The following is a 56238-nucleotide window of genomic DNA, read 5'->3' on the forward strand; positions in this document are numbered from 1 at the left end:
CTGCAGGTGGCCCGCAGCGTGGGCGCTCTGGCCCGGTTCGGCCTGCACGCGCGGCACCTGCGGGCGGTCAAGGCGGCGGTCGAGCGGGAGGCCGGTCTGGTGGAGCAGGCGGTGGCGCCGTTGCTGCGCCGCCGGGCTCCGGGGGCGGTCGATCAGGCGGGGGAGACGGCCCGGGAGATCTCCGGACTTCTCCAGGAATTGCACACCGCATTACTTCGTGGCAGTGTTCGCGGCGTTCTGGGACGGTAAGGGGGCGCTGATGGGGCGGTGACCGGCTCACTCGCTCCCTCGCGGTGTTACGTTGAATGCCAGGTGATATGCCGCGACGCTTTGAGACGGAGTCGCCCGTGTTGCAGATGGAGGTCGTGGGGGTTCGCGTTGAGATGCCCTCCAACCAGCCGATCGTTCTCCTGAAGGAGACGAGCGGTGATCGGTACCTGCCGATCTGGATCGGCATGACCGAGGCGACCGCTATCGCGCTCGCGCAGGCGGAGGAGCCGCCGCCCCGGCCGCTGACCCATGACCTGTTCCGTGATGTGCTGGAGGCGTTGGGGGTGCGGCTGCGCACCGTCAACATCGTCGCGCTGCGGGACGGGATCTTCTTCGCGGATCTGGTGTTCTCGAACGGCGTAGAGGTGAGCGCCCGTCCCTCGGACTCGATCGCGCTGGCGTTGCGGACGGGGGCGACGATCTACGCCAGTGAGGACGTGGTCCAGGAGGCGGGGGTGAGCATGCCCGACGACCAGGAGGACGAGGTGGAGAAGTTCCGGGAGTTCCTGGACAACATCACCCCGGAGGACTTCGGCCGCGCGGGCTGACGGCGGGTGGAGTCCGGGGTTGATTTCGGGAGATAACGCTTCACGACGCGCCGTGCGGGGTCGTTGACTGAAAATGGCCCCGGTCCTACGGTGCAAGGGAAACCACGGTTGTAATTCACGAACCCCCAGATCAGACCGTGGGATGAGAGAAAGCCGGAGGTCCGCAGTGGCGGTCAGCAGCGGCGAGGGTAAGTCGGCCGGCCAGCATGACCCGGTTCGGCAGTCGGCGCGGGAGCGTGCCGGCGAGCAGGGCCTGCTGTTCGACGAGCAGCCGGCGGCGCTGCCCGAGAATGTCGGCTACCGGGGCCCCACGGCGTGCGCGGCGGCCGGCATCACCTACCGGCAGCTCGACTACTGGGCGCGCACCGAGCTGGTCCTGCCGACGATAAGAGCCGCGCAGGGCTCGGGATCGCAGCGCCTGTACAGCTTCCGCGACATCCTCGTCCTCAAGGTGGTCAAGCGGCTCCTCGACACCGGGGTGTCCCTTCAGCAGATACGCACCGCCGTACAGCACCTGCGTGACCGCGGGGTCAACGACCTCGCCCAGATCACCCTGATGAGCGACGGGGTCAGCGTCTACGAGTGCACGTCGGCGGACGAGGTGATCGACCTCCTGCAGGGCGGGCAGGGCGTGTTCGGCATCGCGCTCGGGCGGGTCTGGCGCGAGGTGGAGGGGTCGCTCGCCGAGCTCCCCGGTGAGCGCGCCGAGACGGAGTCCGACCCGGAGGGAGATCATCCGGCGGACGAGCTGGCCCGCCGCAGGAAGGCCCGCAAGACCGGCTGAGGGCCCGGCGAGACCTCCTGGAGCCCCCTGAGCGGCCTCTGGAGCAAGGGGGCGTCAGTCCCGATCCGGGGCACCCGGTAGAGTGAGGAACGCCGACGACCTCGTGCGGGAGAGTCCCCTTTGACAGGGGCGCCGAAGGAGCAAACCTCCCCGGAATCTCTCAGGCATCCGGTACCGCACGGACGAGGCGACTCTGAAAAGCAGGCGCACCAGCCAGGTGGGGCCTCACCGAAGGGGAAAGCCAGGTCCGTCGTGGCCCGGTGAAGCTCTCAGGTCCGATGACAGAGGGGGAGACCGCAAAAGCGACCGGCTGTGCCGTGGGGCACGGCGGGCGCGTAGGTCTCGACCCGTCCTGGAGGCCCCTGTCATGACCGATCGGTCCCCGCTCAGCGACCTTTCCGCCCCGCCTTTCGCGACCCGTCACATCGGCCCGTCCGACGCCGAGCAGGCGCGGATGCTGGAGGCCGTCGGCTACGAGTCGGTGGCCGATCTGGTGGCGGTCGCCGTACCCGAGGCCATCCGCACGAGCGGCCCGCTGGGCCTGCCGGAGGCGGTGAACGAGGCCGAGGCGCTGGCCGAGCTGCGGGCTCTGGCGGGCCGCAACCGGGTGCTCACCTCCATGATCGGCCTCGGCTACCACGACACGATCACGCCGGGAGTCGTGCTCCGCAACGTGCTGGAGAACCCGGGCTGGTACACCGCGTACACGCCCTACCAGCCGGAGATCTCCCAGGGGCGGCTGGAGGCGCTGCTCAACTTCCAGACCGTCATCACCGACCTGACCGGGCTCGACGTGGCGGGGGCCTCCCTGCTGGACGAGGCCACGGCCGCGGCCGAGGCGATGACGCTGGCCCGCCGGGCGAGCAAGGCGAAGACCAACGTCTTCGTGGTGGACGCCGACGCGCTGCCGCAGACGAAGGCCGTGCTGGCGACCCGGGCCGAGCCGCTCGGCATCACGCTCGTCGAGTCCGATCTCGCGGGAGACCTGCCCGAGTGCTTCGGGGTGCTGGTGCAGTATCCGGGCGCGAGCGGCCGGGTGGCGGGCTTCCGCGCCCTCAGCGAGCGGGCGCACGCCCAGGGGGCGCAGGTGATCGCCGCGGCCGACCTGCTGGCGCTGACGCTCCTGGCCGCCCCCGGCGAACTGGGCGCCGACATCGCGATCGGCTCGTCCCAGCGCTTCGGTGTGCCGTTCGGCTACGGCGGCCCGCACGCCGCGTACATGGCCGTCCGCGAGGGGCTGCAGCGGCAGATGCCGGGCCGCCTGGTGGGCGTCTCGGTGGACGCCGACGGCCGGCCCGCCTACCGGCTGGCCCTGCAGACGCGGGAGCAGCACATCCGCCGGGAGAAGGCCACGAGCAACATCTGCACCGCGCAGGTCCTGCTCGCCGTGCTGGCCTCGATGTACGCCGTCTACCACGGCCCGGACGGGCTGCGGCGGATCGCCCAGCGGGCCCACCGCCACGCCGTCGTCCTCGCTGCCGGGCTGCGGGAGATCGGCGTCGAGGTGGTCCACGAGGACTTCTTCGACACCGTGCTCGCCCGGGTGCCCGGACGCGCGGCCGAGGTCGTCAAGGCGGCCGCCGCGGCGGGGATCAACCTCCGCCACGTGGACGGCGACCACGTGGCCGTCGCCTGTGACGAGAAGACCACCACGGCCCACCTCGGCGCGGTCTGGACGGCGTTCGGCGGTTCGGAGATCGTCGTGGACGACGTCGACCGGGCGACTCCGGACGCGCTGCCCGCCGAGCTGGTGCGGGTCTCCTGCTTCATGACCCATCCGGTGTTCCACTCCTACCACTCCGAGACGGCGATGCTGCGCTATCTCCGGAGACTTCAGGACAAGGACATCGCGCTGGACCGGTCGATGATCCCGCTGGGCTCGTGCACGATGAAGCTCAACGCGACCACCGAGATGGAGCCGATCACCTGGCCGGAGTTCGCCCAGATCCACCCCTTCGTCCCCGTCGAGCAGGCCCAGGGCTACGTGGAGCTCATCGAGACCCTCGAAGGGTGGCTGGCCGAGGTCACCGGCTATGACCGGGTGTCGATCCAGCCGAACGCGGGCTCCCAGGGCGAGTTCGCGGGGCTGCTGGCCATCCGCGGCTACCACCGTGGCCGGGGCGAGTCCGGCCGGGACGTCTGCCTCATCCCGTCGTCCGCCCACGGGACCAACGCCGCCAGCGCCGTCATGGCGGGCATGCGGGTCGTCGTGGTGGCCTGCGACGACAACGGCAACGTCGACCTGGACGACCTCTCCGCCAAGATCGACAAGCACCGCGACGCGCTCGCCGCGATCATGGTGACCTACCCGTCGACCCACGGCGTGTACGAGGAGACGATCGTCGAGATCTGCGACCGGATCCACGAGGCCGGGGGGCAGGTCTACGTCGACGGCGCCAACCTGAACGCGCTGGTCGGCCTGGCCAAGCTGGGCGAGTTCGGCGCGGACGTCTCCCATCTCAACCTGCACAAGACCTTCTGCATCCCGCACGGCGGGGGCGGCCCCGGCGTGGGCCCGGTCGCGGTCAAGGCCCACCTCGCCGATCACCTTCCCGCGCACGTGTCGGCCGCGCCGTACGGCTCGGCGGGCATCCTGCCGATCTCCTGGGCGTACGTCAGGATGATGGGCGGCGAGGGGCTGCGCCAGGCGACCGAGCAGGCCATCCTGTCGGCCAACTACCTGGCCAGGCGCCTCGCGCCGCACTACCCGGTCCTCTACACCGGGCGCGACGGCCTGGTGGCCCACGAGTGCATCGTCGACCTGCGGCAGATCACCAAGGAGACCGGCGTCACCGTGGACGACGTCGCCAAGCGCCTGGTGGACTACGGCTTCCACGCCCCGACCATGTCGTTCCCCGTGGCCGGCACCCTGATGATCGAGCCGACCGAGAGCGAGGACCTGGCCGAGCTCGACCGTTTCGTGGACGCGATGATCGCCATCCGCGGCGAGATCGCCCGCGTGGCGTCGGGCGAGTACGACAAGGTGGACAACCCGCTCAGGAACGCCCCGCACACGGCCGACTGCCTCGTCGCCGACGAGTGGCCGCACGCGTACTCCCGCACCGTGGCCGCCTATCCGGTGCCCACGCTGCGCGACAACAAGTACTGGTCGCCGGTGCGCCGCATCGACCAGGCCTACGGCGACCGCAACCTCGTGTGCTCCTGCCCGCCTCTGGAGGCTTACGAGGACTGAGTCACCGCCGCCGCGACCGGATGAGCACAAGGACCCCTTCATCGGCGTGACCGGTTGCGCATGTGACTCCCGCGAAGGGGCCGGGATCGTTAGGATCTTGGTGATCGTTCCTCATCACTCCTGATCCCATGCGAGGCCCCTCATGACGGCCATCGATCCCCTCCAACACGGTCTGGGGCGGCGCATCGACCAGGCGCGCCGGCTCGCCGAGACGGGCGATCTGGACGCCGCGGCGGCGATCTTCGCGGAGCTCGCCGCCGACGCCGGCGCGCCCGACCAGGCCGACGCCGCGCTCGGCCTGTCCGTCGTCGCCGAGCGCATGGCGGAGCAGTTGCTGGCCGAGGGGGAGCCGGGGCAGGCCGCCGACGTGCTGTTACAGGCCCTGTCGGTGGGCGGCGTGGCCGACGCGGCCCGCCTGCGGGTGCTCCTCGGCATCGCGCATCTGGAGATGGCGTGCGGCGAGTTCGCCGGGGCGGTGGAGGAAGGGCGCTGGGAGGAGGGCGGCGCCGAGACGGGCGCGCTCGCGATCGAGCTGCTCGCCCGGACGCTGCCCCTGCGCGGCCGCGACGCCGACGCCGAAACCGTCTGGCGCTACGGGCTGGACCACCCCGACAGGGTCCTCGCCGAGCAGGTGCGGCTCCGCCTCACTCGCGACGTGCGCCCCGCCGTGCCCGGCCCCGTCGCCGCGCCTGTTACTGAGCCCGGCACTGACTGAGGCGGCGGCCGTGCGAATCGGCGGCCGGATCAGCGGCCGGAGCGCCGGCTGAGGGCGTAGGCCAGGTTGACGGCGACGATTCCGCCCCAGGCCAGGACGAGCCCGGTGGTTGCGGCGTTTGCGACAGCGATGCCTGTCAGGGGGATGCCGATGCCGAGCGACCCGAGCGCCACGCCGACGGCCGCGTCCTTCCGCGGCGGCTGCTGCGGCCGGTGGAAGGTCTGGGCGGCCACCTCGTTGCGCACCCGCGCGGCGATCTCCACGTCGAGCTTGTCGAGGAACGAGTCGACCAGCGCGTCCTCGTATTCGGGGCCGAGCTCGCGCCGGGTCGCGATGATCGCCCGGAGGTCCTCCCGCGTGGACGGCGCCGGCTGGTGCGTCGGTGGCGGCATCGGCGGCGTCATGGAGGGCGTCGTCACGGGCGGCTGCGATGATATGTCGGGCACGATGACATTCTGACCCCGACGGTGATCCCGCGCCATCCTCCATACGGAGGGGTCGCGCGTCCTGCGGAAGTCGTAGCCGGTACCGTCACCACCATGGAGTTCGCGACACCGCACGGCCCGGCGCTGGCCGAGGTCGAGGAGGCGGCGGCCCCCCGGCTGCTGCTGGTCCTCACCCACGGCTCGGCCGGGGGAGTGGAGGCTCCCGACCTGCTCGCCGTACGGGACGCCGTGCTGGCCATCGGAGGCACGGTGGCGCGGGTGGTTCAGCCGTTCCGGCTCCGGGGGGCGCGGGCGCCGGGATCGGCGGTCAAGCAGGATGAGGCGTGGATCGCCGTCGTGGCCGAGCTGCGGAAACGCTATCCCGGCCTGCCGTTCGCGCAGGGAGGCCGGAGCAACGGGGCCAGGGTCGCCTGCCGTACGGCACGGGCCGCCGGGGCCGAGGCGGTGATCGCGCTGGCGTTCCCCCTCCACCCGCCGAGCCGGCCCGATCGGTCGCGGGCTGATGAGCTGCGGCAGGCGGGGACCGAGGTGCTGGTGATCAACGGGGATCGGGACCCGTTCGGCGTTCCGGAGGCGGCGGACGCGACGCGTCTGGTGGTCCTTCCGGGGGAGGGTCACGACCTGAACAGGAATCCCGCCCAGGTGGGCGAGGAGGCGGCGCGGTGGCTACGAGGGCTCCCGGCTTTCGGGACTCCGGGGGCCGGTGGGACTAGGCGGCGCTGATGGCCATGTCGGTAGGGCGGTGCGGAGCGATCACCGCGCCGTCGGGCAGGAGCTCTCCGGTGTCCTCGAAGAGCACGACGCCGTTGCACAACAGGCTCCACCCCTGCTCGGGGTGGGACGCGATCGTGCGGGCGGCTTCTCGGTCCTTCGCTTCCGCGCTCGGACAGGCCGGGTCATGAGGGCACATCGCCGGGGCTCCGTGTCTTTCTCGTTCGCTCGTGGTCAGTGATCGGGTCGGTCATCGGGAAGCCGGTGCGGACACCGGTCCTGATGTCTTCCTTCCCTTTTTTACGTGGGACGAGCGTGTGGGGTTGATGTATGACGAACTGCATAGTGGACTACACCAGTTTGCAGGCGGGTCCCACCGGCATGACATAGTCCGTTCGGACGGTTTCCGCCGGTCCGGGTGGGGGCCCGGAGGCTGCCCGAGCGGACTCCCGCACACTGATGTGACCTACCGCACAAGAGTGCCCCATGGACGATAACGGTCCAACTTCGACACGCCGTCCATCTGGTAACTGAGTCGTTACCATTTCTGGCACGTCCGCGCCGCGCCGCCCGGTGCGTGGTCCGGATATGGCCGCGTCAGCGTTCGAGGCCGCTGATGAGCGCGTCGAGGCCGTCTTCGAACTCGCGCTCCCCTTCGGCCGTCCGCGCGTCGCGCACCGTCGCGTCGGGGTCGGCCCAGCCCGACTGCTGCACCTCCACCGCGACGCTCCCGAAGACGTAGGCCCGCAGGGCCCGGACGGCGCCGGCCGCGTCCGCGAGGCCGGCGTCCTGGAGCTGCTCGGCCTGTTCCCTGATGGCGATCAGCGCCGACCCCTTGGGCGGTTTGGTCAGGGCCAGCGACAGCACGCCGGGATGCTCAAGCAGTGCCGTGCGGCCGGCACGGGCCCAGGCGCGCGCCCGGTCCTGCCAGGAGGCCGGCTCCGAGGGGTCGACGTGAACGGTGGTGACGTGCTCGGCGAGGACGTCCAGCAGCGCCTCCTTGCCACGGGGCAGGTGGTGGTAGATCGCCATCGCCTCGACCTGGAGGGCGTCGCCCAGCCTCCGCATGGTCAGGCGGCGCAGGCCCTGTCCGTCGGCGATGTGGAGGGCGGCGTCGATGATGCGTTCCAGGGACAGGGGGACCGGAGGTCGCTTGGCAGGCACGGCGATCATGCTGCCACATCTGTCCTTACTTCGTAAAGGACGGCGCACCCTGGCGTGCGGGGGCGTCGCGGAAGCGCGTACGCTACCGGCAGTGATGAGCCGGCTGAGAGCCGGCTGATGAGTCGTCCGACATGGAGGGGCTGACGATGGCGTTTTTCCGTCCGCGTGTGAGCCGGGAGGCGGAGGTCCGCTACCACGCGGACCTGGAGGTCGGGCGGAGCTTCGGCGCTCTGCTGGGGAAGGCCCGGGAGGCCGAGCGGGAGTTGCGCGCCAAGCAGGCCGCCAGAGCCCCCCTGGAGGAGCAGCGCGAGGCCGGCCTGGTCCTGGACCGCGCCCTCACGGAGGCGCTGCGCGCGGCCGAGGCGGCGCAGCGGGCCACGCTCGGCGTGAAGTCCTACGACGACCGCATCGCCCGGCGCAAGGGCAGGGCGACGCCTGAGGGCGCGATGTGGACCGCCGAGGTGAGCCGCCTGCGCACCCTGCGCGAGGCGCATCGGCTGACCGGAATCCCGCGCGTCCCGCGTGCCTCCGCCGTCATCCGGTAGCACGTGCACAAGCGCCTTTGATAAGCGCCTTTCATCCGGTACGCCGTTCATCTGTTAAGACCGTTCAGCCGCGATAGCCGTAGCGCTGAAACCGCCCGGACCGTGGGAACGCGGGCCGGGCGGCGCCGTCATCAGGGGTCACGTGGATCTGGCGACCCGGGGTTCTCCGGGAGATCCGGGAGGGATCGGGCATGAGGCCCCGGGAAGCGTTCCCCGGCCCTGCCCGCACCGCTTTGTCGCGTTAAGGCACGCCTTACGTTGGGCGATCGTGATCGGTTACCTTGGAGCCGACGCTTCCCCCGGAACCGCGGTGCTCCTCGCCGCGGTGACGCGCGGACCAGGAGCGGCGGTTCGTCGCCGATCGCGAAGGGCTACATGAACGAGCTGAAGGGGATCGGGCCGGAGCACGGGGTCGATTGTGGCTAGCCCCGGCGGCGGAACGACCGTCTGGCGCACCTTCGGCTGGTCCTTAGGCGTTTCCCTCGCCGCCCTGCTCATCGCCTACCTCGTCGGGGGGGCGGAGGTCGTCCCCGTCGTCCTCATCCTGGCGATCCTGGAGATCTCCCTGTCGTTCGACAACGCGGTGGTAAACGCGCTGGTCCTGCGCCGCATGGACGTCTTCTGGCAGCGGATGTTCCTCACCGTGGGCATCCTGATCGCCGTCTTCGGCATGCGGCTGATCTTCCCGTTCATCGTCGTGGGGCTCACAGCCGGGCTGGGGCCCGCGAGCGTGGTCGATCTGGCCATGAACCGGCCCGACCTCTACGCCGATCGGCTGCACGCGGCACATCCCGCCATCGCGGCCTTCGGCGGGATGTTCCTGCTCATGATCTTCCTTGACTTCATCGTCGAGGAGCGCGACGACCCCTGGCTGCGGCCGATCGAGCGGGTCTTCGTGCGGTTCGGCAGGATCCAGTCGCTGTCGACGATCATCGCTCTCATCGGGCTGCTGCTGGCGTCGCGGCTCGCCGAGCCCGCGGGCGGCCCGCAGGTCCTCGTCGCCGGAGTGCTGGGCCTGGTCACCTATCTGGCCGTGAGCGCCCTCGGGGACTTCTTCGAGGAGCAGGGCGGCGGCCAGTCCGGAGCGGCGGCCCGGTCGGCGGGCGGGGTGGGGTTGTCGCTCTTCCTCTATCTCGAGGTGCTGGACGCGTCGTTCTCCTTCGACGGTGTGGTGGCGGCGTTCGCCATCACCTCCAACATCTTCGTGATCACGCTGGGGCTCGGCATCGGCGCGCTGTACATCCGGTCGATGACCGTCTACCTCGTCCGCGCCGGGACGCTGGAGAAGTACATCTACCTGGAGCACGGCGCCCACTACGCGATCGGCGCGCTCGCGCTGCTGCTGCTCGCCGGCATCCGGCTGGACATCCCCGAACTGGTGACCGGGCTGATCGGCGTCGGCCTCATCCTCGCGGCGTTCGTCTCGTCGCTGATCTACAACCGGCGGGCCGTGACCCGGGAACCGGTGACGGAGGACGACCCCGTGCGCAGTTGACCCATCGGGGGAGAGTACGGCTCACGCCGGGGCGGCGGTGCGCCCGGCGCGAGCCGTACGGGTCAGCTCGCCCAGTCGAGAAGCGGCCGGGTGTTGCTCGGGTGGCGCAGCTTGGAAAGCGACTCCTTCTCAAGCTGGCGGATCCGCTCCCGGGTCAGGCCCAGGTGCTTGCCGATCTCGTCGAGGGTGTGCGGCTTGCCGTCGGCGAGGCCGAAGCGCAGGGACATGATCTTGGCCTCGCGCGGGGTCAGGTTGCCCAGCACCCCCTTGAGCTGCTCGGCCAGGAGCTGCCGGTCCACGACCTCGGACGCCTCGGGGGAGTCCACGTCCTCGATGAGGTCGCCGATACGGGTCTCTCCGTCCTCGCCGATCGTGGAGTCGAGGCTGATCGGCTGCCTGCTCGTGCGGAGCAGTTCCTCGATCTGGTCGGGTGTCTTGTCCAGCTCGGCCGCCAGCTCCTCGGGGGTGGGCTCCCGGCCGAGACGCTGGTGCATGTCCCGCTCCACGCGCGACAGCTTCGACAGCATCTCCAGCACGTGGACGGGGAGGCGGATCGTGCGGGCCGAGTCGGCGAAGCCGCGCTGGATGGCCTGCCTGATCCACCACATGGCGTAGGTGGAGAACTTGTAACCCTTGGTGTAGTCGAACTTCTCCACCGCGCGGATCAGGCCGAGATTGCCCTCCTGCACGACGTCGAGCAGGGCCATGCCGCGGTCGGTGTACTTCTTCGCCACGGACACGACCAGGCGGAGGTTGGCCTCCAGCATGTGGTCCTTGGCGCGCTTGCCGTCCTCGATGACCCACTCCAGGTCGTCGCGGACGCCGGGGGCCGGCTTCTCGCCGCTCTCCAGGGCGGCCTCCAGCTTGTACTCGGCGTACAGCCCGGCCTCGATGCGCTTGGCGAGTTCGACCTCCTGGGCGGCGGTCAGCAGGGTGCGCCGGCCGATCGACTTCAGGTAGGTGTGGACGGAGTCGCCCATGACCGAGGAGTTGTCGTCGAGGTCCATGGTCTCGGTTTCCTCGGCCTCGGACTCCTCCGCGGTCCATTCCTCGTCCTCGCGGGACTCGTCGGCCTGCTTCGCCGCGTTCTCGGGCCTGGCGGGCCTCTCGGCCTTGGCGGCCGCCCGCTTGGAGGCGGCGGTCGCGGCGGTCGCGGTGGCCCTGCGGGTCTTGCGGGCGGGTGCTGTGGCGGTCCCCGTGGCCGGGGCGCCGGTGTCGTTGTGGCCGTCTTCCGCGGCCAGGCTCACGCCCGCCTCGGTGAGCTCGCGCAGGATCGAGCGGCCCTCGGCGGGGCTGACGCCGGACCTGGCAAAGGCCTCGCGCAGCTCCGACAGGGAAAGGTGACCCTGCGCACGCCCTCGGTCCAGGAGCCGGTCGAGAGTCGTCGGGGTCACCTCGCTCGCGGGCGAGGTCGCCACGGCGGTGCGGGGCATGAGGACACCTCCTCCTTTACGGAGTTGATCAGTCTGTGGTGGTCGGGTGGTCGCGGCGGCAGGCGCGCGCACCAGTATCAATAACGCGAACGAGTCCGGTTTGTTCCCGCCGGGTCTCGTGTGACCGCCCCCGGGGGTCACCAGCGGGCACTTGGGGCCGGGAGGCGGGTGCCCCGGTTTTCGCGCGCGGCCGCACGCCGTCCGACCGTCGCGGACCGAGTTCCGCAGCCATACAGCCGCGGCCATGAACAGACGCGGGCGTGATCACGCGGTCGCGTGTCGCCGAGATCTGGCGGAAGCGGGGACGGCGGGCAGGCGAGACCTCAGTTGCCGGGGCCGACGATGCTGATGCTGACCTGCGGCATCGGCATGGGCTCGGCGCCCTCCATCTTCTCCGGGGTCCAGTAGTCGGCGACCTCGTCCGGATCCTCGTTGATCTCCTTGGACACCACGCCGGGGTCGTAACCGGGGCTCTGCGTGGGGTTGCCGGTGATCTCGACAGGGCCGGGAGGGGCGGGGGTCACCTGCCCGTGGCCGGGCCCCTGCTCGGTCATCATGGTGGCCTGCTGGAGCCGGCCCGCGGAGGCTGTCGCGGCCACGGACACTCCCCCCACGAGGACGGCGCCGACGACTCCTGTGGAGATCAGCATCCTGCGGGTCGGTTTCATGGAGACGCCCTCCTTCTCTGCCTATATAGACGCATGGAGGTCATTTATGGTTCCGCAGGGCGACCATATCCGGTTTTCCGTTTGGCAACATCGGGATCTCCCGCACCACGTCCACCATGCGTGGCGCGGCGTAGGCGGGCAAACGTTCCTTGGCGAACTCCCGCAACTCGCCCAGGGTGACCTCGCCGACCACGACGGCCACGACGATCTCCCCCCACTCGGGGTCGGGCCTGCCGACGACGGCGACGTCCCTGACCTGGGGATGCCGGGCCAGTACGTTCGCCACGACGGCTGGGACGACCTTCCGGCCGCCGGTGTTGATGACGTCGTCGGCCCGGCCGAGCACCCTGAGCCGGCCGTCCTCGATCACGCCCAGATCGGACGTGACGAACCAGCCGCCCTCGAAGGGGCCGTCCTCGCGCAGCCGGTAGCCGGAGAACAGGACGGGCCCGGCGATCCGGACCCGCTCGTCCGCCCCGATTTTGAGATCTACATTGTCAAGGGGCACGCCGTCGTACACACACCCGCCGCTGGTCTCGCTCATGCCGTACGTCGTGACGACCCTCGCGCCGGCGGCGGCGGCCTCGTCGATCAGGCCGGGGGGAGGGGCGGCCCCGCCCAGCAGGATCGTGCGGAACGCGGAGACGCCGGCCTCGCCGATCGGTGTGTCGAGCAGCCGCCTGAGCTGCGTGGGCACCAGCGACACGTGGTCGGCCCCGCTCCGCGCGACGTCGCCGGGGGAGAAGCGCTCGTGGATGATCGGCTCTGTGCCGCTGAGCAGCGAACGGACCAGCACCTGCATGCCGGAGACGTGCGACGGCGGCAGGCAGCACAGCCAGCGCTCGCCCGCCCCGGCTCCCAGGCGCGCCAGTGACGCGCGCGCCGAGGCCGTCAGCGCCTCCGCCGTGAGCTCCACGCCCTTCGGGACGCCGGTGGACCCCGATGTGGCGATGATCACAGCGGCGTCGCTGCCCACGCCGTCCGGCTCCCGCCGTACGCCGTCGGGCGTGACGACATGCGTCGGCCGAAGGGCCGCGAGGGCGGCGTCGAGCGAGGGGCGGGGCAGGTCGGGCGACAGCGGCAGCACGGCGGGGCCGTCGCCCCACAGCGCATGCTGTACGGCGTCGGCCATCGCGGGCCCGGGAGGCAGCAGCAGAGCGTGCACCGGGCGGTTTCGGAGACTGCTGGGCACGGACGTAAGGTTAGTCCCGGTACGTGGGCGGCCGGTGAGCGGCCGATTGTGACGAACCGACACGTCACGGCTGATACGTGACGACTGATACGTACGACTGAGGAGCGAGCGTGGCGAGCGGGGTCGACTGGAAGCGGTCAGGCGAGTACGAGGACATCGTCTACGAAACCGCGGAGGGCATCGCGAAGATCACGATCAACCGGCCGGAGCGGCGCAACGCGTTCCGCCCGACGACCCTCTTCGAGCTCCGGGACGCGTTCAACGTCGCCCAGGAGGACACCGAGGTCGGCGTGATCATCTTCACGGGCGCCGGTGACAAGGCGTTCTGCTCGGGCGGCGACCAGAAGATCCGCGGCGACGACGGGTACGTCGACAAGACGACCCACGGCATCGGCCGGCTGAACGTCCTCGACCTCCAGGTGCAGATCCGGCGCCTGCCCAAGCCCGTCATCGCGATGGTCGCGGGCTACGCGATCGGCGGCGGCCACGTGCTGCACGTGTGCTGCGACCTGACGATCGCCGCCGACAACGCCCGGTTCGGCCAGACCGGCCCGAAGGTGGGGTCGTTCGACGGCGGCTACGGCTCGTGGCTGCTCGCCGAGACCGTCGGCCTCAAGCGGGCCCGCGAGATCTGGTACCTGTGCCGCCAGTACGACGCCCAGACCGCGCTGCAGTGGGGCCTGGTGAACGCCGTCGTCCCGCTGGAGAGGCTGGAGGAGGAGACCGTCCAGTGGGCGCGCGAGCTGCTGGAGAAGTCGCCGCTGGCGCTGCGCATGCTGAAGGGCGCGCTCAACGCGGTGACCGACGGCGCGGCCGGCATGCAGCAGTTCGCCGGTGACGCCACGCTCCTGTACTACATGAGCGAGGAGGCCCAGGAGGGCCGGGACGCGTTCAAGGAGAAGCGCGCGCCCGACTTCGCGAAGTTCCCCCGCCGTCCGTAGATGAGGCTTCTTGGATGCCGGCACCCGGAGCCGCCCGGCCCGCGCCCGGGTGGCCCGTGGTCGGGTGGCCCGTGCCGTACGCTTGCGGCCTCGGGAGCGGGAGGAGGCGGCCGCGTGCCTCGAGACGTGCCTCGAGACGTGCACGGAGGCCTGCATGGAGGCCTGGCCGCCGTCCGGCTCGCGGGTGAGGTGGGGGCGTGAACCCGGCCACCGCTCTCGCCACCGTCTTGGTCGACGAGCTCGTGCGCTGCGGGGTCACCGACGTCGTGCTCGCCCCCGGCTCCCGCTCGGCGCCGCTGGCGCTCGCCGTGCACGCGGAGTCGCGGCTCAGGCTGCACGTCCGCATCGACGAGCGGTCGGCCTCGTTCCTCGCGCTCGGGCTGGCCAAGCGGTCGGAGCGGCCGGTCGTCGTCATCTGCACGTCCGGTACGGCCGCCGCCAACTTCCACCCCGCCGTCGTCGAGGCGTCGGAGGCGGGTGTGCCGCTGCTCGTGCTGACCGCGGACAGGCCGCCGGAGCTGCGCGGCACCGGGGCCAACCAGACCATCGACCAGGTCAAGATGTACGGCTCGGCCGTCCGGTGGTTCGCCGAGGTCGGCGTGCCGGAGGAGAGGCCTGGCCAGGTGGCCTACTGGCGGTCGCTGGTATGCCGCGCCCATCAGCGGGCGGCCGGGCCGTCGGATCCCGGGCCGGTCCACCTCAACGTGGCGTTCCGCGAGCCGCTGATCCCCGACGGCGAGACGGCCTGGTGCGAGTCGCTCGACGGCGACGCCGGGGGCGCGTGGATCCGGGCGAGGGTCGCGCCGCCCGCGTCCGCGCTGCACATCCCGCCCACGCGTCGGGGCGCGCTGGTGGTGGGCGACGGCGCTCCGGGCGTCCGGCGGTATGTCGCGGCCGCGGGGATGGCCGGGTGGCCGGTGCTGTCGGAGCCCAACGGCGGCGGCCGATACGGCGACCACGCCATCTCGACGTACCACTTCCTGTTGGGGGACCCGGAGTTCGCCGAGGCCCACCGGCCGGACGTGGTGGTCACCCTGGGCCGTCCGGGGCTGTCACGGCCGCTGCTGTCGTGGCTGCGGCGGGCCGACGAGCACATCGTCGTCGCGCCCGACCTCACCCGGTGGCCCGACCCGACCCGGTCGGCCACCCAGGTCGCGCAGGCCGTGGAGATCTCGATCGCGGCGGGCGACGACTCGTGGCTGCGCTCGTGGCGCCACGCCGACCACGTGGCCCGCGAGGCGGTCGACGCCGTGCTGGACGAGTCGGGGCTGACCGAGCCGCGGCTGGCCCGCGACCTGGCCGACCTGCTTCCCAACGGCTCGCTGCTGGTCTGCGGGTCGTCCATGCCGATCAGGGACCTCGACCAGGCCATGCGTCCCCGGCGGGGGCTGCGGCTGATGGCCAACCGGGGCGCTTCCGGCATCGACGGCATGGTGTCCACCTCCATCGGCGCGGCCCTCGCGCACAACGGCCCGGCGTACGCGCTGATCGGCGATCTGACGCTGCTCCACGACCAGAACGGGCTGATCCTCGGCCCGCGCGAGCCGCGGCCCGACCTGTGCCTGGTGGTCGTGAACAACGACGGCGGCGGGATCTTCTCGCTGCTGCCGCAGGCCGCGCTGAAGGCGCCGTTCGAGCGGGTCTTCGGCACGCCGCACGGCGTGGACCTCGCCTATGTCGCGGCCGCGGCCGGCGTGCCGTACACGCTGGTGCCGGACGTCGAGGAGCTGTCGAAGGCGATCAGGGGAGAGGGCCTGCGGATGGTGGAGGCGCGCACCGACCGGCAGCGCAACGCCGCCGTCCACGCCGCGATGCGCGACGCCGTGCGCGCCGCCCTGCGCTCGTGAAATCCCGGTCCGCGTAAGCCCTGGGTCGGAGCTCGGGGCGGGGTGTCGCCCTCGGGGCGGATGGGCGGAGACCGCCGTGTGGTCCTCTGGAGGGATGTGCCACTCGCGCGGCGACGGCACAATGGACATGGATCCGCCCGAGGATCTCGCGCCTGATTCCCCCGTGAGGTGCAGGACATCCCCAATAGAGCCTTTCCCGGCAGAGGAGTGACATGCACGTCGACGAGTGGCTGCAGACCATTCCGTCCATCTGGGTCTACGTGCTCGTGGCCGCCGTCGTGGGTCTGGAGAGCCTCGGGATCCCCCTGCCGGGTGAGATCGTGCTGGTGAGTTCCGCGCTGCTGTCGGCCAAGGGCGTGGTCAGCCCGCTCGTCGTCGGGATCTGCGCGAGCGGCGGGGCGATCGTGGGCGACTCGATCGGCTACTTCATCGGGCGCAAGGGCGGACGGCCGCTGTTCGACCGGCTGGGGCGGCGCTTCCCCAAGCACTTCGGGCCGGCCCACATCGCCAAGGCGGAGCAGGTCTTCCACCGGTGGGGCATGTGGGCGGTCTTCTTCGGCCGGTTCGTGGCGCTGCTGCGGATCCTCGCGGGGCCGCTCGCCGGCGCGCTGCACATGCCGTACTGGCGCTTCCTGATCGGCAACGTGCTCGGCGGCGTCCTGTGGGCGGGCGGCACCACGGCGGCCGTCTACTACCTGGGCATCGTGGCCGACAAGTGGCTGAAGAGCTTCTCCTGGGTGGGCCTGGTCGTGGCGCTGCTGTTCGGGCTCGCCACCACGATGTGGCTGAAGCGGAAGGCGGCCAAGGCCGTCGCCGAGGAGGAGTCGGAGCCCGAGACCGTCGTCGCCTGACCCGCCCCGCGCGAACACCCCCCCGCGCGAACACCCCCCCGCGTGATCATGCACGAGTTCCCATTGCTGCGCCCTGAGCCGCGGGAATCCCGGCCGTGATCATGCGTGGGTCTCCCGGTCAGCGCTCGATGAGCGTGACCTCGAGGGAGTAGTGCGAGGCGCGGTAGACGTGGGAGCCGTGCTCGACGGCCCTGCCCTGGTCGTCGTAGGTCGTGCGGACCATGGTCAGCAGCGGCGCGCCCCGGTGCTCGTCCAGCAGCCGGGCCTCGGCCGGGGTCGCCGCTCTCGCCCCTATCCGCTGGTTGGCCACCCTCATCCGCACTCCGGCCGCCCGGAGCAGCTCATAGAGGCCGCGCTCCTCCAGCGCGGAAGCCGACAGCGGCGCGGTGCCCAGCGGCAGCCAGTTGTGCAGGAGGGCGAGCGGCTCTCCCGCGGCGTAGCGGAGCCGCTCGACCCTCAGCAGCTCCGTCCCGGCCGGAAGGCCGAGCACCTCGGCCATGCCGTCGTCCGCGGCGACCGTGTCGATGGACAGCACCCGCGTCCCGGGCTCCTGCCCGGCCCGCCGGAGGTCGTCGTAGAGGCTGGTCAGCTCGACCGACCGCTTCACCTGGCCGTGCACGACCTGCGTGCCCACGCCGCGCTTTCGGACGAGCAGGCCCTTGTCCACGAGGTACTGGATCGCCTGCCGGATCGTCGGGCGGGACAGGCCCAGGCGGTCGGCCAGGAGGATCTCGTTGTCCAGGCGGGAGCCGGGTGGGAGGTCACCGCGCCGGATGGCCTCGGAGATCTGCTCGGCGACCTGGAAGTAGAGGGGGACCGGGCTCGACCGGTCCAGGTCGATCTCCAGGTTGCTCATGTTCTCCTCCTCAGCCGGGCCTGATCTTAACCGCCGTCAGGATGTCCGGACAATCAGCAACAGGGGTAGAAAGTCCTATTGTCAGGACAATCATTGAAACTGGTTCCCGGGAGGTCAGACCGGTTCCTCGTGCTCAACCGCGGCACGAGCCTCGGCGAGTACGGCAAGGGCGACATCACCAAGGAGGACCTCACGTCGCTCATGGCCGGGGGCGCCGAGCTCGACGAGCTGGCCCACGAGATCCAGAGGGCGGAGGCCGTACCCGCCGATCGGTAAGGCGGTGTGACGAGGCTCAGATGAGGCCGCGCTGGGCGGCGGCCAGGCTGGAGGCGGTCTTCGTCAGCTCGTCGGTCAGCTCGGGGAGCCGGTCGTCACCGAGCCGTACGGCCGGGCCCTGGATGGCGATCGCCGCCAGTACGGCGCCCCGGCCGTCGCGCAGCGGGACCGCGACGGCCCGGACGCCGACGACCCGCTCCTCAAAGTTGACCGCCGCTCCGCGGCTTCTGATCCGGTCGAGCTCGGCGGCCAGGCCGGAGCGGGTGGTGATGGTCGCGCCGGTGTAGCGGGTGAACGGCTCCTCCATCGTGACCTCGGGGTCGCCGAAGGCGAGCAGCGCCTTGCCCATCGCGCAGACGTGGATCGGGTTGCGCGACCCCGGCTCCTGCTCGTAGCGCAGCGGGTGCCGTGAGGGCACCTGCAGCAGCACCGCGACCTCGTCGCCGATCCGGACGCCCAGGTTGACCGCCTCACCGGTCCGGTCGCGGAGCTTCTCCAGCTCGGGGAGCATCATCGTGGCGCCGAGCCGTTCGAGCGCGAGCCGCCCGAGGGTGGCCGTGGTGATCCCCAGGTGGTAGCGCTCGGTGACCTGGTCCTGGCCGAGCATCCCCGCCGAATGAAGCGCGCGGATGATCCGGTGTGCGGTGCTCACCGACAGGCCGAGCCGGTGCGCGACCTCGGTCGGGGTGAGGGTCGGCGTGCGTTCGAAGGTGCGCAGGACAGCGATGGCCCGCTCGACCGCCTGGGTGCCCCTCCGAAGATTCTCCGTGTCCACCAGCACAGCTTAGAGCGCCGAGCCGGATAATTCCCTAGTCTATTGACAGGTTTTTAGGGGATTCTTACTATGTGGGACATAGATCATGCAATGTGGGATATGCCGTAGGAGAGGACCCCGGTCTCATGTCAGGTAGACGCCCATTCATCGCGTCGGCGCTGGTCGCGGCCGTCCTGGCGCTCGCCGCCTGTGGCGGCGCCCCTGCCGGGACCACCGCCCAGACGGCCGACGGCACTCTCAAGTGGGGGTGGACTCTCCCGACGACGTGGGACCCGGTGACCTCCAGCGCCGGCAACGACGTCAACGCGCTCTCGCTCGTCTACAGCTCCATCACCCGGCTGGACGACAAGGGCACCCCGATCCCCGGCCTCGCCGCCGCCTGGAAGTACGGCGCGGGCGGCAAGGAGATCACGTTCACGCTGCGGCCCGGTCTGACGTTCACCGACGGCTCGCCGTTGGACGCGGAGGCCGTGCAGAAGAGCATCCTGCGCGGGCGGGACGAGAAGGACTCTTTGATCGCCTCCCAGCTCCACAGCGTGGCCGACGTGAAGGTCACCGGCCCGCAGGAATTCCAGGTGATCCTTGCCCAGCCCGACTACCAGATCCCCTACCTGTTCGCCGGCAAGACCGGCATGGTCGTCAGCCCCAAGGCGTTCGAGGCCGACCCCAAGGGGGTCAGCGCCAAGCCCGTCGGCGCCGGGCCGTTCACGCTGGTCCAGCTCGTGCCGAACGACCACGCCACGCTCCGGCGCAACCCCTCCTACTACGACGTCGCGAACATCCACCTGGCCGGATTCGAGGTGAAGGCCATCCCCGAGCCGGCCACCGTCGTCGCGGGCCTCCAGTCGGGGCAGTACGACGTGGCCACGATCCCGCCCAGCCAGATCGACGCGGCCAAGGCGGCCGGGCTGAAGGTCGACGTCATCCCGTCGCTGACGGTCCGGGTCCTCGACGTGAACAGCGGGATCGCGCCGTTCGACAACCCCAAGGTCACCGAGGCGCTGAAGTACGCGGTGGACCGGAAGGCGCTGCTCGACACCTCCCAGTTCGGGATCGGGGAGGTGAACGTGCAGCCCTTCCCGCAGGGCCACATCGGCTACGACCCCTCGCTCGAAGGCCTGTACCCGCACGACCCGGCCAAGGCCAGGCAGCTCCTCGCCGAGGCGGGCTACCCCGGCGGGGTGGACGTCCCGCTCACCACCGCGGCGCCGGAGGGCCTGCCGGAGCAGGTGCAGGAGCAGCTCAAGGAGGCGGGCATCAGGACCACGATCAAGCTGATCGCCCCCGCCCAGCACACCCAGCTCGTCTACGTCCAGCACAACGTGGCCCTCGCGCCCGACGGGTTCGTCGGCCGAGAGTCCCCGTTGCAGGCGCTGAGCGTCGTCTACGGCCCCGAGGGGCTGATGAACCCCGGCCGGACCACGCCGAAGGCGCTGCTCCAGCAGTTCGACAAGATCCGCACCACGCCGATCGACGACCCGGGCTACGCCAAGGCCGTCCAGCAGGCGACCGCGATCGGGGTCCGGGAGCTGCCGAACGTGTGGCTGTTCTCCACGCCCCGGATCTTCGCCCGCAGCCCGAAGGTCTCGGAGCTGCCGCGCGGCATCGCCGTACAGCGCTTCGACGGCGTGCGGATCGCGACGCCGTGACCTCGCTGACCTCGCTGACCGCCTCCCGGCCCGGCTGGCGGGCCGGGACGGCAGCCCCCGTCGCGCGCGTGGCCCGTGGAATGGCGTCGCTGGTGACGGTGCTGGTCGTCTCGACCTTCGTCACCTACGGCCTGGGCGCGCTCGGCGGCGCCAACCCCGCCGCGGCCGTGCTGGGGGAGACGGCGACACCGCAGGACATCGCGCGGATGAACCACGAGTTCGGGCTCGACCGGCCCTTCCTCGTCCAGTACGTCACCTGGCTCGGCGACGCGGTCACCGGCCACCTCGGCCGGTCGTGGTTCACGCAGCTCCCCGTCGCGGACAGCGTCGTGCAGGGGCTGAAGGTCGATCTGTCGATCACCGTGCTCGCCGTGGCGCTCGCCGTGCTCATCGGAGGCGGTGCCGGGCTCGGCGCGGCGGTGAGTGACGGCGGCCGGTTAGACCGGGCGGTCACCGCGGTCTGTGCGGCCGCCTCCACCGTGCCGGCGTTCGTGTTCGGCATCGGGCTGGTCGTGCTGTTCGCGGTCACCATCCCGATCTTCCCGTCCGGCGGCTACGTGCCGCTGGACCAGGACCCCGTTCAGTGGCTCCGGCTGATCATCCTGCCGGGTGTCGCGCTCTCCTTCGACGCCGCCGCCGACATCGCGCGGCAGCTGCGCACCTCGCTCGTCGGCGCGCTCCGGCAGAATTACGTGACCGGGGCGGTGGTGCGCGGGCTGCCCGCCCGGCGCGTCCTGTTCCGCCACGCGCTGCGCAACGCGGCCGGCCCGGCGATCACGGTGGTCGGCCTGCACGTCCCCCGCCTGATCGGCGGGGCCGTGGTGGCCGAGACGGTCTTCGCGCTGCCCGGCCTCGGCCAGCTCACCCGGGAGGCGGCGCTCAAGCACGACGTGCCGGTCATCCAGGGCGCGCTGCTCGTCACGATCGTGATCGTGCTGATCGCCAACCTCGCGGTCAACGCGGCGGTCTCCCGGCTCCATCCGGGGAGCCGCCGATGAGCACCTCGCTGCGCGGGGCCTGGCGGCTGCCGTCGGTACGGCTGTCGCTGGCGGTGCTCGCCGTGGTGGTGGCGCTGGCCGTCTTCGGCGACTGGCTCAGCCCTCTGGACCCGGTCGCGCAGAACCCCGCCGAGCGGCTCCGCGGCCCGTCCGGCGGCCACCTCCTCGGCACCGATTACCTGGGCCGTGACGTGCTCTCGCGGCTGATCAGCGGAACGGGGGCGTCCGTCCTCGGGACCCTGGAGGCGGTGGGGGCCGGGCTCGTCCTGGGCGCGGTTCCCGGCCTGGTCTCGGTGTTCCTCGGGCGGGTCTACGAGTGGGTCGCGATGCGGGTGGCCGACGCGCTGCTATCGCTGCCGTTCATCATCTTCGCGATCGCCGTGGCCGGCGTGCTCGGCAACGGCCCCCACCAGGCGATGCTCGCCATCGGGGTGCTGCTGGCGCCGGTGTTCTTCCGGGTGACCCGGGCCTCGGCCATCGAGTTCACCCGCGCGCAGTACGTCGAGGCGGCGGAGTTGCTGGGCGCGTCCCGCACACGGATCGTTCGCACCCACGTGCTCGGCAAGGTGCTGCCCACCATCGCGGTCACCACGGCGGGCGCGGCGGCCGCCAGCCTCCTGGTGGTCTCGTCGCTGTCGTTCCTCGGCATCGGCGTCGCCCCGCCCGCCCCGACGTGGGGCGGCGTCCTCGCCAGCGACCTGGGGTTCCTGCACCAGCAGCCGCTCGCGCCGCTCGCCCCTGCCCTCCTCATCATGATCACCGTCGGCGCGCTCAACGCGCTGGCCGACGCCGTACGCGACACGACGGGGGTGCGCGCCGATGCCGTCGTCTAGGCCGTTGCTGAGCGTGACAGACCTCCGGGTGACGGTCGGCGGGGGAGTGGAGGCCGTTCGCGGCGTCTCCTTCGACGTCGCCCCCGGCGAGTCGGTGGGGCTCGTCGGGGAGTCCGGGAGCGGCAAGACGCTCACCTGCCGTGCCGTCCTCGGCGTGCTCGCCCCCGGCTGCGCCATCACCGGCGGCAGCGTCGAGTTCGGCGGGGAGGACCTGACGGCATTCGGCCGCCGCCAGTGGGAGGCCGTCCGGGGCGTCAGGATCGGCGCCGTCTTCCAGGACCCGGCCTCCTACCTCAACCCCTCCCTAACCGTGGGCGCCCAGCTCGCCGAGGTCCTGCGGGTGAAGGCCGGGCTGCCGCGCCGGGCGGCGCGCGCCAGGGCGGTCGAGCTGCTCGGCGCGATGGGCCTGCACGACCCGGCGCGCGTATACGGGCAGTATCCGCACGAGCTGTCCGGTGGGATGCTGCAGCGGGTCCTGATCGCGATCGCGGTCTCCTGCGACCCCGATCTCCTCGTCGCCGACGAGGCGACGACCGCGCTCGACGTGACGGTTCAGGCCGAGGTGCTGGAGCTGCTCGGCCGGCTCCGGCGCGAGCGGGGCCTGTCCATCGTGTTCGTCTCCCACGATCTCGCGGTGGTCGCCGAGCTGTGCGACCGGATCGCCGTGTTCTACGGCGGTGAGATCGTCGAGTCCGGGCCGACCGAGGAGGTCCTGTCCTCGCCCTGCCACCCCTACACCGAGGCGCTGCTGCGTGTCGCGTCGGTCGGCGACTGGGGGCGCCGCACGCTGGACGTCATCCCCGGACAGCCGCCGCCTGTGGGCGCGGCCATCACAGGCTGCCGCTTCGCCGAGCGGTGCGCCTTCGCCGCCGTCGCCTGCCGAGAGGGCGAGATCCCGCTGACCCCGGTCGCGGACGGCCGTGCCGTACGGTGCGTCCGGGCGAGCGAGGTGGCCCTGGCCGGGGCCGGAGCTCTCATGGGAGAAGCCCGATGAGCGCGCCCGCTCCAGCCCGGGACGCGGCGGCGGCGGCCTCCCCGGAGGCTCCGCTGCTCGCCGTGCGCGGGATCGACGTCTCCCTCGGCCGCCCCGCCGTACCGATCCTCCGGGACGTGAGCCTCACCGTGCGGGCGGGGGAGATCGTCGGGATCGTCGGCGAGACCGGGTCGGGCAAGACCACGCTCGCCCGCACGATCTTCGGTCTCGTCAGGCCGCTCCGCGGCGTCGTCGAGGTGGAGGGCGCTCCGGTGTCCACCCTGGACGGCTCGCGCCTGCGGGCGTTCCGGCGCACGGGACGGGTCCAGCTCGTGTTCCAGGATCCGCTGCGCTCGCTCGACCCCGACCTGACCGTCGCGGCGATCGTCGGGGAGGGCCCGGCCGTCCAGAGCGTGCCCGCCGCCGAGCGCCGGGAGAAGGTCGTGCGGGCGCTCGAACTGGTCGGGCTGGACTCCTCCGTGGCGGGCCGCATGCCGGGGCAGATCTCCGGAGGCCAGCGCCAGCGGGTCTCGATCGCCCGGGCCATCGTCTCCGGCCCGCGGCTGCTCGTCTGCGACGAGCCGGTGAGCGCGCTCGACGCGTCGAACCGCAACCACATCCTCAGGCTGCTGGAGGACCTCCGCCGGGAGCTCGGCATCGGCGTGGTGGTGATCTCCCACGACCTGGGCTCGCTCGCGGGGATCGCCGACCGGGTCGCCGTGCTGTACAGGGGCCGGATCGTCGAGGACGGCCCCGTCACGGACGTCTTCCGCGACCCGCGCCATCCGTACACCGCGCTGCTGGTGGCCTCCGCGCCCCGCGTCAGCGGTGTGCACGGACATTCGCTCGCGGCCCTCCGCCCGGCCGGTCCGACAGGTGTCGCGGGCGGCTGCGTGTTCGCCCACCGATGCCCGTTCGCCACCTCGGAATGCGCGATCCAGCCCGAGACGGCCGTCTCGGGCGACCGTCACGTCGCATGCCATCACGCCGCCACCTGGCCCTCGGCCGCATCCCGCCTGGAAAGGAATCACGCCCATGGTTGAGTTCATCGGCCTCGTCAGCACACAGGAGACCAGCGAGAGCACGGCGGCGGAGGGTCCGCTGATCCAGCCCGAATACGTGCGCGGGCTGGCGCGGGCGCATGAGGAGTCGGGATTCGACCGGGTGCTGGTCGCGCACTGGTCGAGCAGCCCTGACGCGTTCATCGTGGCCGACCAGGCCCTGACCGCCACGACCCGCCTGGGCGTGCTGCTCGCGCACCGCCCCGGCTTCGTGGCGCCCACGGTCGCGGCGCGCAAGTTCGCCACGCTCGACGCCTTCCACCCGGGCCGGGTGGCGCTGCACGTGATCACCGGTGGTGACGACGCCGACCAGGCCCGCGACGGTGACTTCAGCGACAAGGAGACCAGGTATCGCAGGACCGGCGAGTTCCTCGACGTCCTGCGCAAGGAGTGGGAGTCCGAGACGCCCTTCGACTACGAGGGCGAGTTCTACCGGGTGGCGGGAGGGTGGTCGGCGGTCCGGCCGGAGGGCCGGATTCCCATCTACTTCGGCGGCGCATCCGCCGACGCCGTCCGCGTCGGCGCCAAGCACGCCGACGTCTACGCCTTCTGGGGTGAGCCGATCGCGGGCATCAAGGAGCGGATCGACCAGGTCCGGGCAGCCGCCGCGCCCCACGGCCGGGACCCGCGCTTCAGCGTCAGCCTCCGCCCTATCACCGGCGAGACGGAGGAGGCGGCCTGGGCCCGCGCCCAGGACATCCTGGAGGTGACCAAGGAGCGCATCGGCGACCTCCGCAAGACCTTCAAAATCGACCCCGCGAACGCCGAGGGGTCAAGGCGGCTGCTCAAGTACGCCGACCAGGGAGAGGTCCACGACAAGCGGCTGTGGACGGCCCTCGCCAAGGCCACCGGCGCGGGAGGCAACTCGACCGCGCTCGTCGGCAGCCATGAGCAGGTCGCGGACGCCTTGGTCGACTACGTGGACATCGGCGTCACGACGCTGCTGATCCGCGGCTACTCGCCCCACGCCGACGCGGTCGACTACGGCACCCTCATCCGGCTCGTCAACGAGCGCCGCCCCGCCCTCAGCCCCGCCTTCAGGTAGGAGCCCCACATGTCCATCGAAATCCTCGGCATGGTGGCCACCAACGACATCTCGGAGACCCACGGGCGCGTCGAAGGATCACCGGTCGACGCGGCGTACCTGACGCGGTTCGCGCGGGCGCACGAGGAGGCCGGGTTCGACCGGGTCCTCATCGGCTACGGCGCGACCGGCCCTGACGGGTTCGCCGTAGCCGCGTCCGTGCTGCACGCCACCGAGCGGCTCAAGGTTCTCATCGCCCACCGGCCCGGCTTCGTCCAGCCCACGCTGGTGGCCCGCAAGCTCGCGACGCTGGAGAACCTGACCGGCGCGGGGCGGGTGGCGATCCACCACATCACCGGCGGCGACGAGCTCGACCAGAAACGCGACGGCGACTACCTCAACCACGACGACCGCTACAGCCGGACCGCCGAGTTCATGAGCGTGCTGCGCCGCGCCCTCACCTCGGAGCAGCCGTTCGACCACGAGGGCGGCTTCTACCGGTTCCAGGGCGCCTTCAGCTCGGTCAAGCCGTACGGCGAGGTGCCGCTGTACTTCGGCGGAGCGTCTCCGGCCGCCGTCCGCGTGGGGGCCGAGCACGCCGACGTCTACATGCTGTGGGGTGAGCCGCTCGCGCAGATCGCCGAGCGCGTCGCCGCCGTCCGTGAGGAGGCTGCCCGGCACGGCCGCACGGTCAGGTTCAGCCTGTCCACCCGGCCCATCGTGGCACCCACCGAAAAGGAGGCGTGGGACCGGGCCGAGCGGATCCGCGCCGCGACCGCCGAGCGGGTCGGCGCGGGGAAGTGGGGACAGGGGTTCGGCCGCGAGTCCACGTCGGTGGGCGCCACGCGGCTCCAGGAGCAGGGCGCGCATGGCGATGTCCACGACGAGCGGCTGTGGTACGGCGTCACCAACCTGACCGGGCCCGGCGGCAACTCGACCGCCGTGGTCGGGACGCCCGAGCAGGTCGCCGAGGCCCTGCTCAAGTACTACGACCTGGGCGTCACCACCTTCCTCATTCGCGGATTCGACCCCGTGGACGACGTGGTCGAGTGGGGCGGCGGGCTGGTTCCGCTGCTCCGCGCGGGGGCGGCCGAGCGGCAACGAGTCACCGTGGGCGCGGGAGCGTGACCCGCCTGACCCCCACCACGTCCCACTGGGGGGCGTTCGGCGTGCGGATGAGCCGGGGGGAGGTCGAGGTGATCCCCCACCCGGCGGATCCCGCGCCGTCGCCGCTCCTCGGCAACGTGGCGAGCGCGCTGCGGCACCCGACCCGCGTCGCCCGGCCGGCCGTACGGCGGAGCTGGCTGAAGCACGGCCCGGGGCCCCGCGCCCGGTCGGCCGGTGAGGAGTTCGTCGAGGTCGCATGGGACGAGGCCCTCGACCTGGTGGCCGCCGAGCTCGACCGCGTCCGGCGCGGGCCGGGAAACGAGGCCGTCTTCGGAGGGTCGTACGGCTGGGCCAGCGCGGGGCGGTTCCATCACGCGCAGAGCCAGCTCCACCGGTTCCTCGGCCTCGCCGGGGGCTACACCTCGTCGCGCAACTCCTACAGCCTCGGCACGTCGTTGGTGCTCCTCCCCCACGTGGTGGGGGACTCCGAGCAGGTGGTGCGACGCGCCTCCACCTGGCCCACGATCACCGAGAACACCGAGCTGCTGGTGGCCTTCGGCGGCGTCCCCGAGAAGAACGTCTACGTCACTCCCGGCGGCGTGACCCGCCACGTCACCCCCGGCCACCTGAAGTCGCTCAGGGCCGAGGTGGCGCTGATCAGCCCGCTCCGGGCCGACTTCCCCCTCGACGCCCGCTGGTATCCCATCAGGCCGGGCACCGACGTCGCGCTGATGCTCGCCCTGGCCCACACCCTCGTCTCGGAAGGACTCCACGACCGGAACTTCCTCGACCGCTACTGCACCGGGTTCGGCTCGTTCGAGCGCTATCTCCTCTCGCAGGACGCGCCGAAGGACGCGGACTGGGCCGCGGGGGTCTGCGGCATTTCCGCCGACGGCATCCGGGAGCTCGCCCGGCGCATGGCGCGCTCTCGCACGCTGATCACCGTGACCTGGTCACTGCAGCGCATCCGGTACGGCGAGCAGCCGGTGTGGGCGGGGATCGCCCTGGCCGCGCTGCTCGGCCAGATCGGCCTGCCGGGCGGTGGCTTCGGCCACGGCTACGGGTCGATGGGGGACGTGGGCGACCACGGGCCGACCGCTGAGCGGACCGGGCGCGTGCCCCACCTGCCGCAGGGGCGCAATCCTGTCTCCACGTTCATCCCGGTGGCCCGGATCGCCGACATGCTGCTGCATCCGGGGGAGGCCTACGACTACAACGGACAGACACTGAAATATCCGGATATTCGACTCGTTTACTGGGCGGGCGGGAACCCGTTCCACCACCATCAGGACCTCAACCGGCTGCGCCGGGCGTTCGCCAGGCCCGACACGATCGTCGTGCACGAGCCGTACTGGACGGCCACCGCCCGGCACGCGGACATCGTGCTCCCCGCGACGAGCACGCTCGAACGCGACGACTTCGGCAGCGGCCGCCGGGACACCCACCTCATAGCCATGCGCCGGGCGGTCGAGCCGTACGGCGAGGCCCGCGACGACTACGACATCCTCGCCGGGCTCGCCGCGCGGCTCGGCGTCTACGATGAGTTCACCGAGGGCCGTACGGCACGGCAGTGGCTGGAGCACCTCTACACGGCCTGGCGCGAGACGGCCCCGTTCTCGGTGCCGCCTTTCGCGGAGTTCTGGGATGAGGGAGAGCTGGAGCTGCCGCCCGGGCCCGAGCGCGAGACACTATTCGAGCGTTTCCGGGCCGACCCGGAAGCCAACCCGCTCCGGACGCCGAGCGGCGGCATCGAGATCACCTCGGCGACCGTGGCGGGATTCGGTTACGACGACTGCCCGGGCCACCCGGTCTGGCTGGACCCCGGCCCGGACCCTCATCCGCTGTTCCTGATCGCGAACCAGCCGTCGACCCGGCTGCACAGCCAGCTCGACCCCGGAGCGGTCAGCCAGGCGAGCAAGATCTCGGAAAGGGAGCCGCTGAGCATGCATCCCTCTGACGCATCCGCCCGTGGCATCGCCGATGGCGACGTCGTCCGGGTGTTCAACGACAGAGGCGCCTGCCTCTCGGGAGCCGTACTGTCCGAAGACCTGCGCCCCGGCGTCGTCCAGCTCGCGACAGGCGCGTGGTACGACCCGCTGGGAGATCTGTGCGTGCACGGGAACCCCAACGTCCTCACCACCGACGTGCCGTCCTCGCGCCTGTCCCAGGGATGCGCCGGGCAGCACGCGCGGGTCGACGTCGAACGGTTCGACGGAGACCCGCCGCCGGTCACCGTGCTCGCGCCGCCGCGCCTGCTTTCCCGGGAGGTCGCGTCATGACGGTGAGAGAGAGCGAGTTCGCCCAGGCGCTGGCCGGGATCGCGGTGCGGGCGGAGCGGCACGACCGCGAGGCGAGCTTCCCGCACGAGGCGTTCGACGACCTGCACCGCGCCGGAGTGCTCACGCTGACGCTCCCGAAGGAACTCGACGGGGGAGGGGCCGGGCTCGCGGAGACCGCCGCGGTGCTGGGCGAGGTGGGCAAGGCCGACCCGTCGGTGGGCCTGGTCACCGCCCAGCATCTGATGGCGCACGCCGCGCTCGCCCGCCCGGACAACCCGTGGCCCGCCCCCGTGCGGGCGCGCGTGCAGCGATCGAACCGCCACGGCGTGGCGCTGATCAACGCCCTCCGGGTTGAGCCCGACCTGGGCACCCCCGCCCGGGGCGGCCTGCCCGCGACGGTCGCCGCCCGGTCGGAGGACGGCTGGCGCGTCACCGGCCACAAGATCTACTCGACCGGGATCCCCGCCCTGCGCTGGCTGTCGGTATGGGCACGCACGGACGACGAGAACCCCCTCGTCGGGGCCTTCCTGGTGGAGGCCGGCACGCCGGGCTACCGCGTAGAGGAGACCTGGGACCACCTCGGCATGCGGGCCACCCGCAGCGACGACGTCATCTTCACGGGCGCGCGGATCCCGGCCGACCATGCCGTGGACGTGAACCCGCCCGGCGCGCCGCTCGCCGGGCGCGGCCTGCCCTTCCTGGCGTGGAACAACGTGCTGCTCAGCGCCGTCTACGACGGCGTGGCCAGAGCGGCCCGCGACTGGCTGGTCCGCTACCTCAACGAGCGGGTCCCGGCCAACCTCGGCAGGCCGCTGGCCTCGCTGCCCCGGTTCCAGGCGGCGGTGGGCGAGATCGAGGCGCTGCTGCTGACCAACTCCCGCCTGCTCTCCGCGACGGCCGCCGCCGTCGACTCCGGAGAGCCGGCGTCCGACTCGGGGCTCGTCAAATACACCGTGACCGGCAACGCGATCAAGGCCGTCGAGATCGGCATCGCGCTGATAGGAAACCCCGGCCTGCATCGGGGGAACCCGATCGAACGGCACTACCGCGACGTGCTGTGCAGCCGCATCCACACTCCCCAGGACGACACCATCCTCACCGGCGCGGGAGCGCACGCGCTTGCCGAAGGGAGCATCCCCTCATGACCCCTCACCACAGGCACGAGACCGGCCCTTGCGAGAGCCGTACGACGGGGGAGGCCCGCGCATGAGCGTCGACGCGGTCGAGAACGGCCTGCCCAGGGCCGCCGCCGCAGGTGACGTGTTCCTCTCGGCGTTCCGCCGGCACGCCGCGGGCGTCGCCGTCGTCACCACCCTGTCGAAGGGCGGGCCCGTCGGGTTCACGGCGACCTCGGTGGCGTCGGTGTCGCTCGACCCTCCGCTGCTGTCGTTCGGAATCTCGGTCGGCTCGTCGAGCTGGCCCGCCATCCGGGACACCGACAGTTTCGTCGTCCACATCCTGTCGGCGGGGCAGCGCGACGTGGCCGGGCTGTTCGCCCGCAAGGGCGCGGACAGGTTCGGCCCGCGGACCCGCTGGAGCTCCCTGCCGACCGGTGAACCCGTGCTGGACGGCGTGGCGGCGTGGCTGCGCTGCAGCGTCCAGGAGCGGTTCATCGCGGGGGACCACCGGCTCGTGATCGGCCTGGTCACCGGCGGCGACGTGGAGCACGGGCACGGACCGCTGCTCTACCACGACGGGGCGTTCGGCGTCCTCGCCGCCCATGCGTCGGACAGTGACGAGAGACCATGATTGTCCGGCGCGCCATCGGAGGCGCGCAGGAGGAGGAGAACCATGACTGACGTGCCCGCTTTGCCGGATCTTGTCGATCTGCCGGAGGACCCGTTCCATCGGCGGCTGCACCACATCGTCCCCGGTGGGCTGACGTCGGAGACGGCGCAGACGTCCGGGATGCACCGCCGGGCCGCGATCAGCGGGGCCACCGTCGGCTCGTCGCGGCTCTGGATGGGGCAGACCCACGTCGCCCCGGCCACGTCGTCGGCGAACCACCACCACGGTGACTCCGAGACCGCCATCTACGTGGTCAGCGGCACACCGTCGTTCGTGTTCCTCGACATCGACGGGGACATCGAAGGGGACGGCGACGAGCCGCGGGAGGTGCGGGTCGACACCCGGCCCGGCGACTACATCTTCGTGCCGCCCTTCGTGCCGCACCGCGAGGAGAACCCCGACCCGGACAACGAGGCGGTCGTCGTCATCGCGCGCAGCTCACAGGAGGCCATCGTGGTCAACCTCCCCGACCTCCGCTGGACGCTCCGCGACATCAGAAACAGATGAACCCGGAGATCAGGCCGGGGAAGGCGCGGTGCCGGTGATTTGCCGGCTGACTCTCGGCTCGCGTCGGCAGTCCGTACTTTGTAAAGGCCGGCCCCTGTGACCGCGAACCTGGCAGAGCCGGGCACCATTGAGGCCGTGGAAACAGAAAAAGCGACGACCGAACGGATCGGGCCGCCCCTGATCGCGGGGGAGCGCGAGATGCTGCGGGCCCACCTCGACTTTCACCGTGCGACGCTCGCCATGAAGTGCGACGGCCTCTCGGACGAGGATCTGCGCCGCCAGTCGATGCCGCCCTCGACGCTGTCACTGCTGGGCCTGGTGCGGCACATGGCCGAGGTGGAGCGCGCGTGGTTCCGCCGGGCCGTCAACGGGGAGGACGTCCCGCTCGTGTGGTCCGAGGAGGGCGACTACCAGACGGCCTACGACGCGAGCAAGTCCACGCGGTCGGAGGCGTTCGAGGCATGGCAGGCGGAGATCGCCCACTCACGCCGGATCGAGCGGGAGGCGGAGTCGCTCGACGTGATCGGCCATCAGCCCCGGTGGGGTGAGGACGTGTCGCTCCGGATGGTCATGCTGCACCTGATCCACGAGTACGCCCGGCACAACGGGCACGCCGACTTCCTCCGCGAGGGAATCGACGGCACCGTCGGGGCCTGACACCCGCCGGGCGGAGCCGCGTGGCGGATTGGCTAGCCTTGTCGGATGCCCGTGCCGTACCTGACCGTCCGTGATGTCACCGAGCATGAGATCGAGGTCCGGCACTCGCGGTTTATCTGCGCGCTGGCCCCTGTGGACTCGGAGGACGCCGCGCGGGAGTTCGTCGCCGAGCGCAAGCGGCGCTGGAGTGACGCGACCCACAACTGCTCGGCGCACGTCATCGGGGCGCGGGCGGGGCACTCCGGCGCGCAGAAGGCCGACGACGACGGAGAGCCGGGCGGGACCGCCGGGACGCCGATGCTGGAGGTCCTCAACCGGCGCGGGTACGCGGACGTGGCCGCCGTGGTCACCCGCTACTTCGGCGGGGTGCTGCTGGGGGCCGGTGGTCTCGCCAGGGCGTACGGCGGGGCCGTCAGTGAGACGCTGGACCGGGCGGAGAGCGTGCGGATGATCCCGGCGAGGGTCGTGCGCGTGACGGCGGACCACGCCCAGGCGGGCCGGTTGGAGAGCGACCTGCGGGCCTCGCCGTACGCGCTGAGGCACGTGGACTACGGCGACCGGGTCACGTTCGAGGTGAACGTCGCCCTGGACGGCGTGCCCGGGTTCGAGGAGTGGCTGGCCACGGCGACCGCCGGCCGGGCCGTCCCCAGCCTCGGCGAGCACGTCCACGTGGCCGAGTGACACGTGGCAGAGCGAAGCTGATCTAGGACCGGCAAGAGTCCTGTCGGCTTTGACCGGGGGAGATGCTGTTCGGGGATATGGCACACTGCCATGATGACCTCAGCGATCACCGCGGCGGCCGCGGGCGCCTGGAAGCTCGGCGACCTGACAGTCAACCGGATGGGATTCGGGGCGATGCGCCTGACCGGCAGCGCCGCCTTCGACCTCGGCACGCCGAGCGACCGGGAACGTTCGATCCGTGTGTTGCGGCGCGCGATCGAGCTCGGTGTCAACCACATCGACACCGCCGCGTTCTACTTCTCGTCGCTGCGCTCCGCCAATGAGCTCATCAACAGTGCGCTCGCGCCGTACCCGGATGATCTGGTCATCGCCACCAAGGTGGGGCCGGGCCGCGATCCGTCGGGCGAGTGGCTGCCCTGGGCCACGCCGAAGCAGCTGCGCGGCCAGGTCGAGGAGAACCTGCGCCAGCTCGGCCGCGACCACCTCGACCTGGTCAACCTGCGTCTCTACGGACCGGGTCCCATCCATGAGCATTTCGGGGCGCTGGCCGAGCTGCGCGACGCCGGGCTGATCCGCCACCTCGGCATCTCCAACGCGAAGCCAGAACGCCTGGCCGAGGCTCAGGCCATCGCGCCGGTGGTGTGCGTGCAGAACCGGTACGGCATCGACGCGGGGCGCGAGGACGACGAGTTCCTGCGCGCCTGCGGTGAGCAGGGTGTCGCCTTCGTGCCGTTCTTCGCGATCGCCGGCGCCGGTCGGGAGAAGGGCGCGACCGGCACTGAGACCGAGGAGATCCTCGCCATCGCCCGCGCGCACGGGGCCACGGGCGCTCAGATTCGCCTGGCGTGGACCCTGCAGGGCGGGCCGCATGTGCTGGCCATCCCCGGCACCGGAAACCCCGATCACCTGGCCGAGAACGTGGCCGCCGGCGCGCTGCGGCTCTCCGCGGACGAACTGGCCCGCATCGAGTCCCTCCGCGGGGAGTGAGCGAGCGGACCCTTGCGGGCCCGTCAGCCTCCGGCGCTCACCCCTCCAGGGCGTACTGCATCACGCGGAGCTTGGCCTGTGCCTCCGCGAGCTCGGCGGCGGGGTCGGAGCCGCCCATGATGCCGCAGCCGGCGAACAGCCGGGCACGGTCACCGGAGATCTGGGCACAGCGCAGGGCGATGCCCCACTCGCCGTCGCCGCGCGCGTCGATCCAGCCGACGGGTCCGGCGTAGCCGGCGCGGTCCATGCCCTCCAGCTCGCGGATCACGTTGAGGGCGGTGCCGGTGGGGGTGCCGCCGACGGCGGCCGTGGGGTGCATGGCGGCCACCACGTCGAGGACGGACGCGCCGTCCGACAGCCGGCCGGTGACCCGGCTGGCGAGATGCTGCACGTTCGGGAGCACCAGCAACTCGGGCTGGGCGGGCACGTCGAGGGCCGAGCACAGGGGAGTGAGGGCCTCCCTGACCGACGCGACGGCGCAGACGTGCTCGTAGCGGTCCTTCCCAGAGGCGAACAGGGCGGCCCCGCGGGCCGCGTCCTCGGCCGGCCCGCCGCCGCGCGCGGTGGTGCCGGCGAGGACGAGGGACTCGATGGACTGGCCGGTGTGCCGGACCAGCAGCTCGGGGGTGGCTCCGACCAGACCGCCGACGGAGAAGGTGTAGCACTCCGGATAGCGGGCGGCCAGCCGTGAGAGCAGCACCCGGATGTCGATCTCCCGCTCGGCCGTGGCCATTAGGTCGCGGGCCAGCACGACCTTGTCGAGCGCGCCCGTCTTGATCTTCCGTACGGCTCTCGCGACCGTGTGCTGCCATTCGGGGGCGGTCAGCGTGCCGTCGCCGTAGCGGATGCCGCCGGGGGGTAACCAGGGCGTGACCGCGTCGAACGGGTCGTCGCCGATCGTGGTGAGCCACGCCCGCCCGCCCCTGCGGGCGAGCACCACCCGGGGGAGGACCAGCGTGGAGCCCTCGGCGTCGCCGTCGAAGGTGAACGAGCCGAACGCCACGGGGCCCGAGCCCGGCATCCCGACCTCGTCCTCGATGCGGGCGTCGCCGAAGAGGGACGACAGCCACTCGCGCGCCCACTGGAAACGGCCCGGACCGGGCGGCACCGTCGCGCGGGCGGCCTCTCCCCAGCCCACGAGCCCTTCGCCGTGCCGGACCCAGGCGTACGGCCCGGCGCCGGGCAGCCGGGTGAGCAGATTCCTGGGGTCGCTCACCGCGACCGTGCGAACCACGAGGGGGCGGATCAGAGCGACACTCACGCGACTCACTTTACGCAGGAACTGAACGTGTTCGACACGGCCCCCCGCGCAGCGGAGCTCCCTGTGTCAAGCGGCGATAGGAAGTTGGTCACGGAAGGCACGCCTTCCCTGGTGGTCATAGAGCACACCTCCTGGCGATCTCTACGTTTGGTCTCCCGGAGGTGTTCATGATCAAGAAGATCACGTCAGTCCTGGCTGTGGCGGTTCTCTTCGGACCCGGCACGGCCCACGCCCAGACGCGGCCACAGACGAGACCCCAGACGCGGCCACAGACGCGGCCACAGACGCGGGCACAGACGAGCCCGAGGGTCCTGGCCGCGCTGGGAGACTCGATAAGCGCGGGCTTCAACGCCTGCGGCTGGTACGTCCCGTGCACCTCGCGGTCCTGGTCCGCCGGTGACAACACCGAGGTCAACAGCCACTACCTGCGGCTGCTCGCCCTCGGCCCGGCCATCAAGGGGCACAACCTGAACTTCGCGGTTCCCGGGTCCACCAGCGCCGACCTCGTGGGACAGGCGCGCCAGGCGGTGGAGAAGGGCGCCGACTACGTCACGATCCTGATCGGCGCCCAGGACGCGTGCGTGGGGTCGGCGAAGGCCATGACCCCGGTCTCGACCTACCGGCAGCGGATCGACGAGGCGCTGGCCGTGCTGAAGCCGGCCGGGGCGAACGTGTTCGTCGCCAGCATCCCCGACCTGAAGCGGCTGTGGCGGGCGGGCAGGGACAACGCCTGGGCCCGGACATTCTGGGCCATCGGCAACATCTGCCCCTCGATGCTGGCCAACCCGAAGTCGATGGCGAAGAAGGACGAGGCCCGCCGCGACCAGGTGCGAGAGCGGGTCATGGACTACAACGACCAGCTCAAGCAGGCATGCGCGCGGTACGGCCCCGCCTGCCGGTACGACGGCGGCGCGGTCTTCTCCTACCCCTTCACCCTGAAGCTCGTGAGCGCGTGGGACTACTTCCACCCCAACGCCGACGGGCAGAAGGCCCTCGCCAAGGTGACCTTCGACGCCGGGTTCTTCCCCGCCACAGAGCCTTAAGCCCTCCCAGTCGCGGTCACGCCAGGTGGAGCCCCCCGTCGGCCAGATGGACGGGCCGGCCGGAGTCGATGGACCGGTTGGCCGCGACGCCGACCAGGACGCCGCGGATCCCGTCCTCGGCCCCGGCCCTGCGGCCCAGCGGGTCGGTCGCGGTCCCCCGGAACACGTCGTCGAGCAGCAGCCGGTCGCCGCCGCCGTGCCCGCCGGACCCCGTGGGGATGGCGACCTCGCGGGCCGGCTCCCAGTGCCGCTGGAGGACGATCCGCTCGCCTCGCACGCGGTCGGCATCGGCGGGGCCGAGGCGCCTGGCGCCCTTGCCGAGGACCGGCGCGGACTCGGGGGCGGCCCACTCCCGCTCGACGACGTCGAGTTCGAGGCGGCCCTCGGTGCCGTTGAACGCCACCCGGTATCCCTCCCAGGGGGCATGGGCGTTGAGGGAGTAGGTGAGCAGCGCCCGGTCGTCGTAGCGGACGAGCACCGACATGTTGTCCTCGATGGTGACGCCGGGGGCGAAGACGTCCTGGTCGCGGAGGTAGCCGTCCTCGTGCTCGGCGTCGAGGTAGAGCTCCTTGAGCCGGGGGTGGGCGGCCAGGTCGATCGTGAAGGGGTCGGTCCCGGCGAGGCCCGAGCCGTGGCCGCGCGCCGGGCGTGGCCCGGGAGCGTTGTCGCCGCCGTAGAAGCGCAGGTCGGCCTGGGCGTAGACGGTGCGGGGGACGGCGCCGAGCCACCAGTTGACCAGGTCGAAGTGATGGGTGGCCTTGTGCACGAGCAGGCCTCCGGAGTTGGCCTTGTCGCGGTGCCAGCGGCGGAAGTAGTCGGCGCCGTGCATGGTGTCGAGCACCCACTCGAAGTGCACGGAGGTGACCGTGCCGATCGCCCCCTCCCGGAGCAGCCGTTTCACCTCGGAGTTCCGCGGGGAGTAGCGGTAATTGAACGTCACCGTCAGGTCGCCGTCCCGGGCGGACTCCGCGATGGCGGCGCACCCCTCGGCGGTCGTGGTGAGCGGCTTCTCGACGACCACCGCCCGGCCGCGGTCGAGCGCCGCGCACACGTAGTGGTGATGGGTGAAGTCGGGCGTGGTCACCACGACCACGTCGGGGCGCTCCTTCTCCAGCATCAGCGTGAAGTCCTCGGCCCGGTAGGCCGCCAGGCCGAGGCCCCGGTCATAGAGGGCCATCCGCGCGGGGTTCGTGTCGCACAGCGCGACCGGGACGCCCAGGTCGCGGTAGTCGCCCAGCAGGGCGTCGAAGTAGGTCGCGGCCCGGTGTCCAAGGCCGACGAACGCGTAGCGGCGCATCAGGTCTCCTCGTGCGTGGGTGGCGGAGGTTACTAAGATCGTTGTCCCGGTCGATGGGCTGTAGCAATTCAATTCTTAACGAAGTTAATTTGCTAAGATGCGGCCATGCTCGCTTCCGTGCGCCGCCCAGAACCGCTGACGAGCCCCGCCGCGGCCACGGTGTTCACCATGGTCCTGACGCAGGGGCCCGTCTCGCGGGTGGAGATCGCCAGGCGCACGGGGCTGTCCTCTGCGGCCGTCACCAAGGCGGCGCGGCCGTTCATCGAGGCGGGGTATCTGCGGGAGATGGAAGCGACCGAGCGCTCGGGCCCGGGGGCGGGCCGGCCGGCCAGCCCTCTGGAAATCAGGCCGGACAGAGAGTTCTTCACCGGCGTGAAGATCACCGGAGACGAGCTCATCGGGGTGGTCACGGACCTGCGGGCGCAGGTGCTGGTCTCCGCCCGCAGGCCACTCACCTCTGCCGCAGTGGGCGACGTGGTGGCGGCGCTCGCCGGGTTCGTCGCGGGGCTGCTCGCCGAGTCCCCGTCGTACGGCGAGCGCTGCCACTCGCTCGGGCTGGCGGTCTCCGGCGACGTCGACAGGGCCCACGGGGTGGTGCGTTACTCGCCCTTCCTCGGCTGGCGGCAGGTGCCGCTCGCCAAGCTGGCGGCGGAGGCGACCGGGCTCGCCGTGACCGTCGAGAACGACGTGAAGTCGCTCACCGTGGCGGAGCAGTGGTTCGGCGAGGGGATCGGCGCGTCGTCGTTCGCGCTGGTTACCGTGGGCGTCGGCATCGGGTGCGGGCTCGTGGTCAACGACCGGCTGGTGGCGGGATCGCACGGGGTCGCGGGGGAGATCGCGCACATCCCCGTGGGCGGGCAGGATCCGCCCTGCCACTGCGGCGGGCGCGGGTGCGTCGAGGCGATCGCCGGCACCGGGCCCCTCCTGGAGGCGGCGCGGGCGGCCGTCGGCGACGCGGAGCTGACGATGGAGGGCGCGATCGAGGCCGCCCACGCGGGGGACGAGGCGGTCCGCGCCGTCTTCGCCAGGGCGGGGCACGCCATCGGCCTGGCCACGGCCGCCATGGCCAACCTGGTCGGACCCGAGCGCATCATCGTGACGGGCGACGTCTCCGGGCTGACCTGCTACGGCCGCTTCGAGGAGCTGATGACCGAGGCCTTCGCCGGCCAGGCGTTCGGCGCCGCCGCCGACTGCCGCCTGATCCTGCGCCCCCGGACGTTCGAGCACTGGGCGCGCGGCGCCGCCGCGGTCGCCATCCAGACGCTCTTCACGTTGTAGGAGAGGCATTGACCGGGGACTCCCAGAGCATGTCACAGGCCGCCCCCGGCATCTGGCAGCCGCACGATGGGGGCGACCGGGCCGAGGCCGCCGAGGCGCGGGTGCCCACAGGGCTCTTCGCGGGCGGGGCCGAGCTGGTCCTCGACGTCACAGGCGCCGCCGAGTCGTCGTGGACCGTCCATCGGCTCGCCGGCGGCGTCGTGGAGGTCCACGTCGAACCGGCCGTCGTCTCCGTGGTGAGGGTGGCCTGGCTGCTGCCGTGCGTCGCCGCGACGGCGTTCTGGACCCCGGACGGCGGCGAGCACCGCGGGCTCCCGCCGTTCTGGCGCCGGCCGCGCACCGTGTCGCTGGAGAAGGGCACCCCCGTGGGCTGCCTGGTCGGCGCGGGCGACGTGTCGCTGTGCGCCTTCGCCCTCCGCGAGGTCGTCAGGCCGGTCACGATGAGGACGGGGGTCGTGGAGGAGACCGCCGAGTTCGGGTTCTGGGCCGAGCACGAGGCAGGCCCCGGCGACCCGCTCGTGCTCCGGCTGGACCTCGGCGGCCGGCCGTTCTCGCACGCCCTCGCCGACGTCGCAGCGTGGTGGGCGGAGCAGTGGGACTCCTGGCCCGGCGTGCCGGAGATCGCGCGGATGCCCGTCTATTCGACGTGGTACGCCATGCAGCAGCACGTGAACGCCGACGCCGTGGAGCGGCAGGCGGCCGCCGCGAAACGGCTCGGCTGCGACATGATCATCGTGGATGACGGCTGGCACAGCGACGACCGGGGACGCGGCTACGGCTACGTCGGCGAATGGCACCCGTCAACCACCTCGTTTCCTGATATGTCGGGTCATGTGGCGCGGGTGCGGGATGGCGGGACGGCCTACCTCCTGTGGTACGCCCTGCCCTTCGTCGGACGCCACACCGCTCTGTGGGACCAGGTCCAGCCGTACGCGCTGGCGTACAAGGAGCACATGGACGCGGTCGTGGTGGACCCGCGCCATCCCGCCATCCGCGACCTGCTGTGCGGCAACCTCGCCAGGGCCGTGCGCGAGTGGCACACCGATGGCCTGAAGATCGACTTCATCGACCAGTTCGTCACTCCGAACCCACCGCCGCCCGGCTCGGAGGCCGACTGCGCGACGGTGACCGAGGGGGTGCGAAGGCTGCTGGCCGACCTCGGGGAGCGGCTCGGCCCCCGCGTTCCGGGGGAGCGAGTGCCGGCTGACCGTGTGCTTGTCGAGTTGCGGCAGCCGTACGTCAGCCCGGGCCTGTGGCCGTACGCGACGATGATCCGCGCGTCCGACTGCCCCCTGAGCCCGGCACACAACCGGCAGCGCACCGTCGACCTGCGACTGGTGGCCGGGCCGCTCGCCGTACACGCCGACATGCTGATGTGGCATCCCTCGGAGAGCCCCGAGCGGGTCGCCGCGCAACTCATCAACGTGCTGTTCGCCGTGCCGCAGATCTCGGCGGACCTGACCGCGCTGACGCCCGGGCAGGAGGCGGCGCTGGCGTTCTGGCTCGGCTTCTTCCGGCGGAACGCCGCAGTGCTGCAGGGCGGCGTGTTCGAGCCCGCCCGGCCCGACCTGGGCTACCCGCTGGTGCGGGCCCGGGGCGACGACACGGTGATCGTCGGGCGCTACGCGCCGCTGCCGGTCGAGGTGCCGCCCGTTCACACGCTATTGGTGGCCAACGCCGACTCCTCGGCCGAGGTCCTGCTCGACGTCCGCGAGGCCGGTGTGGCCGGCGCCCGGGTCGTCGACTGCCGGGGCCGGACGGTGAGCGAGAGCGTCCTCTCGCTCACCCCCGGCGTCCACCCGGTCACGGTGCCGACCGGAGGGCTGCTGGAACTCGTCCCGCGGATCAGCTGATCACGATCTTGTCGAGCTCGGGGGACCGGGCTGTGTGGCTGTAGAACCTGATCGTGTTGACGCCGGCGACCAGGTTCACCGGGACCGTGGCCGTCGTCACCGTGCCGGCGGTGCCGGTCATGGGCACTTCGACCGCGTTGGCGCCGTTGACGCTGACCAGGTAGGACTGCGTGCCGTCCACGAGCGCGTGGATCGTCATCTGCTTCGTCGCGGTCGTCTCCGACAGCACGCCCTTGACCACCGCGAAGTCGTAGATGTTGCCGCCGATGAGGATGACCTTCCGGCCGCCGGAGCAGACGGCGCAGTAGGCGGCCTCCGCCGCGCCCTCGAAGACGTTGCCGACGCGCTCGGCCTCGTACGCGCCGGGGCTCCGGTCGGGCGGCGGGAGCTTGACGGGCGGCGTCGCCCGGCCGAGCTGCCACGCCTTGAGATCCTTGATGAGCAGGTAGGTGTCCTGCAGACCGGCGCTCTTGATGCTGCGGTAGACGCCCCACTTGGGCCGGTTGTACTGCTCCTCGGTCCACCACAGGTCGATGTGGTCGACGCGCTGGTCGACGATCGTCCGCGGGCCGTCCCGCAGGATCCAGCGCATGTAGCCGTCGTCGGACGACTTGAACTCCAGCGTGGTGGAGATCCACTTGTTCTGCAGCGGTTCGAGGGCGGTGAAGCCCACCGGGTGCGCGTTCTCGTTCTGGATCCAGTAGCGCGCCTCGATCGACGGCACGCCGCTCTTGATCGGCAGCGAGATCTGCGCCACAGGGGTGCTCGTGTCGGACGTCTTCATCTGCCAGATGTGGGTGAACTGGCTGGTCGCGTCGAGCGTGTCCGGGATGTACATGTCGTAGCTGATCCGCCAGGTCTCGTCCTTGCGGATCTCGAGCGCCCTGCCGTCGCTCGTCCGCATCCCTCTGACCTCGCTGCGCATGCGGTCGGATCCGTCGCGGTCGATGACGTGCGAGTCGAACCGGTAGGCGTTGCGGTCCACGCGGACGTGGGGCGCGCCCTCCGGGTCGGAGCCGCGCCGGTCGTCTTCGAGCGCCTCGAAGGCGCCGACGCCGTCTCGCCAGGGTTGGGGACTCCAGCGGAGCTCCCAGTGCGGTGCGCGCTCACCGGCGGCGCCTTGCTCCGATGTGGTGGGGGTGGGGTCGGCGGCCGCTGGGGTCGCGACGGCCAGGAGCGCGCACGCCCACAGTGCCCCCGCGATTCGTAAACCATGCTTTTTCATGAGGGTTCCCGCTGCTCGTAGTTGACGTGCCGGAAGGGGATGATGCGCCTGAGGTGCACCGTGAAGCCGCCGTTGAACGCGACGGGGATGTCGAGCTTGCCCCCGGCGGTCACGGTGACCGTCTCGGTGACGATCCGGTCGTCCGGTGCGTCCCGATAGATGTCGGCCGCCCACTCGCCCTCGCCGGCGAAGGTGAGCGGCACGGTGATCGTCCGGGCCGGGCCGGAGACTCCCGCCCCGACGTACCACTCCTCGCCGGTTCCCTCGCCGTATTTCCGGGCGATCACGATGTGGTCGGCGGGGTCGCCGGACAGCAGCCTCGTGTCGTCCCACGCGGTGGGGACCCGCGCCAGCAACCGCTGCGCCTCCGGGCGTGACCCGTACGACTCGACGCTGTCGGCGAAGTGCTGGACGCCCGACTCGAAGATGACCGCGAGGGCCAGTTCGAACCCGGCGGAGATGGCGCGGACGCCGGTGAACGTGCAGGGCGTGAAGTCCATCGGGCCCTGGACGTTGCGGGTGAACGCGAGCGAGAGGTAATGGGCGGGCGGGTAGATCGGCTCCTTCCCGGGCTTGGGCTTGATCCACTCGGCGCCCTTGACCGCCTCCGCGGTCATGAACTGGGGCCAGGTCCGCTCGGTGCCGCGCGGGATCGTGCCGCCGTGGAAGACGATCATCATGCGCAGACTGGAGGTCGCCGCGAGGATGGCGTCGAACCAGCGCATCCGGTCCTGGCCGTCGGACTCCGTGAAGTCGATCTTCACGCCGACCGCGCCCCACTCCCTCCAGACCGCGAGCTTCTCGCGGAACTCCAGCTCGGTGTCGAGGTGCTGCCAGTGCGACCAGAGGAAGACGCCGACGCCCCGCCCTGCGGCGTAGGAGAGGAGCTCGGGCATCCACTCCTTGTTCCAGCCCGCGTCGGCCAGCAGGTACGGCCAGCCCTGGGAGGCGGCGTAGTCGACCCACCGCTTCTGCGCCTCCAGGTCGCGGGTGGAGGGGGCGTCGGACCACCACGACCAGGCGGCGGCGCCCGGCTTGATCCACGAGGTGTCGTCGAGTTTCGAGGGCTCCGCCAGGCTGGTCACCAGGTCGCTCTCGACGATCGTGGACAGGTCACCGATGATCATCGTGCGCCACGGTGTGACGAGCGGGCTGGCCGCCGTGACGTAGGGGTCGGGCAGGTCGAGGCGGAACGCGTCGCCGTCGAACCTCAGCCGGGAGCCCGCGTACGTCCCGTCCAGCCGCGACTCGGTGACCAGCAGCCAGGTGCCGTCGATATGAGACCTGCCCCCGACCTGGAACAGCGACGGGTACCCGTAGAGGATCGGCTCGGCCGTCCCGGCGGTCGTGTGACGGTGGATCTCCTCGTAGTCGCACCTGCCGTTCTCGTACGGCAGCAGCACCGCACGGGCGGTGGGCGCGATGACGTACTCGGACGCCTCCTCGCAGACGGTCACGGGGCCTCGCCACGGCACGACGTATCGGTACGCCACGCCCTGGCCGGAGACCTGAACCTGCACGTCGAGCCGGTGCCCGCCCTTGGTGAACCCCAGCGTCCATTCCGTGGCGACGTATCGGTGCGCCCGCCGCTTGCCCACCAGCGTCGTGTAGGACTCGTCGACTTCCCTGCTGGTGATGCCGTCGAAGGTCAGGTCGCGGCTCAGATCCTCGTGCGCGGCGCGGATGCCGAGCCTTGACGGTGCCACGACCTCGTCGCCGCCCCGCCGTACGGCCAGGGTGAGCTCGCCCGAGGGGGAAAGCGCGACCACCGCGGTCAGCTCGCCGGCACTGAGGGCCCAGTCGGGCATGTCCACCGTTCCTTCCGGGTGAGAGCGGTCAGGGCGCTTGGAGCATGAGTGAGCGGAAACATAGGAGGATTAGGGCTTTCCGGTCCTCACAGTGCGGTTAACCATAAGTTGCAAGAACTTGCAATTCAATTCTTGACGAAGTTAATTGCCGCGTCTACGGTACGGCCATGCCCGACCGGTCACATAGAGAGACGTCGTTCACAAGTATGAACGCCAGTCATCGGAGCTTTGGTGCTCGACTGGCGGAGTTCCGGGAGCAGCGCTTCGGTCTGTTCATCCATTGGGGTCTCTACGCGCTGGCGGCCCGCCACGAGTGGGTCAAGCAGCGCGAGCGCCTCACCGACGAGCGATACCGGGTCTATTTCGAGCAGTTCGCACCCGACCTGTTCGACCCGGACGCGTGGGCGGAGGCGGCCGGGGACGCGGGCATGCGCTACATGGTGCTCACCACCAAGCACCACGACGGGTTCTGCCTGTGGGACTCGGCGCTCACCGACTACTGCGTCACCGGCACGCCGTACGGCAAGGACCTGGTGGGGCCGATCGTCAGCGCGTTCCGGGCGAAGGGCCTGGGCGTGGGCTTCTACCACTCGCTGATCGACTGGCACCACCCGGACTTCCCCATCGACGGGCTGCATCCGGCCTACGCCGAGGGTGTCTCCAACGAGGGCCGCGACATCACGAAATATGCGGACTATCTGCACGGCCAGGTGGAGGAGCTGCTCACCCGCTACGGCCCCATCGACACGATGTGGTTTGACTTCTCCTATTCGGCGCGGCGGCGCGGCGGCAAGCTCACACCCGGCGGCAAGGGCAGGGCCGACTGGCGCTCCGAAGAGCTCGTCGCGCTGGTGCGCAGGCTGCAGCCGGGTGCGCTGATCAACGACCGGCTGGAGGTGCCCGGCGACTTCGTCACCCCGGAGCAGTACCAGCCCGCCGGTCCCGTGGGGGAGGTCTGGGAGGCCTGTCAGACCCTCAACGGGAGCTGGGGCTACGACCGGGACAATCTCGACTGGAAGCCAGTCGACCTGCTCGTCCGCATGCTCGTCGACACCGTCTCCAAGGACGGCAACCTGCTGCTCAACGTCGGGCCCAACGGGCGCGGCGAGTTCGAACCCGGGGCGCTGGCGACGCTCCGGGGCATCGGGGAGTGGATGCGGCTGCACGGCCGCTCCATCTACGGGGCGGGGCCCAGCGCGTATCAGGCCCCGCCCGACTGCCGCTACACGCAAGCCGGCGACCGGCTGTACGTGCACCTGTTCAGCTGGCCGTACCGGCACCTGCACCTGCCCGGTCTGGCCGGGCGGGTCCGGTACGCGCAGCTGCTCAACGACGCCTCCGAGATCCGCACGCTGATCCCCGACCCTTCCGTGGACAGCGGCCACACCCGGCTTTCGGCGCTTCCGGACGGCACGCTCACCCTCCAGCTCCCGGTGCGGCGCCCAGATGTGGCGGTGCCGGTCATAGAGCTCTTCCTCTGAAAGGGCCACTCCCCATGGACATGAACCGCCTGGACATGAACCGCCTCCAGTTGAACCGGCGCCGGATGCTCGCCCTCGCGGTGGCCGCCGCGGCGGTGCCCGTGCTGGGCGCCTGCGGCGGAGACACGCGCAAGCAGAAGCACGCCGCCGCCCCGGTCAAGTCGGGCGTGCCGACGCTGGACCCGAACCGGCCCGGCAACGAGACCTGGCCGTTCGAGGAGGCCGAGGCGCTCGACAACTCGCTGACCTGGCCGAAGACCGACGTGGCCGACCCCGCCTCGAAGGTCGCCATCACGGTCGCCATGACCTCCGACGTCATCGCGGAGGTGCGGAACACCCAGTTCGACTTCTTCTTCAAGAAGCGGCACCCGAACATCGAGATCAAGCGCGAGATCTCGCCGTCGGTCGACGACTTCCTCACCAAGTACATGGCGCAGGCGGCGGGCGGCGTGTTGCCCGACGTCATGTACAACCACTACTCCTGGACGCAGAACTTCATCGCGAACAACATCCTCCAGCTGCTGGACGACTACGTCGCCAAGACGCCGTCGTTCGACATGGACGACCTGCCGCAGAAGGGGCTCGCCTACTTCCAGCGCGACGGCAAGCTGTACGGCCTGCCGACCGACATGGCGCCGAAGCTCCTGTTCTTCAACAAGGACCTGTTCGACAAGGCCGGGATCAAGCACCCGGACGAGGGCTGGACCGTCGACAAGATGTTGGACGCGGCCAGGAAGATGACGAGTGGGTCGGGCGCGGAGAAGGTCTACGGGTTCTCGCCGATGCCCATCCCCTCGCCCGATTTGTCGGCCGTATTCCTCATGCCGCACGGCGGCCGGTTCCTCAACGCCGACGAGTCGGCCGTCGTCATCACCGAGCCGGCGGCGGCCAAGGCCATGGGCCTGTGGCTCGACCTCCTGCTGAAGGACAAGGCCGTGCCGAGCCTGGCCGAGCTGCAGCTCCTGGAGAAGGTCGAGCCGTTCAAGACGGGCCACGCGGCCATGCACATCAACGGCGCCTGGCTGATGACCGAGCTGTCCAAGCAGAAGGCGTTCAAGTGGGGCGCCACCCACGTGCCGAAGGGCCCCGCGGGACGGTTCACCCCGGCCGTCGGCAGCGCGCTGGTGATGCCGGCCTCGTCGCAGAACAAGGACGCCGCCTGGATCTACATGCACGAGTTCCTGTCCTCGACCGGGCAGCAGTTCCGCCGGATCAGCGCGCCCGCCCGGCAGTCGGCCTGGGAGCCCAACGCCGAGGCCCTCGGCATCCCTCAGGACATCGCCAAGCTGGTCAAGGACGTGCTGGCCGACTACGCCTCCACCGACGGCGTGATGAAGCTGCCCGCCAACAAGAAGGTCGTCAACACGGCCAAGCCGATCTGGGAGCGGGCCATGCTCGGCAAGACCGACCTCGAGTCCGCGCTCCGCGAGATCGCCGACAAGGTCACGCCGCTCCTCGCCGAGAACAAGATCGCCTGATGACCGCGCTCACCCTCCCGCGGCGGGGCCACACGCTGGCCCGCCGCGAGGCGCGGCGATTCTACGGGTTCGTGTCGCCGTGGCTGATCGGGTTCGTCCTGTTCAGCGCCGGGCCGATCGTCGCCGCCATAGTGATCAGCTTCATGGACTGGAACCTGCTCAGGAGCGCGGAGTGGGTCGGCCTGGCGAACTACCGGCGGATGTTCGGCGACCCCGAGTTCTGGGAGTCCATCGGGAACACCTTCCAGTACGGCATCGGGTCCGTCGCGCTCGGCGTCACCTTCACGTTCCTGCTGGCGTTGCTGCTCAACCAGCCGCTGCGCTTCCAGGGGTTGTTCCGCACCGTGATGTACCTTCCGTCGGTCGTGTCGGGCCTGGCCACGGCGCTGCTGTGGCTGAACATCCTGCACCCGGACTACGGCCTGATCAACAAGGTGCTGGCCATGGTGGGCATCGAGGGCCCCGGCTGGCTGGCCTCGCAGGAGTGGGCCATCCCCGCGCTGGTCCTGATGAGCGTGTGGGGCGCCGGCAACACCATGGTCATCTACCTCGCCGGGCTGCAAGGCATCCCCAGGACGCTCTACGAGGCGGCCGAGATCGACGGCGCGGGCTGGTGGCGCCGGTTCTGGAGCGTGACCGTGCCCATGATGTCGCCGGTCATCTTCTTCAACGTGGTGACCGGGTTCATCGCGAGCCTGCAGGGCTACGTGCTCATCCTCGTCATGACCGAGGGCGGCCCCGGCAACGCCACGATGGTGCTCGGGCTCTACATCTACCGGAACGCTTTCGTCTACTTCGACATGGGCTACGCCGCCACCCTGTCCTGGGCGATGTTCGCCATCGTCATCGCCGTCACGCTTGTCCAGTTCCGCCTGGCCAGGCACTGGGTCCACTACGAGTTCAAATGAGAGGGACCACGATGGCCGCCGAGGCGGCCGGCCCCGTGACCGCCAGGTCCGCACCGCGGCGCGCGGCCCCGACCCCCGAACAGGCCCAGCGGATCAGGCGGATCCGCCGGTCGGGCGCCTACGTGCTCCTGGTCATCAGCACGGCGATCTTCGTCCTGCCCTTCCTGTGGATGGTCACGACCTCGCTCAAGTCGGACGAGGAGAACCTGGCGTTCCCGCCGCAGTTCATCCCCGGCTCCTTCCACTTCGAGAACTACGCGCGTGGCTGGTCGGGGTCGCTGCCGTTCACCACCTTCCTGGTGAACACCGTCCTGATCACGGCGCTGTCGATGCTGGGTAACCTGGTCTCGTGCGTCCTCCCCGCCTACGCCTTCGCCAGGATGCGGGCGAGATGGGCGGGCGTGCTGTTCGCGGCCATGCTCGCCACCATGATGATCCCCCGCGAGATCACGCTGGTGCCGAAGTTCATCCTGTTCTCCAAGCTCGGCTGGGTGAACACGTACCTGCCGCTCATCGTGCCGGAGTTCTTCGGCGTGGCGCTCTACATCTTCCTGCTGCGCCAGTTCTTCACCACGATCCCGCAGGAGCTCATCGACGCGGCCCGCATCGACGGAGCCTCCGAGCTGCGCATCCTCTGGAAGGTCATGCTGCCGCTGTCGAAACCGGCGATCGCGGCGATCTGCCTGTTCTCGTTCGTCAGCAACTGGAACCAGTACTTGGAGCCGGTCATCTACATCCGCTCGACGGAGAAGTTCACCCTTCCCCTCGGGCTCGGCATGTTCTCCGGCGCTTACGCCACCCAGTACAACCAGATGATGGCGGTCGCGCTGCTGTCGATGCTCCCCATCCTGGTGCTGTTCTTCATCGCCCAGAAGACCTTCATCCGCGGCGTCACGCTGACCGGGATCGCGGGACGTTGATTTCTGACGACTGGAACCCCGAAGGAGGGACGGCTTGAACTACGAACGCCAGCCGTACAGGAGATGCGGCCGCAGCGGCCTCAAGCTGCCCGCCGTCTCCCTCGGCCTCTGGCACAACTTCGGAGACGAGCACCCCCTCGACGGCCAGCGGGCGATCCTGCGGAAGGCCCTCGACCTCGGCATCACCCATTTCGACATCGCCGACCGCTACGGGCCGCCGATCGGCGCCGCCGAGCGCAACTTCGGCACGCTGTTCCGCGATCTCGGCGTGCGCCGCGAGGAGATCGTCGTCTCCACCAAGAGCTCCAACCCCGTGTGGGACGGTCCGTACGGCAGCGGCAACTCCCGCAAGCACGTGCTCGCGGCGTTCGACCGTTCGCTCGAACGGCTGGGGCTCGACCACGTCGACATCTTCTACCTGCACCGCGACGACGACACCACGCCGCTGGAGGAGACGGCCGCCGCGCTCGACCACATCGTGAGGTCCGGCCGGGCGGTTTACGCCGGCGTGTCGAACTACCGCCCCGACCGTACCGCCGAGGCCGCCCGGGTGCTGCGCGAGCTGGGCACCCCGCTGGTGGTACACCAGCCGGCGTACTCGCTGCTGAACCGGCGCATCGAGGACGAGCTGCTCGGCGTGCTGGAGAGGGAGGGCATGGGCTGCGTCGTCTACTCGCCGCTGGCCCAGGGCATGCTGACCGACCGTTACCTCGACGGCATCCCGGAGGGCTCCCGGGCCAGCGTCGGCCGTTTTCTGACGCCCGACCGGATCACCCCGGAGGTGCTCGCCTTCGTCCGCGCGCTCGGTGAGATCGCGTCCGGGCGCGGCCAGAGCGTCGCCCAGCTCGCCCTCGCCTGGGCGCTGCGCGACCCCCGGATCACATCCGTGCTGGTCGGCGCGAGCAGTCCGGAGCAACTCGAAGCCAACGTCGCGGCCGTCGACCGGCTCGACTTCACCGATGACGAGCTGGCCGCCATCGAGCAGGCGGCCAAGGAGGCAGGGGTCAATGCGTAGACGCACGCTGGCGGCGTTCGGCTCCGGTGTGGGGCTGCCCGGCTACCGCGTCGGAGGGGGCGGCGTCTCGACGCTCGTGCCCGGCGAGGTGAGCCACGCCGAGGGGCCGCACACCCACCCGGATCCGGAGATCTTCCTCATCCTGTCCGGTTCGGGGCGGATCCACATCGACGGCACGGCCGAGGACTTCTCGGCGGGTGACGTGCTCATCGTCGAGGCGGGGGAGGACCACCACCTCGAAGCCGTCTCCGAGGTCGTCACGACCTGGCTCCACCTGGAGCCCCTGGTGGAGCCCGCCGAGGGCGCGGGTGCCGAATGACGGAGCCAATGACGGAGCCAATGACGGCGCCGGTGAAGGGTCCGATGACGGAGCCGCTGAAGCTGCCCGACGTGGGGCTTGGCGGCGGGCCCCTCGGCAACTACCTACGGCCCATCTCCGACGCCCAGGCCGAGGCCGTCGTCCAGACCGCCTGGGAGGAGGGGGTCCGTTACTTCGACACCGCGCCCTTCTACGGGCTCGGCCTGGCCGAGCAGCGGATGGGCCGGGTGCTCCGCGGCGTGCCCAGGGACGACTACGTGCTGTCCACCAAGGTCGGCCGGCTCGTCCGGCCAGGGGCCGGCGCCCCGCCCATCTTCGCCGTCTCCAACGACCGGCACGTCGAGTGGGACTTCAGCGCGGACGGGGTGCTGCGCAGCGTCTCGGAGTCGCTCGACCGCCTCGGCGTGGACCGGATCGACATCCTGTTCATCCACGACCCCGACGACCACTGGCGGCAGGCGATCGACTCCGCCTTCCCGGCGCTCGCCTCGCTGCGCGATCAGGGGGTGGTGCGGGCGATCGGGATCGGCATGAACCAGTCGCGGATGCTCGTCGACTTCGTGAAACACGCCGACCCGGACGTCCTGCTGGCCGCCAACCAGGCCACCCTGCTGCGCCGGTCGGCCTTCGACGAGTTGCTGCCGCTCTGCCGGGAGCGCGGCATCACGGTGGTCGCCGGAGCGCTGTTCCACCGCGGCGAGCTGGCCGCGCCCGGCCCCGACGCCTCGGAGGAGGTGCGGCGGATCGCCGCCGTGTGCGACCGGTACGGCGTGCCCATCGCCGCGGCGGCCATGCGCTTCCCCCTCCGCCATCCGGCCGTGCGGTCCATCCTGCTGGGAGCGCACGAACCCGCCCAGGTGCGCGCCAACCTCGCGGCGTTCCGCCGGCCGATCCCCGAGGAGGTGTGGGCCGCGCTCGACGCGCTCGACGTGGAGGCGGCCGCCACCTGACGATGTGGTCCCTCAGGGACATCACTCACCGGACATCACTCACCGGACATCACTCATTGCCGCAGCCCACGGCGGCGGAGGACCCCAGACCCTCCCCGGGCTGGGGGGCTTCAAGGTCGCCCTCGACGCCATGGAGGGGATGCGCCGGCAGTGGGCGTGCGAGGGTGGGGGCTGCGGTTCCTCGCCACCAGGGTCGACCGCATGGACGTCAGGCCGGGCGGCCTCTGGCGGCTCGTCAACGTCGACGCCGGCGGCGGGGAGTACGGCTTCAGAGGCGTCTACCACGACGTCGTGGCGCCGGAGCGGATCGTGCGGACGTGCCTCAGCGGTCCTCGTCGCGGGAGCAATCCCAGTATAAATAGTTACATGACTCTCCATTGGAAACTCGTCGTCGACTGCGCCGATCCACACCGGCAGGCCGCGTTCTGGGCCGAGGCCCTCGGCTATGAGGTCGAGGACAACAGCGTGTTGATCGAGCGACTCCTCGGGCTCGGCGTCATCACGGAGAGCGCGCTCACGCCCGACGGAAAGGCGTGGAAGGGCCTCCAAGCCGTGCGGCACCCCGACGATCCGGTCGATCCCGAGAGCGGCATCGGCCTCGGCCGGCGGATCCTCTTCCAGGCGGTGCCCGAGCCGAAGACCGTCAAGAACCGGCTCCACATCGATTTGCACGCGGGGCCCGAACGCCGCGACGCGGAGGTGGACCGGCTCAAAGGGCTCGGCGCCACGGTCCTGTGGACGGTCCAGGAGCCGGGATCGCACCACGTGACCATGGCCGATCCGGAGGGCAACGAGTTCGACGTCCAATAGGAGACGCCGACGGGGAGACGGCCCGGGGATGTCGTACGTGCTGGTGATGGCTCCGAAGCCGAACCGGTCACGGCGCTACCCGCTCCCTTCCACTCTCAACGTATAGCGCACCGGGGGGCTTGCCACAAGACCCGGGTCGTGCCGCAGAATCGTCGGCCGAGGCCCAGAACCTGCGGAAACGGGGGACGCGAAATGCGGGGTGTTGTTGTCGACGTGGGGATCGCGCGGGGACGTCGAACCGTTGGCGGGACTCGCGGTGCGGCTGCGGGAACTCGGCGCGGATGCCCGGGTGTGCGCGCCGCCGGACGAGGAGTTCGCGGTGCTGCTGGCGCGTGTCGGCGTGCCGCTGGTGCCGCTGGGCTACACGGTGCGCTCGGTGGGACTGCTTCGCCGTCGGCGAGGTCACGTACGCCGGTCCAGACGCCTTGCCGCGCGCAAGGGTCGCAAGCGACCTCAGATCGGAGCCAATGACGTGACTACCAGCGCGTTCGACCTTCCCGACCGCCTCTCCCGCAAGGCCGACCCGACGCTGATCGCCGGTGATGAGAAGCACTTCGCGGCCATCGCGGAGAGCCTCGAGCAGTCGATCGCCGACCTGGGCGACCGCCTCGATGCCGAGCGCAAGGCGCCCGGCGGCGCAGGCCGGCAGGCGATGGACCGGGACATGGAGATCCACCGGCTGACCGCTCGCCTGCGCGTACTGCGTCGCTTCGGTCTGGACCTGTGCCTCGGACGCATGGTCAGCGCGGACGACCCCGAGCCCGTATACGTCGGACGACTTGGCCTCACGGACAGCGCGGGTCGTCGGCTGCTGATCGACTGGCGTTCCCCCGCGGCTGAGCCGTTCTTCGGAGCGACCCACGCCAACCCGATGGGTCTGGCGAGCCGCCGCAGGTATCGCTGGACCCGCGGCCGGATCAGCGACTACTGGGACGAGGTGTTCACCTCGGACGGGTTCGAAGGGCACGCCGCGCTCGACGACCAGTCCGCCTTCATCGCCAGCCTGGGCGGCAACCGGTCGGCCCGGATGCGAGACGTGCTCGGCACCATCCAGGCCGACCAGGACGCCATCATCCGCGCGGGATCCCGCGGCGCTCTCGTCGTCGACGGCGGTCCGGGTACGGGGAAGACCGTCGTCGCTCTGCACCGCTCCGCCTACCTCCTTTACTCCGACCCTCGCCTCGGTCACCGCCGGGGCGGCGTGCTGTTCGTCGGTCCGCACCAGCCCTACCTGGCCTACGTGGCAGACGTCCTCCCCAGCCTCGGAGAGGAGGGCGTGCGGACCTGCACCCTGCGGGACCTCGTCGCCGAGGGCGCAGCGGCGGCGATCGAGACCGACCCGGACGTGGCCCTGCTGAAGTCGTCCGCGAACATGGTGAAGGCGATCGAGCCGGCCGTCAGGTTCTACGAGAATCCGCCCACCAAGGGGATGACGGTCACGACCCACTGGTCCGACGTCTGGCTGAGCGCCGACGATTGGGCCGAGGCGTTCGAAGCACCAGAACCCGGTACTCCGCACAACGAGGCGCGCGACCGGATCTGGGAGGAACTGCTCACGATCCTGATGGACAAGCACGGCGACGACGTCTCGGCTGACCTGCTCCGCAAGTCGCTGCTGCGGAACAGGGAACTGCTCACCACCTTCAACCGCGCGTGGCCGCTGATCGAAGGGGCTGACCTCGTGGGAGACCTGTGGTCGGTACCCGCCTACCTGCGGATGTGCGCTCCCTGGCTCAGCCCCGACGACGTTCGGAAGCTGCAGCGCGGGGACGCCCAGGCCTGGACGGTGTCCGACCTGCCGCTCCTGGACGCGGCACGGCAGCGGCTCGGCGACCCGGAGGTGTCGCGACGTAAGCGTCGGCATGACGCCTCCGTCGCCGCCCAACGCGAGCGCATGGCGCAGGTCGTCGACAACCTGCTCGAGGCCGATGACGACGGTGAAGGCTTGGTGACGATGCTGCGCGGAGAGGACATGCGGAACACCCTGGTCGACGAGACCGTACTGCCCGGCACCGACCCGGACCTGCTCGCCGGCCCGTTCGCGCACATCGTCGTGGACGAGGCTCAGGAGCTGACCGACGCAGAGTGGCAGATGTTGCTGCTCCGCTGCCCGTCCCGGAGCTTCACCATCGTCGGGGACCGTGCCCAGGCCAGGCACGGGTTCACGGAGTCGTGGCTGGAACGGCTCGAGCGGATCGGGCTCGACCGGATCAACCTGGCCTCCCTGAGCATCAACTACCGGACACCGGAAGAGGTCATGGTGGAAGCCGAGCCGGTCATAAGGGCCGTGCTCCCGGACGCCAACGTGCCGACCTCCATCCGCGGCAGCGGCGTCCCCGTCGTCCACGGATCCGTTTCGGATCTGGGCCCGATCCTCGACACCTGGCTCGCCGCGCATGCCGACGGGATCGCCTGCGTCATCGGCGACCCCACGTTCCGGTCGACGTCCCGCGTGCGGTCGCTGACCCCCGAGCTGGCGAAGGGGCTCGAGTTCGACCTGGTGGTCCTCATCGACCCAGAGGCGTTCGGCAACGGCATCGAGGGAGCGGTCGACCGCTATGTCGCGATGACCCGAGCCACCCAGCAACTCGTCATCCTCACGAGCTGCTGACGTCGGCCAAGACAACGTGATCGCCGCCCGACGATCACGAGGACCGCTACCGAAGTTCAACGGTACGCGGGACGACGGGCGTCAGAGCCAGCCGTTGTGCCGGGCCAGGCGGGCCGCCTCGATCCGGTTGCGGGTGCCGGTCTTTCCGATGGCCGACGACAGGTAGTTGCGGACCGTGCTCTCCGACAGGTGGAGGCGGGCCGCGATGTCGGCGATCGTCGAGCCGTCGGCCGCGGCGGCGAGCACGTCGCGCTCCCGATCGGTCAGCGGGCTGGAGCCGGTGCTGAGCGCGGCCGCCGCGAGCGCGGGGTCGATCATCCGCTCGCCCTTCAGGACGCGGCGGATCGACGAGGCCAGCTCCTCCACCGGCCCGTCCTTCACCAGGAAGCCGTAGGCCCCCGCCTCCATCGCGCGGCGAAGGTATCCGGGCCGCCCGAACGTCGTGAGGATCAGCACCCTGCAGCCGGGCAGCTTCTCGCGCAACTCGGCGGCGGCGTCGAGCCCGTTGCCGCCCGGCATCTCGATGTCGAGGAGCGCCACGTCGGGCCGGGTGTCGAGGGCGGCGGCCACCACGGCGTCGGCGGACGGCACCTGCGCCACGACCTCGATGTCGTCCTCCAACCCGAGAAGCAGGGCGAGGGCGCCGCGCATCATGCCCTGGTCCTCGGCGAGCAGCACCCTGATCACACGCGCTCTCCCCGCCGGGAAGGCTCGTGCGGCACCGCCACCCGCAGCAGGAAGCCCTTGCCGGGCAGGGGCCGGGCCTCCATCGTCCCACCCACGGCCGCCACGCGCTCGCGCAGTCCCACGAGGCCGTTCCCGTGCGGATTCGGAGGAACCACGTGGTCCGCGTGCCCGCCGCGGCCGTTGTCGCGGATCTCCAGCACGAGCTCCGGCCCACCGGCCAAGTCCATGTCTCCCGGCCCCGTGCCGGCCGGCCCGACGCCGTCCGACTCCGTGCCGTCCGGCTCCGTGCCGCACAGGTCGATCTCGCACGTGCCGGCGCCGCTGTGCCGGATGACGTTCGTGACGCCCTCCCGTACGGCCCAGCCGAGCAGGGCGTCGGTCTCCGGCGGGAGCCGTACGACAGGGGTGCGGATCGTGAGGGCGATGCCGGCGTCGGCGAGGACCGTGCGGGCCGACTCCAGCTCCGCGGTGAGCCCCCGCCCCCGGTAGCCCGTCACGGCCGCCCGGACCTCGGTGAGCGCCTGCCGTCCGATCTGCTCGATGTCGGTGGCCTGCCGCGCCGCCGCCTCCGCGTCGCGGGGAGCCAGGCGGCGTACGGCTTCGGCCTTCACGACCATGACCGACAACGTATGGCCGAGGAGGTCGTGCAGGTCACGGGCGAAGCGCAGCCGCTCCTCGGCGACGGCCGCGTGGGCCAGTTCCTCCCGGGTGCGCTGGAGCTCCCGGATGGCCTCCCACAGCCGAATGATGATCGCGGGGATGAACCCAGAGGTGAACACACCCCACACGAGCGTCAGCCCGTCACCGAGCTTCCCTCCGGTGGCGAGATGGAGGGCGAAGCTGGCCCCACAGAGGGCGAACTCTATGACGGGGAGCTCCCGTCCGCGCAGGGTGACGCCGACGGCGATCGAGAGCATGACAAGCAAATAGAACCAGTTCCCCTGAAAGCCCGTCACGGCCGCGAAAACGGTCGCGGCGAGCAGGGGCAGCGCCTGCCACTTGGCCCGGCGCCGGTCGGCGAAGGCGAGGTGGATGGTGGCGAGGTAGAGCAGGGCGACGGCGGAGGCGGTCACGCAGGCGAGCCAGAGCGGGTGGGACCAGCCGTGTGCGATGTCCCACGCCGCGCCCCCGACGAGGACGACCCAGATGTACATGCCCTTGGCGTCGGGGCCCTGCTCGCCCTCGCCGAGCGGGTTCATCCAGGTGTCCCGATCCGCGTTCATCGGGGCCGATGATTCCATAGACGTCAGGCCGTCCGCGCCGCGCGGCGGTAGCCGTACATGGCGTAGAGGCCGAAGGCCGCGAGCCACCCGCACAGGATCGCCACCTCGCGGAGCGTGGGCGCCTCGCCGAACGCGACATGCCAGGACAGGGACGCGTAGCTGTTCGACGGCGTCCACTCAGCGATCGCCCGCAGCCAACTGGGAAAGCCCGTGGTGGGGACCCACAGGCCGCCGACGATGGACAGGCTGAGCATCGTCGCGACGTTGGCCATGGCGGCGGTCTGGCCGGTGAGGCGATAGCCGTTGCCGAGTCCCAGCAGGGAGAACGGGATGGTGCCGGCCCAGAGCAGGCCCACGATGGCCAGCCACTGGCCGGGGGCCAGCGTGACATGGTTGACGAGCGCGCCGGTGAGCAGCACCGCCGCGATGCTGGGCACCACCGCGACCACGCCGGTGACGACCTTGCCCGTCACCACCTGGCCGGGAGTCAGCGGGGTCAGCCGGAGCTGGCGCAGCCACCCCATGGCCCGGTCCTCGGCGAGGCCGCTGCCGTTGTTGAACGCGCCGCCCAGCGCGCCGTAGGCGGCCATACTCACCATCGTGAAGATCGCGGCATAGTGCTTGTCGCCGGGCGCCAGGCCGAGGTTGGTGAAAACGAGGTACATGACGACCGGCATGGCGATGCCGAAGACGACGTACCCGCCGTCGCGCAGGGTCCTGATCGCCTCAAGCCGGATGTATCCCATAAGCCCTGACATCACACTCTCTCCTTGGCGGTGAGGACGACGAAGGCGTCTTCCAGATCGGCGGGGGTCAC

54 protein-coding genes and 1 riboswitch (2 of these 55 running past the window's edge) are annotated in these 56238 nt (G+C 71.0%); of the genes, 38 read left to right on the plus strand and 16 right to left on the minus strand.

All coding sequences use genetic code 11. The annotated features are described in order from the left end of the window. The 5 genes from ABH927_RS00235 to ABH927_RS00255 form a co-directional block, all read left to right on the plus strand. On the plus strand, positions 1-249 hold the 3' portion of the coding sequence (locus tag ABH927_RS00235; RefSeq protein ID WP_370017345.1) for a MerR family transcriptional regulator. 408 nt of this gene lie to the left of the window's left edge; only the last 249 of its 657 coding nucleotides appear in the window; its start codon lies beyond the left edge, outside the window; the stop codon is at positions 247-249. A gap of 98 nt (positions 250-347) precedes the next feature. Continuing rightward, positions 348-818, plus strand: coding sequence for a bifunctional nuclease family protein (locus tag ABH927_RS00240; protein WP_261583082.1), 471 nt, complete (start codon positions 348-350; stop codon positions 816-818). A gap of 166 nt (positions 819-984) precedes the next feature. Beyond that, positions 985-1602, plus strand: coding sequence for a MerR family transcriptional regulator (locus tag ABH927_RS00245; protein ID WP_370017346.1), 618 nt, complete (start codon positions 985-987; stop codon positions 1600-1602). Between the two features lie 96 nt (positions 1603-1698). Further along, positions 1699-1789: riboswitch (glycine riboswitch) on the plus strand. A 180-nt stretch (positions 1790-1969) separates the two neighbouring features. Continuing rightward, positions 1970-4795 (plus strand): aminomethyl-transferring glycine dehydrogenase, encoded by a 2826-nt coding sequence (gene gcvP, locus ABH927_RS00250; RefSeq protein WP_370017347.1) that lies wholly within the window; start codon positions 1970-1972, stop codon positions 4793-4795. Positions 4796-4937: 142 nt separating this feature from the next. Continuing rightward, positions 4938-5510, plus strand: coding sequence for a hypothetical protein (locus tag ABH927_RS00255; RefSeq protein WP_370017348.1), 573 nt, complete (start codon positions 4938-4940; stop codon positions 5508-5510). Positions 5511-5539: 29 nt separating this feature from the next. Here the strand turns inward: ABH927_RS00255 and ABH927_RS00260 are convergent, their stop codons facing one another. Further along, positions 5540-5956, minus strand: a complete 417-nt coding sequence (locus tag ABH927_RS00260; RefSeq protein ID WP_370017349.1) for a hypothetical protein — start codon at positions 5954-5956, stop codon at positions 5540-5542. A gap of 93 nt (positions 5957-6049) precedes the next feature. On the opposite strand from ABH927_RS00260, the gene ABH927_RS00265 reads away from it, so the two are divergent. Then, positions 6050-6679 (plus strand): alpha/beta family hydrolase, encoded by a 630-nt coding sequence (locus tag ABH927_RS00265; protein WP_370017350.1) that lies wholly within the window; start codon positions 6050-6052, stop codon positions 6677-6679. Here the strand turns inward: ABH927_RS00265 and ABH927_RS00270 are convergent. Together ABH927_RS00270 and ABH927_RS00275 are read right to left on the minus strand one after the other, a co-directional pair. Beyond that, positions 6666-6866: a DUF5999 family protein gene (locus tag ABH927_RS00270; protein WP_261583088.1), complete on the minus strand. Its 201-nt coding sequence runs from the start codon at positions 6864-6866 to the stop codon at positions 6666-6668. The genes ABH927_RS00265 and ABH927_RS00270 overlap by 14 nt on opposite strands. Before the next feature lie 398 nt (positions 6867-7264). Beyond that, on the minus strand, positions 7265-7840 hold the full coding sequence (locus ABH927_RS00275) for a TetR/AcrR family transcriptional regulator C-terminal domain-containing protein (RefSeq protein ID WP_370017351.1): 576 nt from the start codon (positions 7838-7840) through the stop codon (positions 7265-7267). Between the two features lie 137 nt (positions 7841-7977). Here ABH927_RS00275 and ABH927_RS00280 point away from each other — a divergent pair, with 137 nt between their 5' ends. Continuing rightward, positions 7978-8376: a hypothetical protein gene (locus tag ABH927_RS00280; RefSeq protein ID WP_370017352.1), complete on the plus strand. Its 399-nt coding sequence runs from the start codon at positions 7978-7980 to the stop codon at positions 8374-8376. Between the two features lie 418 nt (positions 8377-8794). Continuing rightward, a complete protein-coding gene (locus ABH927_RS00285) occupies positions 8795-9871 on the plus strand; it encodes a DUF475 domain-containing protein (protein ID WP_370017353.1) in 1077 nt (358 codons plus the stop codon). Positions 9872-9933: 62 nt separating this feature from the next. Here the strand turns inward: ABH927_RS00285 and ABH927_RS00290 are convergent, their stop codons facing one another. The 3 genes from ABH927_RS00290 to ABH927_RS00300 form a co-directional block, all read right to left on the minus strand. After that, positions 9934-11304: an RNA polymerase sigma factor gene (locus tag ABH927_RS00290; protein WP_370017354.1), complete on the minus strand. Its 1371-nt coding sequence runs from the start codon at positions 11302-11304 to the stop codon at positions 9934-9936. Between the two features lie 323 nt (positions 11305-11627). After that, positions 11628-11972, minus strand: a complete 345-nt coding sequence (locus tag ABH927_RS00295; protein WP_370017355.1) for a hypothetical protein — start codon at positions 11970-11972, stop codon at positions 11628-11630. A 40-nt stretch (positions 11973-12012) separates the two neighbouring features. Beyond that, positions 12013-13104 (minus strand): AMP-binding protein, encoded by a 1092-nt coding sequence (locus ABH927_RS00300; protein WP_370017827.1) that lies wholly within the window; start codon positions 13102-13104, stop codon positions 12013-12015. A gap of 170 nt (positions 13105-13274) precedes the next feature. On the opposite strand from ABH927_RS00300, the gene menB reads away from it, so the two are divergent. The 3 genes from menB (at position 13275) to ABH927_RS00315 (ending at position 16803) form a co-directional block, all read left to right on the plus strand. Beyond that, entirely contained in the window at positions 13275-14105 is an 831-nt protein-coding gene (gene menB, locus ABH927_RS00305; protein ID WP_370017356.1) for a 1,4-dihydroxy-2-naphthoyl-CoA synthase, read from the plus strand. Between the two features lie 197 nt (positions 14106-14302). Beyond that, positions 14303-15952 carry a 2-succinyl-5-enolpyruvyl-6-hydroxy-3-cyclohexene-1-carboxylic-acid synthase gene (gene menD / locus ABH927_RS00310; RefSeq protein ID WP_370017357.1) on the plus strand — a complete coding sequence of 550 codons (1650 nt, stop codon included), beginning with the start codon at positions 14303-14305 and terminating at the stop codon, positions 15950-15952. 212 nt (positions 15953-16164) lie between these two features. Continuing rightward, positions 16165-16803, plus strand: a complete 639-nt coding sequence (locus tag ABH927_RS00315) for a DedA family protein (RefSeq protein ID WP_370017358.1) — start codon at positions 16165-16167, stop codon at positions 16801-16803. Positions 16804-16921: 118 nt separating this feature from the next. On the opposite strand, the gene ABH927_RS00320 is transcribed toward ABH927_RS00315, so the two are convergent. Beyond that, complete coding sequence (locus ABH927_RS00320; protein WP_370017359.1) at positions 16922-17659, minus strand: GntR family transcriptional regulator; 738 nt, start codon at positions 17657-17659, stop codon at positions 16922-16924. Between the two features lie 93 nt (positions 17660-17752). On the opposite strand from ABH927_RS00320, the gene ABH927_RS00325 reads away from it, so the two are divergent. Continuing rightward, the gene (locus ABH927_RS00325; protein ID WP_370017360.1) at positions 17753-17935 is read left to right on the plus strand and encodes a hypothetical protein; all 183 of its coding nucleotides are present in this window, start codon (positions 17753-17755) and stop codon (positions 17933-17935) included. 16 nt (positions 17936-17951) lie between these two features. Here ABH927_RS00325 and ABH927_RS00330 read toward each other — a convergent pair whose 3' ends face one another. Continuing rightward, the gene (locus ABH927_RS00330) at positions 17952-18710 is read right to left on the minus strand and encodes an IclR family transcriptional regulator (RefSeq protein ID WP_370017361.1); all 759 of its coding nucleotides are present in this window, start codon (positions 18708-18710) and stop codon (positions 17952-17954) included. 125 nt (positions 18711-18835) lie between these two features. On the opposite strand from ABH927_RS00330, the gene ABH927_RS00335 reads away from it, so the two are divergent. The 14 genes from ABH927_RS00335 (at position 18836) to ABH927_RS00400 (ending at position 33254) form a co-directional block, all read left to right on the plus strand. Beyond that, a complete protein-coding gene (locus tag ABH927_RS00335; RefSeq protein ID WP_370017362.1) occupies positions 18836-20359 on the plus strand; it encodes an ABC transporter substrate-binding protein in 1524 nt (507 codons plus the stop codon). Next, a complete protein-coding gene (locus ABH927_RS00340; RefSeq protein ID WP_370017363.1) occupies positions 20356-21357 on the plus strand; it encodes an ABC transporter permease in 1002 nt (333 codons plus the stop codon). The genes ABH927_RS00335 and ABH927_RS00340 overlap by 4 nt, the downstream gene beginning before the upstream one ends. Next, positions 21354-22190, plus strand: coding sequence for an ABC transporter permease (locus ABH927_RS00345; protein WP_370017364.1), 837 nt, complete (start codon positions 21354-21356; stop codon positions 22188-22190). The genes ABH927_RS00340 and ABH927_RS00345 overlap by 4 nt, the downstream gene beginning before the upstream one ends. A gap of 13 nt (positions 22191-22203) precedes the next feature. Further along, complete coding sequence (locus ABH927_RS00350) at positions 22204-23184, plus strand: ABC transporter ATP-binding protein (protein WP_370017828.1); 981 nt, start codon at positions 22204-22206, stop codon at positions 23182-23184. Further along, on the plus strand, positions 23181-24206 hold the full coding sequence (locus ABH927_RS00355) for an ABC transporter ATP-binding protein (RefSeq protein WP_370017365.1): 1026 nt from the start codon (positions 23181-23183) through the stop codon (positions 24204-24206). Before ABH927_RS00350 ends, ABH927_RS00355 begins: the two co-directional genes overlap by 4 nt. Next, positions 24199-25269: an LLM class flavin-dependent oxidoreductase gene (locus ABH927_RS00360; protein WP_370017366.1), complete on the plus strand. Its 1071-nt coding sequence runs from the start codon at positions 24199-24201 to the stop codon at positions 25267-25269. The genes ABH927_RS00355 and ABH927_RS00360 overlap by 8 nt, the downstream gene beginning before the upstream one ends. A gap of 9 nt (positions 25270-25278) precedes the next feature. Continuing rightward, positions 25279-26376 (plus strand): LLM class flavin-dependent oxidoreductase, encoded by a 1098-nt coding sequence (locus tag ABH927_RS00365; RefSeq protein ID WP_370017367.1) that lies wholly within the window; start codon positions 25279-25281, stop codon positions 26374-26376. Continuing rightward, the gene (locus ABH927_RS00370) at positions 26373-28634 is read left to right on the plus strand and encodes a molybdopterin-dependent oxidoreductase (protein ID WP_370017368.1); all 2262 of its coding nucleotides are present in this window, start codon (positions 26373-26375) and stop codon (positions 28632-28634) included. Before ABH927_RS00365 ends, ABH927_RS00370 begins: the two co-directional genes overlap by 4 nt. Further along, positions 28631-29779 (plus strand): acyl-CoA dehydrogenase family protein, encoded by a 1149-nt coding sequence (locus ABH927_RS00375; RefSeq protein WP_370017369.1) that lies wholly within the window; start codon positions 28631-28633, stop codon positions 29777-29779. The genes ABH927_RS00370 and ABH927_RS00375 overlap by 4 nt, the downstream gene beginning before the upstream one ends. Positions 29780-29840: 61 nt before the next feature. Beyond that, positions 29841-30383 carry a flavin reductase family protein gene (locus ABH927_RS00380; protein ID WP_370017370.1) on the plus strand — a complete coding sequence of 181 codons (543 nt, stop codon included), beginning with the start codon at positions 29841-29843 and terminating at the stop codon, positions 30381-30383. Between the two features lie 42 nt (positions 30384-30425). Continuing rightward, positions 30426-30929: a cupin domain-containing protein gene (locus tag ABH927_RS00385; RefSeq protein WP_370017371.1), complete on the plus strand. Its 504-nt coding sequence runs from the start codon at positions 30426-30428 to the stop codon at positions 30927-30929. Between the two features lie 135 nt (positions 30930-31064). After that, entirely contained in the window at positions 31065-31586 is a 522-nt protein-coding gene (locus ABH927_RS00390; RefSeq protein ID WP_370017372.1) for a DinB family protein, read from the plus strand. A 45-nt stretch (positions 31587-31631) separates the two neighbouring features. After that, the gene (locus ABH927_RS00395) at positions 31632-32267 is read left to right on the plus strand and encodes a YigZ family protein (protein ID WP_370017373.1); all 636 of its coding nucleotides are present in this window, start codon (positions 31632-31634) and stop codon (positions 32265-32267) included. Positions 32268-32360: 93 nt separating this feature from the next. Further along, on the plus strand, positions 32361-33254 hold the full coding sequence (locus tag ABH927_RS00400) for an oxidoreductase (protein WP_370017374.1): 894 nt from the start codon (positions 32361-32363) through the stop codon (positions 33252-33254). A gap of 37 nt (positions 33255-33291) precedes the next feature. Here the strand turns inward: ABH927_RS00400 and ABH927_RS00405 are convergent, their stop codons facing one another. Beyond that, positions 33292-34515, minus strand: coding sequence for an isochorismate synthase MenF (locus tag ABH927_RS00405; RefSeq protein ID WP_370017375.1), 1224 nt, complete (start codon positions 34513-34515; stop codon positions 33292-33294). 167 nt (positions 34516-34682) lie between these two features. Here ABH927_RS00405 and ABH927_RS00410 point away from each other — a divergent pair, with 167 nt between their 5' ends. Continuing rightward, on the plus strand, positions 34683-35558 hold the full coding sequence (locus tag ABH927_RS00410) for an SGNH/GDSL hydrolase family protein (protein WP_370017376.1): 876 nt from the start codon (positions 34683-34685) through the stop codon (positions 35556-35558). Positions 35559-35574: 16 nt separating this feature from the next. Here the strand turns inward: ABH927_RS00410 and ABH927_RS00415 are convergent, their stop codons facing one another. Beyond that, positions 35575-36855: a Gfo/Idh/MocA family protein gene (locus ABH927_RS00415; protein WP_370017377.1), complete on the minus strand. Its 1281-nt coding sequence runs from the start codon at positions 36853-36855 to the stop codon at positions 35575-35577. 105 nt (positions 36856-36960) lie between these two features. Here ABH927_RS00415 and ABH927_RS00420 point away from each other — a divergent pair, with 105 nt between their 5' ends. Further along, positions 36961-38133 (plus strand): ROK family protein, encoded by a 1173-nt coding sequence (locus tag ABH927_RS00420; RefSeq protein ID WP_370017378.1) that lies wholly within the window; start codon positions 36961-36963, stop codon positions 38131-38133. 8 nt (positions 38134-38141) lie between these two features. After that, positions 38142-39986, plus strand: a complete 1845-nt coding sequence (locus ABH927_RS00425; RefSeq protein ID WP_370017379.1) for a glycoside hydrolase family 36 protein — start codon at positions 38142-38144, stop codon at positions 39984-39986. Here the strand turns inward: ABH927_RS00425 and ABH927_RS00430 are convergent. Both ABH927_RS00430 and ABH927_RS00435 read right to left on the minus strand, forming a co-directional pair. Continuing rightward, positions 39979-41211 (minus strand): hypothetical protein, encoded by a 1233-nt coding sequence (locus tag ABH927_RS00430; RefSeq protein WP_370017380.1) that lies wholly within the window; start codon positions 41209-41211, stop codon positions 39979-39981. The two genes, ABH927_RS00425 and ABH927_RS00430, sit on opposite strands and share 8 nt — an antisense overlap. After that, the gene (locus ABH927_RS00435; protein ID WP_370017381.1) at positions 41208-43019 is read right to left on the minus strand and encodes a glycoside hydrolase family 97 catalytic domain-containing protein; all 1812 of its coding nucleotides are present in this window, start codon (positions 43017-43019) and stop codon (positions 41208-41210) included. The genes ABH927_RS00430 and ABH927_RS00435 overlap by 4 nt, the downstream gene beginning before the upstream one ends. Positions 43020-43225: 206 nt before the next feature. Between ABH927_RS00435 and ABH927_RS00440 the strand changes: the two genes are divergently transcribed. The 9 genes from ABH927_RS00440 (at position 43226) to helR (ending at position 53511) form a co-directional block, all read left to right on the plus strand. Continuing rightward, positions 43226-44500 (plus strand): alpha-L-fucosidase, encoded by a 1275-nt coding sequence (locus tag ABH927_RS00440; protein ID WP_370017382.1) that lies wholly within the window; start codon positions 43226-43228, stop codon positions 44498-44500. Between the two features lie 14 nt (positions 44501-44514). Beyond that, positions 44515-45978: a sugar ABC transporter substrate-binding protein gene (locus ABH927_RS00445; protein ID WP_370017383.1), complete on the plus strand. Its 1464-nt coding sequence runs from the start codon at positions 44515-44517 to the stop codon at positions 45976-45978. Then, a complete protein-coding gene (locus ABH927_RS00450; protein ID WP_370017384.1) occupies positions 45978-46886 on the plus strand; it encodes a carbohydrate ABC transporter permease in 909 nt (302 codons plus the stop codon). The genes ABH927_RS00445 and ABH927_RS00450 overlap by 1 nt, the downstream gene beginning before the upstream one ends. Continuing rightward, on the plus strand, positions 46883-47806 hold the full coding sequence (locus tag ABH927_RS00455) for a carbohydrate ABC transporter permease (RefSeq protein WP_370017385.1): 924 nt from the start codon (positions 46883-46885) through the stop codon (positions 47804-47806). Before ABH927_RS00450 ends, ABH927_RS00455 begins: the two co-directional genes overlap by 4 nt. Before the next feature lie 34 nt (positions 47807-47840). Next, a complete protein-coding gene (locus tag ABH927_RS00460) occupies positions 47841-48821 on the plus strand; it encodes an aldo/keto reductase (RefSeq protein ID WP_370017386.1) in 981 nt (326 codons plus the stop codon). Next, positions 48814-49140, plus strand: a complete 327-nt coding sequence (locus ABH927_RS00465) for a cupin domain-containing protein (protein WP_370017387.1) — start codon at positions 48814-48816, stop codon at positions 49138-49140. The genes ABH927_RS00460 and ABH927_RS00465 overlap by 8 nt, the downstream gene beginning before the upstream one ends. A 44-nt stretch (positions 49141-49184) precedes the next feature. Further along, positions 49185-50090: an aldo/keto reductase gene (locus ABH927_RS00470; RefSeq protein ID WP_370017388.1), complete on the plus strand. Its 906-nt coding sequence runs from the start codon at positions 49185-49187 to the stop codon at positions 50088-50090. 156 nt (positions 50091-50246) lie between these two features. After that, positions 50247-50900: a VOC family protein gene (locus ABH927_RS00480; RefSeq protein WP_407072825.1), complete on the plus strand. Its 654-nt coding sequence runs from the start codon at positions 50247-50249 to the stop codon at positions 50898-50900. A 472-nt stretch (positions 50901-51372) separates the two neighbouring features. After that, entirely contained in the window at positions 51373-53511 is a 2139-nt protein-coding gene (gene helR / locus ABH927_RS00485) for an RNA polymerase recycling motor ATPase HelR (protein WP_370017830.1), read from the plus strand. 81 nt (positions 53512-53592) lie between these two features. On the opposite strand, the gene ABH927_RS00490 is transcribed toward helR, so the two are convergent. The 4 genes in view from ABH927_RS00490 to ABH927_RS00505 are tightly spaced (at most 23 nt apart) and all read right to left on the minus strand, a layout consistent with a single transcriptional unit that may run on beyond the window. Beyond that, positions 53593-54198: a response regulator gene (locus ABH927_RS00490; RefSeq protein ID WP_370017389.1), complete on the minus strand. Its 606-nt coding sequence runs from the start codon at positions 54196-54198 to the stop codon at positions 53593-53595. After that, the gene (locus ABH927_RS00495; protein WP_370017390.1) at positions 54195-55421 is read right to left on the minus strand and encodes a sensor histidine kinase; all 1227 of its coding nucleotides are present in this window, start codon (positions 55419-55421) and stop codon (positions 54195-54197) included. Before ABH927_RS00495 ends, ABH927_RS00490 begins: the two co-directional genes overlap by 4 nt. Before the next feature lie 23 nt (positions 55422-55444). Beyond that, positions 55445-56179 carry an ABC transporter permease gene (locus ABH927_RS00500; RefSeq protein WP_370017391.1) on the minus strand — a complete coding sequence of 245 codons (735 nt, stop codon included), beginning with the start codon at positions 56177-56179 and terminating at the stop codon, positions 55445-55447. Further along, positions 56179-56238, minus strand: the end of a protein-coding gene (locus ABH927_RS00505) for an ABC transporter ATP-binding protein (protein ID WP_370017392.1). The gene runs 828 nt beyond the window's last position; 60 of the gene's 888 nt are visible here — the last part of the coding sequence; its start codon lies off the right edge, out of view; the stop codon is at positions 56179-56181. Before ABH927_RS00505 ends, ABH927_RS00500 begins: the two co-directional genes overlap by 1 nt.

The sequence above is a fragment of the Planotetraspora sp. GP83 genome (genome assembly GCF_041262585.1).
Taxonomy (GTDB): domain Bacteria; phylum Actinomycetota; class Actinomycetes; order Streptosporangiales; family Streptosporangiaceae; genus JAOEGB01.

Excerpts from the sequence above, each read along its gene's own strand:
- gcvP (WP_370017347.1), top strand. The coding sequence starts at position 1,970 with ATGACCGATCGGTCCCCGCTCAGCGACCTTTCCGCCCCGCCTTTCGCG.
- ABH927_RS00255 (WP_370017348.1), top strand. The coding sequence starts at position 4,938 with ATGACGGCCATCGATCCCCTCCAACACGGTCTGGGGCGGCGCATCGAC.
- ABH927_RS00265 (WP_370017350.1), top strand. The coding sequence starts at position 6,050 with ATGGAGTTCGCGACACCGCACGGCCCGGCGCTGGCCGAGGTCGAGGAG.
- ABH927_RS00270 (WP_261583088.1), bottom strand. The coding sequence starts at position 6,866 with ATGTGCCCTCATGACCCGGCCTGTCCGAGCGCGGAAGCGAAGGACCGA.
- ABH927_RS00275 (WP_370017351.1), bottom strand. The coding sequence starts at position 7,840 with ATGATCGCCGTGCCTGCCAAGCGACCTCCGGTCCCCCTGTCCCTGGAA.
- ABH927_RS00280 (WP_370017352.1), top strand. The coding sequence starts at position 7,978 with ATGGCGTTTTTCCGTCCGCGTGTGAGCCGGGAGGCGGAGGTCCGCTAC.
- ABH927_RS00290 (WP_370017354.1), bottom strand. The coding sequence starts at position 11,304 with ATGCCCCGCACCGCCGTGGCGACCTCGCCCGCGAGCGAGGTGACCCCG.
- ABH927_RS00295 (WP_370017355.1), bottom strand. The coding sequence starts at position 11,972 with ATGAAACCGACCCGCAGGATGCTGATCTCCACAGGAGTCGTCGGCGCC.
- ABH927_RS00300 (WP_370017827.1), bottom strand. The coding sequence starts at position 13,104 with ATGGCCGACGCCGTACAGCATGCGCTGTGGGGCGACGGCCCCGCCGTG.
- ABH927_RS00315 (WP_370017358.1), top strand. The coding sequence starts at position 16,165 with ATGCACGTCGACGAGTGGCTGCAGACCATTCCGTCCATCTGGGTCTAC.
- ABH927_RS00320 (WP_370017359.1), bottom strand. The coding sequence starts at position 17,659 with ATGAGCAACCTGGAGATCGACCTGGACCGGTCGAGCCCGGTCCCCCTC.
- ABH927_RS00335 (WP_370017362.1), top strand. The coding sequence starts at position 18,836 with ATGTCAGGTAGACGCCCATTCATCGCGTCGGCGCTGGTCGCGGCCGTC.
- ABH927_RS00345 (WP_370017364.1), top strand. The coding sequence starts at position 21,354 with ATGAGCACCTCGCTGCGCGGGGCCTGGCGGCTGCCGTCGGTACGGCTG.
- ABH927_RS00355 (WP_370017365.1), top strand. The coding sequence starts at position 23,181 with ATGAGCGCGCCCGCTCCAGCCCGGGACGCGGCGGCGGCGGCCTCCCCG.
- ABH927_RS00360 (WP_370017366.1), top strand. The coding sequence starts at position 24,199 with ATGGTTGAGTTCATCGGCCTCGTCAGCACACAGGAGACCAGCGAGAGC.
- ABH927_RS00365 (WP_370017367.1), top strand. The coding sequence starts at position 25,279 with ATGTCCATCGAAATCCTCGGCATGGTGGCCACCAACGACATCTCGGAG.
- ABH927_RS00375 (WP_370017369.1), top strand. The coding sequence starts at position 28,631 with ATGACGGTGAGAGAGAGCGAGTTCGCCCAGGCGCTGGCCGGGATCGCG.
- ABH927_RS00380 (WP_370017370.1), top strand. The coding sequence starts at position 29,841 with ATGAGCGTCGACGCGGTCGAGAACGGCCTGCCCAGGGCCGCCGCCGCA.
- ABH927_RS00385 (WP_370017371.1), top strand. The coding sequence starts at position 30,426 with ATGACTGACGTGCCCGCTTTGCCGGATCTTGTCGATCTGCCGGAGGAC.
- ABH927_RS00395 (WP_370017373.1), top strand. The coding sequence starts at position 31,632 with ATGCCCGTGCCGTACCTGACCGTCCGTGATGTCACCGAGCATGAGATC.
- ABH927_RS00400 (WP_370017374.1), top strand. The coding sequence starts at position 32,361 with ATGACCTCAGCGATCACCGCGGCGGCCGCGGGCGCCTGGAAGCTCGGC.
- ABH927_RS00410 (WP_370017376.1), top strand. The coding sequence starts at position 34,683 with ATGATCAAGAAGATCACGTCAGTCCTGGCTGTGGCGGTTCTCTTCGGA.
- ABH927_RS00415 (WP_370017377.1), bottom strand. The coding sequence starts at position 36,855 with ATGCGCCGCTACGCGTTCGTCGGCCTTGGACACCGGGCCGCGACCTAC.
- ABH927_RS00420 (WP_370017378.1), top strand. The coding sequence starts at position 36,961 with ATGCTCGCTTCCGTGCGCCGCCCAGAACCGCTGACGAGCCCCGCCGCG.
- ABH927_RS00430 (WP_370017380.1), bottom strand. The coding sequence starts at position 41,211 with ATGAAAAAGCATGGTTTACGAATCGCGGGGGCACTGTGGGCGTGCGCG.
- ABH927_RS00435 (WP_370017381.1), bottom strand. The coding sequence starts at position 43,019 with ATGCCCGACTGGGCCCTCAGTGCCGGCGAGCTGACCGCGGTGGTCGCG.
- ABH927_RS00440 (WP_370017382.1), top strand. The coding sequence starts at position 43,226 with ATGAACGCCAGTCATCGGAGCTTTGGTGCTCGACTGGCGGAGTTCCGG.
- ABH927_RS00445 (WP_370017383.1), top strand. The coding sequence starts at position 44,515 with ATGGACATGAACCGCCTGGACATGAACCGCCTCCAGTTGAACCGGCGC.
- ABH927_RS00450 (WP_370017384.1), top strand. The coding sequence starts at position 45,978 with ATGACCGCGCTCACCCTCCCGCGGCGGGGCCACACGCTGGCCCGCCGC.
- ABH927_RS00455 (WP_370017385.1), top strand. The coding sequence starts at position 46,883 with ATGAGAGGGACCACGATGGCCGCCGAGGCGGCCGGCCCCGTGACCGCC.
- ABH927_RS00465 (WP_370017387.1), top strand. The coding sequence starts at position 48,814 with ATGCGTAGACGCACGCTGGCGGCGTTCGGCTCCGGTGTGGGGCTGCCC.
- ABH927_RS00470 (WP_370017388.1), top strand. The coding sequence starts at position 49,185 with ATGACGGAGCCGCTGAAGCTGCCCGACGTGGGGCTTGGCGGCGGGCCC.
- ABH927_RS00495 (WP_370017390.1), bottom strand. The coding sequence starts at position 55,421 with ATGAACGCGGATCGGGACACCTGGATGAACCCGCTCGGCGAGGGCGAG.
- ABH927_RS00500 (WP_370017391.1), bottom strand. The coding sequence starts at position 56,179 with ATGTCAGGGCTTATGGGATACATCCGGCTTGAGGCGATCAGGACCCTG.